Origin of the sequence: Brevundimonas sp. TWP2-1 (assembly GCF_049897645.1) — a bacterium.
GTDB lineage: Bacteria > Pseudomonadota > Alphaproteobacteria > Caulobacterales > Caulobacteraceae > Brevundimonas.
Genome location: NZ_JAFCWR010000001.1, coordinates 498,441 through 553,757 on the forward strand (window position 1 = coordinate 498,441; position 55,317 = coordinate 553,757).

Consider the following 55,317-nt stretch of genomic DNA (forward strand, 5'->3'; position numbering starts at 1 on the left):
CGCGTCGAATGGCCGAAACCGTCATCGCCGGTCTTGCGAACGCGGCCTGATAGCAGGCCAGGGGAGACGATTTTCGAATGCTGGGCGTCCTGGGTCAGGTCCTGATCTCAATCGCCTCGTTCCTGCTGGTGCTGACGTTCATCGTCACCATCCATGAACTGGGTCACTTCTTCGTCGCACGCGCCTTTGGCGTGAAGGTGGATCGCTTCGCGGTCGGCTTCGGCAAGGCCGTGTTTAGCCGCACCGATCGTCACGGCATCGAATGGCGGCTGGGTTGGCTGCCGCTTGGCGGATATGTGAAGTTCTCCGGCGATCTGGACGCATCCAGCGTGCCGGACAGGGCAGGGCTGGACGAGCTGCGCCAGCGTGTGGTCGCCGAGCGCGGGCCGGGCGCCGAGCGCGATTATTTCCACTTCAAGCCCGTGTGGCAGCGCGCGTTGATCGTCGCCGCCGGGCCCATCGCCAACTTCATCCTGGCCATCACTATCTTTGCGGTCGTCTTCATGGCCGTGGGCGTTTCGTTGCGCCCCGCCCGCGTGGCTCAGGTTCAGGCGGGATCGCCCGCAGCCGTTGCCGGCTTCCAGGTCGGCGACCTGATCACCGACGTGAACGGCAAGCCTATCAAGGACGGCAGCGCGGTGACGCGCACCGTCATGCTGTCCACCGGCGATCCCGTGCGCTTCACCGTCGAGCGCGCTGGGCGGCCCGTCGAACTGGTCGCGACGCCCGAACGCCGCGAAGAGAACGACCCCATCGCGGGACGCGTCAAGGTCGGCCGCATCGGCCTGGGCCTGGGGTCATCGGCCGGCGATGTGCGCCATGTCCGCTATGGCCCGGTCGGCGCCGTGGTCGAGGGCGTGCGCCAGACCGGCGACGTGATCGGCTCGACCCTGACCTATCTCGGGCGTCTGGTGACAGGTCGCGAGTCGGGCGATCAGTTCAGCGGACCGTTGGGCATCGCCAAGGCGACAGGGTCGCTGACGACCGCTGCGGTCGAGGCTAATCCGGCGCCGAGCGCCATCGCGATCAACCTCGTGCTGACGCTGACAACCTTGGCCGCCATACTTTCGATCGGAATCGGCTTTCTAAACCTTCTTCCCATCCCGATCCTCGACGGCGGGCATCTGCTTTTCTACGGTTATGAAGCCGTGGCCCGGCAGCCTGTGTCGGCGCGGTTCCAGGAGATGGGCTATCGTGCAGGCCTTGCGCTTTTGGCGGGATTTATGTTGTTCGCGACGTGGAACGACCTACAGAAGCTCAACCTCTTCCAATTCCTCGGCGGGCTCGTCTCGTGAGCCGACGCCAGCCCCCGATGGTTTCCCGAATGAATGACATGACCTCTCGCGCCGCCGTTCGACTCAGCGCCCGTTCCAGCCTGCTGGCTCTGGCCGTCGCCGCCGGCCTCGGCGCGCCTGCCCTGGCTCAGACTGCGCCCGCGACGGCGCCCGCCACGCCGGCCCCCGCTACTCCGGCCCCAGCGCCCGCTCAGACCGCGACGCCTCAAACCTCCGCCGCCGCCGCCGAGCCGCGCGTCGAGATCGCTGCGCCGCAGACGATCACGATCAACCGCATCATCGTGCAGGGCGCCCAGCGGATCGACCAGACGACGGTCCTGTCCTATCTGCCGATCCGACCCGGCGACGCGGTGGATGCCTCGGTGCTGGACGTCGCCGTGCGCACCCTGTCGCGCACCGGCCTGTTCGCCGACGTTCAGCTGGGTATCCAGAACGGCGACCTGATCGTGCAGATCGTCGAAAATCCGATCATCAACCAGGTGGTGTTCGAGGGGAACAAGGCGCTTTCCCAGGACAAGCTGACCAAGGAAGTCACCTTGGCGCCGCGCGGCATCTATACCCGCGCCAAGGTGCAGGAAGACGTCGGCGCCATCGTCGAGCTGTATCGCCTGCAAGGCCGGATTTCCGCGACCGTGACGCCCAAGCTGGTTCAGCTTGAGCAAAACCGCGTCGATGTGATCTTCGAGATCAACGAAGGCCCGCAGACCGGCATCAGCGCGATCAACGTCCTGGGCAACGACGCCTTCTCGGATCGCGACGTGCGCGGCGTGATGGTCACCGAGAAGTCCACCTGGTGGAAGTTCTTCTCCAACAACGACAACTACGACCCCAACCGCCTGGAATACGATCAGGAGCAACTGCGGAAGTTCTACACCAACCGCGGCTTCTACGATTTCCGTGTCGTCTCGTCGGTCGCCGAGCTGCAGCCGGACGATCAGGCGTTCCAGCTGACGCTGACGTTGAATGAAGGCGACAAGTACAACTTCGGCGAGGTCAAGGTCGTCACCCAGAACGACCGTCTGAACGCAGACTTCCTGCAACGTCTGATCCCGATCCGCTCGGGCGATCTGTACGAGAGCGACAAGATCGAGCAGGCGGTGGACGCCCTGACCTTCGCTGCCGGTTCGGCGGGTTACGCCTTCGTCGAGATCAACCCGACGTATAAGGCCAATCCCGACACGGACACGGTGGACGTGACCTTCAATGTGTCGGAAGGCCAGCGAGTCTACATCGACCGCATCAATGTGGTGGGCAACACCCGCACCATCGACCCGGTCATCCGTCGCGAACTGCTGTTGACCGAGGGCGACGCCTTCAACCGCGCCCTGATGGAGCGTTCGCGCAACAATCTGCGGGCACTGGGCTTCTTCAAGGACGTGACGGTCGAGGAAACGCGCGGCAGCGCGCCGGACCGTTCGGTCATCAACGTCAACGTCCAGGAACAGCCGACCGGCGAACTGTCCGTCGGCGCCGGCTTCAGCTCGGTCGACAGCTTCACCGTCAACCTGGGCATTTCCGAGCGGAACTTCCGGGGGCGTGGCCAAAACGTCGTGGCGCGCCTTGAATGGGGTTCGCTGCGCCAGCAGGTGGACTTCCGCTTCACCGAACCCAAGTTCCTTGGCCGTGATCTGCGGGCCGGCTTCGACGTATTCCACTCTCGTTACGACCTCAGCGAATATTCGTCGTACGACTATCGTTCGACTGGCGCGGGCCTGCGTCTGTCCTATCCGTTGAACGGCAACATGCTGCTCAACACCCGATACTTCCTGAAGTCGGACGAGATCATCGTGCCGACCGGCTATTGTGACGGCGCGGGTCAGGGGTCGTCGGCGCTGTGCGATCAGGTCGGCAGCTACATCAACTCGTCGGCCGGCTATACGCTGCAGGTTAACTACACCAACGACCCGGTCCGCCCGACGCGCGGCTGGGCGGGCTCGCTGCGTCAGGATCTGGCCGGTCTTGGCGGCGATGTGAACTATGTGAAGACCGAGGCCGACGCCAGCTGGTACTATGGCTTCACCCCAGCCTGGATCGTCAGCGTTCAGGGCTCGACCGGTTACGTCAGCGGCTGGAACGGCGACCCGATCCGCATCAACGACCGCTTCTTCAAGGGCGGCAACAGCTTCCGTGGTTTCGAGACGGCCGGTATGGGTCCGCGCGACCTGACCACGACCGACGCTCTGGGCGGCAACTTCTACGCCATCGGCACGGTCGAGCTGACCCTGCCGAACTATCTGCCCGAGCAGTACGGTATCAAGACCTCGCTGTTCGCGGATGTGGGCACGCTGGGCGTGTTGGACGACCGTTACAAGCTGACGTCCACGGGCACCGTGAACACCAATATCGCCGACGAGCTGTCGCTGCGTGCGTCGGCGGGCATCAGCATTCACTGGAGATCGCCGATGGGGCCGATCCGCTTCGACATCTCCAAGGTTCTGTCCAAGGAAGACTACGACAAGACGGAATCCTTCCGCTTCTCGACCTCCACCCAGTTCTAATCGCGGCTTTTTCGACCGCACGAGGAAACCCTATGAAAACTCTGATCATCGCGGCGACCGCCGCCGCTTCGCTTCTCGCCACCGCTGCTTCGGCGCAACAGGCGCCCGCCAACCCCGGCCCGGTCATCCCCGGCGTCTGCGTCTATTACAACGCCCGTCTGCTCGCCCAATCGTCGGCCGGCCAGGCTGTCGAAGCCCGCATGCAGCAGCTGGCTCAAGAAGTTCAAGGCGAACTGCAACCCTACGCCACGCAGATCCAGACCGAGGCCCAGCAGCTTCAGACGTCGGGCTCCAGCCTGCCGGCCGACCAGCTGCAACAGCGCCGTCAGGCCCTGCAGCAACGCGCACAGGAAGCCCAGCAGCTGGAATCCACCCGTGAGAACGAACTGCGCTACACCCTGGGCATGCAGCGCCAGGCCATCACCGAAGCCGTCTCGCCGATCCTGACCGCGCTTTACCAAGAAAAGGGCTGCGGTCTGCTGCTCGACCGCGAGAGCGTCTTCATGATGAACCCGGCCATGGACGTCACCGACCTGGCCATCCAGCGCCTGAACACGGCCCTGCCGACCCTGAGCTTCAACCGCATGCCGGTGCCGGCTCAGACGCAAGCGCAACCGGCGGCTGCCAACTAAGCCGCCGATGCCGGATCCTCGCTTCTTCGAAAACCTGTCGCCCCTCAGCGTCGCCGAACTGGCGGCGCAGATCGGCGGCGAGGTCGAGCGGGGCGGGGATCGCATGATCGCCTCCGTCGCGCCCCTGTCCTCTGCGGACCGGGGCGCGATTGCGTTTTTGGGCGACCGCAAGTTCGCCTCCGCCCTGGCGGCGACGAAGGCCGGCTGCGTGATCGTGCAGGCCGAGGCCAAGGACGCGGCGCCTTCAGACGCCGCCGTGATCGTTTCGAGAACGCCTCAGGCCGCCTGGGCCAAGGCGTCGCTTCTGCTGCACCGCGCTGTTACGCTCGATATGGCGATCACGCCTGACGAAGCGGCCGAGGACGACAGCGTTGTGGTCGAACCGGGCGCGATCCTGGGCAAGGGCGTCCGCATCGGTCGCGGGTCCCGCATCGGCGCCAACAGCGTGATTGCGCCAGGCGTGCAGATCGGCCGGGATTGCGTCATCGGCTCGAACGTCACAGTGGGCTTCGCCCTGATCGGCGACCGGGTGAAGCTGTACGCCGGCGCACGTATCGGCGAGGCGGGTTTCGGCGCCACCGGTACGGCCGCCGGCGCCATGGATATTCCGCAGCTTGGCCGCGTCATCCTGCAAGACGGCGTTACGGTCGGCGCCAACTCCTGCATCGACCGCGGCGCCTACGACGACACGGTCATCGGCGAGAACACCAAGATCGATAATCTGGTCATGGTGGGCCACAACTGCGTCATCGGCCGCAACAATCTGATGGCCGCCAATACGGGCATTTCGGGCTCGGTGACCAGCGGCGACAACGTCATCTTCGGCGGCAAGGCGGGGATCGGCGACCACATCACCATCGGCGAGGGCGCGCGGGTTGCGGCCGGGGCCGGGGTGCTGGCGAACATACCGGCAGGGGAGACCTGGTCCGGTTATCCAGCCCGTCCGATCCGACAGTTCTTGCGCGAAACCATCTGGCTCGCCAAACAGGCCTCTTCAAAGAAGGCCCCGAAGGAATCATAGGGATGAGCGAAGACGGCAAGATCGATTACGCCGAGGTGATGCGGCGGCTGCCGCACCGCTATCCCTTCTTGCTGGTGGACAAGGCGGAGGCCTTCGTGCCCCGCACCTCGATTGTGGGGATCAAGAACGTCAGCCACAACGAGCCCTTCTTCCAGGGGCATTTCCCGATCGACCCCGTCATGCCCGGCGTGCTGATCGTCGAGGCCATGGCCCAGACGGGGGCCCTGCTGATGTCCAAGACCCTGGACGTCGCCGTGGCCGACAAGGTCATCATGTTCATGTCCATCGACGGGGTGCGGTTCAGGAAGCCTGCGCGGCCGGGCGACCAGTTGCGGATGGAGGTCAAGGTGATCAAGGCGCGCGGTGACGCTTACAAGTTCCGCGGCGAGACCTTTATCGACGGCAAGCTGGCGGCCGAAGCCGAATTCATGGCCATGGTCGTGACCGTGCCCACTCCAGCGACAGAGTCCGCCGCCTGATGACCATTCACCCGACCGCCCTGATCGACGCCACGGCGACCCTGGCCGACGGGGTCCAGGTCGGGCCATGGTGCACGGTCGGGCCGAACGTGGTTTTGGCCGAGGGCGTGCGCCTGGTCAGCCATGTGGTGGTCCAGCAGGACACGACGGTGGGGGCGGGGACGGTGATCCATCCGTTCGCCGTCATCGGCGGCGATCCGCAGCACAACGGCTACAAGGGCGAGCCGGTGCGGCTGGAGATCGGGGAGAACAACCTGATCCGCGAACACTGCACCTTCAACCGGGGCACGCCGCAGGGGACGGGCGTGAGCGTGGTCGGCGCCAACAACCTGTTCATGACCGGCGCCCATGTGGGCCACGACTGCGTGGTGGGCGACAATGTCGTCATGGCCAATAACGCCACCCTGGGCGGCCATGCCCAGGTCGGGGACAAGGTCTTCCTGGGCGGGCTGTGCGCGGTGCACCAGAACGGGCGTGTGGGGCAGGGGGCGATCATCGGCGGTCTGGCGGCCGTGACGCGCGACGTCATCCCCTACGGCTCGGCCTGGGGCAATCATGCGCGGCTGCGCGGGCTGAACCTGATCGGGCTGAAGCGCAAGGGTTACGGCAAGGACCAGGTGCGACGATTGCTGGCGGCCTATCGCGACCTGTTCGAGGGCCAGGGCGAGTTCGCGGGCCGGATCGACGGGGTGGCCGAGACCTATGCCGACCTGCCGGAGATCATGGAGATCATCGCCTTCATCCGCGACGGCGGGCGGCGTCCGCTGTGCCTGCCGAACGCGGAATGACCGGTTCCGGCAAGCTGGGCCTGATCGCCGGCGGCGGCGACCTGCCGGCGGCGGTGGCGGCGCGGTGCGACGCCGAGGGGCGGCCGGTCTTTCTGATCCGCCTGGCCGGGTTCGCCGATCCCCATCTGGCGCGCTGGCCCGGCGCCGAGTTCGGCATGGCGCAGATCGGCGCGATCCTGAAGGCGCTGAAGGCCGAGCGCTGCACGACCGTCTGTCTGGCGGGCATCGTCAATCGGCCGGATTTCAAGACGTTGAAGCCCGATTTCAAGGGCGCGACCCTGCTGCCCGGCATCGTGGCGGCGGCGTCCAAGGGCGACGACGCCCTGTTGCGCAAGATCCTGTCGGTGTTCGAGGCCGAAGGTTTCGCCGTCGAAGGCGCCGACGACATCCTGGGCGGAGAGATGCTGGCTGCTGGGGCGCTGGGCGCCGTGTCGCCGACGCCTGAGCAGCTGGCCGACCTGAAGAAGGCGCTGCACGTTGCAGAAAAATCAGGCGAACTGGACATCGGGCAGGGCGCGGTCGTCTGTGACGGCCTTGTCTTGGCGGTCGAGGCGCAGGAGGGGACCGACGCCATGCTGAGCCGAGTCGCCGGTCTGCCGGCCGATCTGCGCGGATCGACGGGTGACCGCAAGGGCGCGCTGGGCAAGGCGCCCAAGCCGATCCAGGACCTGCGGGTGGACATGCCGGTGATCGGGCCGCGCACGGTAGAGATGGCGGCGGCGGCGGGTCTGGCCGGCATCGGCGGGGTGGCGGGACGGCTGATCCTGATCGACCGCGCGGCCATAATCGCGGCGGCCGACCGCCTTGGTCTGTTCGTCTGGGGCGAAGCGCGATGAGCCGCCCGTTGAAGATCATGCTGGTGGCGGCCGAGGCCTCGGGCGATGCGCTCGGCGCCGGTCTGGCCAGGGCGCTCAAGGCGCGGCTGGGTGCGGACGTCACTTTTGTCGGCGTCGGCGGTCCCCGGATGGCGGCCGAGGGTATCGTCAGCCCGTTCAATATCGCTGAACTGTCGATCCTGGGCTGGATCGAGGGCCTGCGCGCCTATGGCAAGGTCAAGCGCCGCGTCGAGGAGACTGCAGCGCTGGCCGAACGAGAAAAGCCCGACGCCGTGGTTTTGATCGACAGCTGGGGTTTCACCATCCGGGTCGCCAAGGCCATCCGCGCCGCGCGGCCGGATGTGCCTCTGATAAAATACGTCGGGCCGCAGGTGTGGGCGTCCCGGCCGGGCCGGGCAAGGACGCTGGCGGGTGCGGTGGATCATCTGCTGGCGCTCTACGGCTTCGACGCCCCCTGGTTCGAGCGGGAAGGTCTGCCGACGACCGTGGTCGGCTCGTCCGCCCTGCATGTCGATATGGCCGGCGCCGACGGCGCAGCCTTCCGTGCGCGACGAGGCATCGCCGCCGACGCCAAGCTGCTGCTGGTGCTTCCGGGCAGCCGTCCCAGCGAGATCACGAGGATGACGCCGGTCTATGAGGCGGCGATCGGCAAGTTGAAGGCCGTCGATCCGGCGCTGGAAATCGCCGTCGTCGCCGCCGGGACCGTGGCCAATGACGTGGCCGGAAGGGTCGCCGCCTGGCCGTTCCGGGCGCATCTGGTGGACGAGGCCGAGAAGTATGACGCCATGCGCGCCGCGACGGTCGCCCTGGCCACCAGCGGCACGGTCTCCACCGAGCTGGCCCTGGCCGGCGCGCCGATGGTCATCGCCTACAAGATCGACGGGCTCAGCTATCAGTTGATGAAGCGGTTGGTGACGGCGAAACACGTCACCCTGTTCAACGTCGCCGCCGACGACAGGATCGCACCGGAGTTCATCCAGCACGAGGCGACGCCCGCCATCCTGGCGGCGGCGGTCGGTCGGTTGCTGTCCGATCCGGCCATGGCGGCCGAACAGGCGCAACGTCAGACAGCGGCCTTGGACTTGATGGGGCGCGGCGGAGCGGACCCGTCGGAGTTGGCGGCGGACGCGGTGCTGAAAGTCATCGCCGCCAAACGGAAGGCCTGACGATGGGGCGGGCCCTCAGTCCTCGGCGCGCCGCCGAGGTTCGGGCCGCGTTGCAGATGGCGGTCGGCGCCATGGCCGCGCTCTATCTCGCCACCTGGCTGAACCTGCCTCACCCCTACTGGAGCGTGATCTCCGCCATCGTCGTCATCCAGGCCAGCGTCGGGGGCGGGGTGCTGACCGTCGCGCGGGATCGGGCCATAGGCACGGTGACGGGCGCATTGGCCGGTGCGGTCTTCGCCTTCCTGCGTCCGCCCGGCATGGAAAGCATGGCCCTGAGCATCGCCGCATCCACGGCCTTGCTGGCGTTTTTCGGAACCGGGCGCCCCTGGCTGAAGATCGCGCCCGTGACGGCGACCATCGTCATCGCCGGCGGGACGGGCGCTGAAGGACCGGCGTCGCTGGCCCTGGATCGGGTGATGGAAATCCTGGTCGGCAGCGGTGTGGGGGTCCTGGCGATCCTGGCGCTGTTTCCCCGGCACGCCCGCCAGTCGTTCAAGCTGCAGGCGCGCGAGGCGGCGGGGGAGGCGGCGGCGCTGTTGGCCTTGATATCCCGAGGCGATGCGTCGGACGCGTCCGAGATCACCCGACGCCATGCCGATCTGAAACGACGGCTGGATGCGCTGGGTCAGGCGGCCAAGAACGTGATCGATCTGCCGGGGCCCCAGCGTGAAACCGCGGACCGCGCCGCCCTGGCGCGCGCCTTCTGGCGGGTGCGCAGCGACATCGTCATCCTGGGGCGGGGTTTCCAGGCCGAAGGCGCAGGCGCGCGGCTGGATCCCTGGTCGCAGGACGCTGCGCGTGCGGTGGAGCGGCTGGAGGCCCTTTCGCAGGGTAAGGCCGCCACGCCCATGGGGCCGATCGACCAGAGCCTGGCCCTGTCCATGGCCGTAGAGGGCGACGACATGGCGTTGGGCGCCGCCGCCATCGGCGTGGCGCACATGCACCGCGATCTGGACGATTTGGCCGCGCGGTTCGCCGATCTGCAGCTGGTCTGACCGCAAAGAAAAACGCCGGGGATGGCTCCCCGGCGCTCTGAATTTCAGTTTCGTCGATCAGCCGCGCTGTTCGATCGGCACGTAGTCGCGCTCGGTCGGGCCCGTGTAGAGCTGACGCGGGCGACCGATCTTCTGCGAGGGATCGGCCATCATTTCCTGCCACTGGGCGATCCAGCCCACGGTGCGGGCCAGGGCGAACAGGACGGTGAACATGCTGGTCGGGAAGCCCATCGCCGACAGGGTGATGCCCGAATAGAAATCGACGTTCGGGAACAGTTTGCGCGAGGTGAAATATTCGTCCGACAGGGCGACCTTCTCCAGCTCCTTGGCGACCAGGAACAGCGGGTCGTTCTCGCGGCCCGTGGCGGCCAGGACTTCATAGGCCGACTGTTGCATGACCTTGGCGCGCGGATCGTAGTTCTTGTACACGCGGTGGCCGAAGCCCATCAGCTTGTACTTGCGGTCCTTCACCCCCTGGATGAAATCGGGGATGTTTTCCGGCGTGCCGATCTGTTTGAGCATGGTCAGCGCCTCTTCGTTGGCGCCGCCGTGCGACGGGCCCCACAGGCAGGCGATGCCGGCGGCGATACAGGCGAACGGATTGGCGCCCGACGAACCGGCCAAGCGGACGGTCGAGGTCGAGGCGTTCTGTTCGTGGTCGGCGTGCAGGGTGAAGATGCGGTCCATGGCGCGCACCAGGGCCGGATCTACGTTATAGTCCTCGGCCGGCACGGCGAAGCACATGCGCAGGAAGTTCTCGGCATAGGACAGGTCGTTGCGCGGCGACACGAACGGCTGGCCGATGTGATATTTATAGGCGCGGGCCGCGATGGTCGGCATCTTGGCGATCAGGCGGATGGCCGAGATGTCGCGCTGCACCGGATCATGGATGTCCAGGCTGTCGTGATAGAAGGCTGACAGGGCGCCGACGGTGCCGACCATGATGGCCATCGGGTGGGCGTCGCGGCGGAAACCCTCGAAGAAGCGGTCGAACTGGCTGTGCAGCATCGTGTGCATGGTGATGCTGTCTTCGAACTTCTCGAACTGCTCGGCCGTCGGCAGCTCGCCGTGCAGAAGCAGGTGGCAGACCTCGACGAAGTTCGACTTCGACGCCAACTGATCGATGGGATAGCCACGGTGCAGAAGCACGCCGGCATCGCCGTCGATGTAGGTCAGGGCCGATTCGCACGCAGCCGTGGAGGTGAAGCCCGGATCGAAGGTGAAGGCGCCCGTTCCCGCATAGAGCTTGCGGATGTCGATGACGTCCGGGCCGGTGGAGCCCGAAAGGACCGGCAACTCGACGGTCTTGTCCTCGAAGGACAGGGTCGCCGAGCTGGCGGGTTTGGCTTGTTCAGTCATGAATGCCCCTTTGCATCATACGTCCAGCGCGGGGAGGCGTCGGCCGCTTTTTGGTTTGTGGGTGATCACTTAGTCTGTTGCAGCGCATCATCCAAGCGCCCGAGACTTTCGTCGCGCCCAAGAGCTGACAAAGTTCGTGCAATATCGGGTGATGTTGACCCAGCGGTAAGGGCCGCGCGCATCGGCGGACCGATCTTGCCGAAGCCGACGCCCTCGGATTCAGCGAAGGCTTTGAGCTCGGCTTCCAGTGCGAAAACGTCCCAAGACTGGAACAGAGCCAGCCGGTCACGCAGGCGACCGAGGCGGTCCAGAGTCTCACCGGTCAGCAGGGCCTGTCCCTTGTCGTCGAGAACCAGCGGGCGAGTCTTCAGGACGAATGCGGTCTGATCGGCCAGGTCCAGCACGGTCTTGGCGCGGTCCTTCACGAAGGGCATGGCGCGTTGAAGCCGGGCTTCGTCCGCCTCGGCGAGGATGTGTCCGCGCTGCAGGTGCATGTCCAGCGTCAGCTTGGCCAGGCGCTCGTCGTCGGCAAGACGCAGCCAGTGCGAATTGACGTGAGCCAGCTTGTCGAAGTCCAGCCGGGCCGGAGCCTTGCCGATGCCGGCGAGATCGAACCATTCCACCGCCTGGGCGTCGCTGAACAGTTCGTCGTCACCGTGGGCCCAGCCCAGCCGGGCCAGATAGTTGCGCATGGCCTCGGGCAGATAGCCCATCTCGGCATATTCGTGGACAGCTTGGGCCCCGTGGCGTTTTGACAGTTTGGCGCCGTCGGGCCCGTGGATCAGAGGGATATGGGCGAAGGTCGGCCGGGTCCAGCGCAGGGCGTCGTAGATCAGGCTCTGGCGGGCGGCGTTGTTCAGATGGTCATCGCCGCGAATGACGTGGGTCACGCCCATGTCGTGATCGTCCACGACGACGGCGAGATTGTAGGTCGGCGCCCCGTCCGAGCGCAGCAGGACCAAGTCGTCGAGATCTTCGGTGGACCAGCTGACCGAACCCTGAACCTCGTCGGCGACGGTGACGGTCGTCGCCTTGGGGCGGCGGAAGCGCACGACGTGGGGTAGGGCCAGGTCATCGACCGTGGGCTCGCGGTCGCGCCAAGGCGATTCGAAGGTGCGTTTTTCGGCCTTGGCTTCATCGCGCAGACGGCCGGTGTCCTCGGCAGAGGTGAAGTCACGGTAGGCGTGGCCCGTTTCGAGCAGTTGATCGACCACCTCGCGATGGCGGTCGGCGCGGCTGTACTGGAACACCGGCTCTTCGTCGGCGAACAGCTCCAGCCAGCTCAGGCCGTCGAAGATGGCCTTGACCGCCTCGTCGGTGGAGCGTTCGCGGTCGGTGTCCTCGACCCGGATCAGGAAACGCCCAGCGTGTCTCTTGGCGTACAGCCAGTTGAACAAAGCGGTTCTCGCTCCGCCGATATGCAGATAGCCTGTCGGCGAGGGGGCGAAGCGGGTGACGACAGTCGAGGAGGGTGAGGTCATAGGCGATGGGTCCGTAAGCGAGGCCCTTATACGCCCCGACGCGGCAAAGCCTACCCCCGCCGCGCGATTGCGCGCGTGGTTGGGCGAGGAGGTCGCGGCGCAGACGCTGCGATGGCGGTTGTGGGCACCGGTCGCGTTCGGCGCCGGCGCCGCGGTCTATTTCGCCCTGCGGATCGAGCCGGGGTTGTGGCCTCTGTTGCTGGGCGGAGTCGTCGCCTTTGCGGCCTGGATCGCGGCCAGGCGGCGGGGATGGGCGCGACGTCTGACCTGGCCGTTGTTGATGATGGCCTGTGTCGCCGGCGGTTTGGCGGCCGCCAAGGTCCGCACCGAAATGGTCGCCGCGCCCATCGCGCCCGCAATGAGCGAGCCGACTGTGATCGAGGCCTGGGTCGTGGACGTCGACAGTCCTGGCCAGAGGGGCGCGCGGATCGTGATCGCGCCGGTCTGGATACCCGGGCTGACGCCCGAACAGACGCCCGTGCGTTTGCGGGCGACGGTGCGGGGCGAACCGCCCAAACCAGGCGAGGCGATCCGTCTCTTCGGCATCCTCAATCCGCCACCGGCGCCGGCCAGCCCCGGCGCCTATGATTTCGGCCGCAACGCCTTCTTCCAGGGGATGGGCGGCGTGGCCTTCGCCCTGGGTGAGACACGGCCGGCCGATCTCGCGCCGCCGCCATGGCGGCTTCGGTTGGCGATGGCCGTAAATGGCGCGCGGTACGCCCTGGCGGAGCGGATCGTGGCGCGCCTGGGCGAGCGGACGGGCGGCATCGCCGCCGCCATGACCACCAGCCACGAAACCTGGATCAGTCAGGAGGACATGGACGTCATGCGGGATTCCGGCCTGGCGCACATCCTGTCGGTGTCCGGGCTGCACATGGCCATCGTCGGCGGTTTCGTCTTCTTCGCCGTGCGGCTGGGCGTGGCGGCCTGGCCTTGGCTGGCGCTGCGGGTTCCGGGCAAGAAGGTCGCGGCCATGGCGGGACTGACGGCGGTGGGCGTCTATCTGGTGGTGTCGGGTGCGCCGCCCCCGGCCGAGCGAGCGGCCATCACCGCCTCCATCGCCTTCCTGGCCATCCTGTTGGATCGCCAGGCGGTGACGATGCACGGCCTGGCCGTCGCGGCCTTCATCGTCCTGGCCATCCAGCCGGAAGCCATCGTCACGCCGGGCTTCCAGATGTCGTTCGCGGCGACCGCCGCACTGGTCGCCCTGGTCGAGGCCTGGCCCAAACGAACGCGAGAGATTTCCGCCCCGTGGCCGATCCTGGCGATCCAGCGGTTCGGCGGCTGGCTGACGGCGGCCGTCGCGGCCAGCGTCGTGGCGGGGCTGGCGACCGGGCCGTTCGCCATGCAGCATTTCAATCGCACGGCCATGTACGGGCTGTTGGCGAACCTGGGCACGTCGCCAGTCGCGGACTTCATCCTGATGCCGGCCCTGGCCATTGGAGCCGCGCTGGAGCCGCTGGGATTGGGCGGGCCTTTCCTGGCGGTTGCGGGATCGGGCGTCGATCTGATGCTGTCGATCGGAACCTGGACGGCGGGGCTGCCGGGGGCGGTGCGAACGGTGGCCAGTGCGCCGGACTATGTCCTGCCGATCGCCTTCCTGGGGGTGCTGTTCATCTGTCTGTGGCAGGGGCGGCTGCGATGGCTGGGCCTGCCGCTGGCGGCGGCGGTGCTGGTCTGGCCGCGCGCGCCGACGCCGGATGTGTGGATCGGAGACGGGGGGACAAACGCCGCATTTCATCGCGAGAGGGAGGCGGTCGTCGTCAGGCCCGGCGTCCGAGAGTTCGCCGTCGATCTGTGGTCGCGGCGGCGCGGCCTGACCATGACGGATCGGCCTGAGACGGGCTGGGTCTGCGAGCGCTTTTCTTGTCGGCCAGAAGCTGAGCGGGTCGGTCCTGTCGCGATCTGGTGGGGACGCAGGTCTCCCAGTCCGGACCAGATGGAGGCCTTATGCCGCGCGGCGCCCGTCATAAGCGTACGCGCGGTCGTCACATCAATCCCAAGTGCTTGTCAGGATCGCCTGGTGCTCGACGGCGTCGATTTCGCCAGAGGCGGCGCGGTCGAGTTATGGCGTGTCAGTCCGTCTGAAACGGGCCGATGGCGCGCCGTCTGGACGGCCGACGTGCGGGGCGACCGCCCCTGGGCACGCCAGCCGAACCCGGACGTCAGTGATAGCGGCGCATGAGGCCGACCAGCTTGCCCTGAACGGCGACCTGATCCGACCCGTAGATCTTGGTTTCATAGTTGCGGTTGGCGGGCTCCAGCGCGATGGAGGCGCCCTTCTTGCGAAGCCGCTTCAGCGTTGCGTGTTCGCCTTCGACCAGCGCCACGACGATCTCGCCCGAGGAGGCGTTGTCGGTCGATTTGATGACCACCATGTCGCCGTTCAGAATGCCCGCCTCGATCATCGAATCGCCTTCGATCTCAAGCAGGTAATGTTCGCCCGAGCCCAGCATGGATTCAGGAACGGGATAGCGCGCCGTCTCGTGCTCGATGGCGTCGATTGGCGTGCCGGCGGCGATCTTGCCCATCAGCGGCAGTTCTCGAGTGTCATTGGCCGCAAGCGGCGCCACGGCGCGGCCGCCGCCGCCTTCGATCACGTCAGGCTTGAACCCGGCCCGGCCGCGCGGCGCGCCGGCCGTGGCCTGTTCGGGCAGTTTGGTGACTTCCAGGGCTCGGGCGCGGTGGGCGAGGCGGCGGATGAAGCCGCGCTCCTCCAGCGCCGTGATCAGCCGGTGGATGCCCGACTTGGACGCCAAATCCAGCGCCTCCTTCATCTCGTCGAACGAAGGGGAGACGCCCGTCTCCTGTATCCGTTCGTGGATGAACATCAGCAGTTCGTGCTGCTTGCGCGTGAGCATCGCCAGGCCCTCATGCGCCCGCCGACGAATCGGAACGGGCCGTGAACATTTGTCGATGTTCTGTAAGTGTTCCTTCCTAATGTCAACTTAACAGCGCCCTTAGGACGCCGCGTGACGCAAGGAATGCGATCAGGCCGCCAGCAGTTGCCGCGTCGCCGCCTCGACATCCGCCTGACGCATCAGGCTCTCTCCGACCAGTATGGCCTGGGCGTGGGCGGCCGAGACGCGCTCGACATCTTCAGGCGTGAAGATGCCGCTTTCGGCGACCAGCAGGGCGCGGACCGGGCTGAGCATCGACAGGCGCTCGGTCACTTCCAGGTCGACCTCGAAGGTGCGCAGCGACCGATTATTGACCCCGACCAGATCGCCCCCGAGCGCACAGGCGCGGGCCATCTCTTCTTCGTCATGGGTTTCGATCAGGGCGTCCATGCCGAAGCGTTCGGCCTCGGACAGCAGTTCTGCAGCCAGCCGATCATCGACCATGGCCAGGATGATCAGGATGCAGTCGGCGCCCAAAGCGCGGCTCTCGGCGACCTGCCAAGGATCGACCAGGAAATCCTTGCGCAGACAGGGCAGGGCCACCGCATCGCGGGCCTGGCCCAGATAGGCGTCATCGCCCTGGAAACTGGGGCCGTCGGTCAAGACAGAGAGGCATGCCGCGCCGCCCGCCTGGTAAGCACGCGCCAGGGCCGGCGGGTCGAAGTCGGGCCGGATCAGCCCCTTGGACGGACTGGCCTTCTTGATCTCGGCGATCAGGGCGGGACGACCGGTCTCTTCTCCCACACACTCAAGGGCGGCGCGGAAACGACGCGGAGCCGAAGCGGTGCGGGCGAGAGCCTCAATCGCGTCCTGCGACGTGGCGGCCTTGCGGGCGGCGACGTCTTGGCGCTTGTAGGCGGCGATGTGGTCCAGAACGTCGGTCATGCGGGGTCTTCGCTTTCCAGCGGCGTGGAGGTGATGCGGGCCAGACGCTCCAGAGCCTCGGCGGCCCGGCCGTCGTCTATGGCGGCGGCGGCGAGGATAGCGCCTTCGGCAAGGTCGGCCGCCCGGTCCGATACCACGAGGGCGGCGGCGGCGTTCAGCAGCACGATGTCGCGGTAGGGACCTGTGGCTCCCGCCAGCAGCGCGCGCAGGGCGACGGCGTTCTCCTCGGCGTCGCCGCCACGGATGTCTGCGATGGAGGCGCGCGGCAGGCCGGCGTCCTCGGGCGTGACCTGGAAGCGGCGAACCGCGCCGTCCTTCCATTCCGCGACTTCGGTCGATCCAGAGGTCGCCAGTTCGTCCAGGCCCTGTCCATGGACCGTCCAGGCTCGGGTCGCGCCGAGCCGACCCAGCACCTCGGCCAAGGGCTCCAGCAGGCGGGGATCATAGACGCCCATGACCTGGCGTTTCGCAGATGCCGGGTTTGATAGCGGCCCCAAAAGATTGAAAACTGTGCGAAAACCAATCTCAGCTCGCACGGGCCCGACATGGCGCATGGCCCCGTGGTAGGCGGGCGCGAACAGGAAGCAGATGCCGGCCTCGTCCAGCGCCTTCCTCTGCTGAGCCTGATCCGCTATCAGGTTCACGCCCAGGATCGACAGAACGTCGGAAGACCCTGATTTCGAAGACATCGCCCGGTTGCCATGTTTGGCGACCTTCAGGCCCGCGCCGGCCAGAACGAGGGCGGCGGCCGTGGAAATGTTGTAGGTGTGCTGACCGTCGCCGCCGGTGCCGCAGGTGTCGATCACCTCGTACGGATGATCCAGCGTGAGAGCGGCCTCGCGCATGGCGCCGGCGAAGGCGGCGATCTCATCCACCGTCTCGCCGCGCATCCGCATGGCGGTGACGGCGGCTGCGACTTGCGACGGGGTCGGCTCGCCGCGCAGGCAGGCGGCGAAGAAGTCGTGCGCCTGTTGCGATGTCAGCGGATGGCCCTCGACCAGTCGGGCGAGGATCGGCTTGAACCCGTCGCCCACGATCAGGCGGCCGCGAGGCGCTTCACGCCGGCGATCTCAAGGAAGTTGGCCAGCATATCGTGACCGTGTTCGGTGGCGATGGATTCCGGGTGGAACTGCACGCCGTGAATCGGGCGGGTGCGGTGCTGCAGGCCCATGATCTCACCATCGGCGGTCCAGGACGTGACCTCCAGACAGTCGGGCAGGCTCTCGCGCTTCACGGCCAGCGAATGATAGCGGGTGGCGGTGAAGGGCGACGGCAGGCCGGCGAAGACGCTCTTGCCCTCGTGCAGGATGGGCGAGGTTTTTCCGTGCATCAGCGTCTTGGCGCGGATCACGTCGCCGCCGAAGGCTTGGCCGATCGCCTGATGGCCCAGGCAGACGCCCAGGATCGGCATCGACGACGGAGCGGTCTCGATCAGCGGCAGGCAGATGCCGGCCTGGTCCGGCGCACAGGGGCCGGGCGACAACAGCACGGCGGCGGGGTTCAGCGCCCACGCTTCGTCCACCGTCAGGTCGTCGTTGCGCACCACATGCGTCGGCGCGCCCAACTCCGCGAGGTAGTGGACGAGGTTATAGGTGAAGCTGTCGTAGTTATCGACGACGAGGATCATGGCTTGGCTTCTAGGCTCGACAGGCGTCCGCGCCAAGCGGGCGCGGCGGTAAAGCGCATTTTAACCCGACCCGGAGATAAATGCGGCTGTGAAACTCGCCGCTGAAAAAGATATCGCCGCCAAGATCGCCGCCGCCAAGGCGAAGCTGGTCGTGGTCGAGACAAAGCCCAACCCGGTCGCCGCCCTCGGCGCCGCTGCATTCGCCGCGACGGCGGCTGTGCTGATGGCGGGCGTCGTCATCGTCGGCCCTGGGGTTCACTTCGACGATCCGACAATGACCGTTACGCGCTAACGATTGCCGGTGCGGAAGCGCCAGGCGTCGTCGGCCGCCCGCATCGGCGCGCGCGCCTTGTGCTGGGTCTCGGCGTATTCGGCCGCAGGATCGCTGTCGGCGACCACGCCGGCGCCGGCCTGGACGAAAATCCGGTCGTCGGCGAACAGGGCGGTGCGCAGGGTGATGCAGATGTCCGCCTCGCCGCCGGCCGAGATGTAGCCGACGCCGCCACCGTAGCCGACGCCACGCTTCTCGCTTTCTAACTCGTCGATGACTTCCATGGCCCGCACCTTTGGCGCGCCGGACAAAGTGCCGGCAGGAAGGGCCGCCAGCAGGGTGTCGACGGCGTCCAGCTTCGGATCGGCCTTGCCGCGCACGTTGGAGACTATGTGCATGACCTGGCTATAGCGTTCGACGACGAAGCTCTCGGTCACCTCGACCGTGCCGGGTGCAGCGACCCGACCGACATCGTTGCGGCCCAGGTCCAGCAGCATCAGATGCTCGGCCCGTTCCTTGGGGTCGGCCAGCAGTTCGACTTCCAGCGCCTTGTCCGCCTCGGGCGTCGCGCCGCGCATGCGGGTGCCGGCAAGCGGGCGAATGGTGACCTCCCCGTCTTTCAGCCGAACCAGAATCTCGGGGCTGGAACCGGCCAGCTGGAAGCCCTCGAAGTTCAGATAGAATAGATAAGGTGAGGGGTTCTGGCGACGCAGGGACCGATAGAAGGCGAACGGATCCTCGGTCCAGAGCGCCGAAAACCGGTGGCTGAGCACGACCTGGAAGATGTCGCCCGCGCCGATGTAGTCCTTGGCCTTGGCGACCATTTCGCCGAACGCGGCTTCGTTCACGGGTGAAGTGAAGGTCGGCGCCGGCGTTTCCTGCGGCGCGGCGCGGACGGGCAGGGGCTCGCGCAGCGCGGTCTCGAAGGCATCCAGTCGCGCCACAGCGGCGTCGAAGGCCTCGCGTGGGGCGATGCCGGCGTCGGGATAGGCGGCGGAGATGAGAACGATCTCGTGGCGCACGGAATCGAAGATGGCGACCAGCGACGGACGGGTCAGAACGGCGTCCGGCAGATCCAGAGGATCGGGGTTGGGCGCGCCCAGCGGCTCCAGCAGGCGAACCATGTCGTAGCCGAAGACACCGAACAGGCCGGCGGCCATGGGCGGCAGGCCATCGGGCAGATCGAACTTCGACGCCGCGATCAGGGCGCGCAGCGATTGAAGCGTCGGCAGGGCTTCGGGCGTGAACCGGCCCTCGGCGATGGCCGGCCCGCGCGACAGTTCCGCCGCGTTCGAACGACAGCGCCAGACGACGTCGGGGTCCAGCGTCAGGATCGAATACCGTCCCTTGACCGCACCGCCCTCGACAGATTCCAGCAGACAGGCGTAGGGGCGGTGCCGACCCAGTTTCAGATAGGCCGAGACCGGCGTTTCCAGATCGTCGATGATCCGGCGCACCACCACCTGCGGCCGACCGGCCGAAAGGCCGGAGCCGAAGGCGTCGAAGTCGGCTTGCCCCGATACGGCCTCGGTCATTGCGCCGGGGCGGCGGGCGTCGCGTCGGCCGACAGGCCCAGGGCCGAGCGGGCCTGAGCCGGGTCGTTCTTGGCCTTGGAGCGCTGGGCGCCGGCGGCGAAGGACGTCTCGACCATGGCCTGGACCAGTTCCTGCGTCAGGCGCGGACGAACCTGCTCGGCCAGCGGCCCTGCCACGGCGGGATTGGCGGCACGGACGTTGTCCACGCGACCGACGACATAGGCGGTCTGCGACGCGGGTTGTGAGAAGGCCTGGCCCTTGGACTGGCCGAACAGACCTTGCAGCACGCCCTGACCCAGCGAGTCCTGCGTCGCCTGGTTGCGGACGACGCCGGTGCGGACCGTCAGGGGCGCATTGACCGAGCGGGCGACGGCGGCGATCTCCTCGCCGTTGCGGACGCGGGTGGTCAGTTCTTCCGCCTTGGTCGAAAGGCGACGCATCGTCTCGCGCTGGATCCATTGGGCCGTCAGGGGCTCGCGCACCTCGGCCAAGGTTGGCAGGGCCGACGGACGGATGTCGTTCACGCGCACGGCGAAATACTGGCCCTGGCCGGCGTCGATCACGTCGCTTTCGCCGCCTTTGGTCAGACCCCAGGCCGTCTCGAAGATTTGCGGCGGGGCGTTCAGCGCCTGGGCGTTCGGCAGTTTGCCGTCGCGGGTGAAGGGCGGCAGATCGACCACGCGGCCGCCGGCTTCGCGGGCGGCGTCGGCCAGGTTCTTGCCGGCCGTGCGAGCGGCTTCGTACTTCTCGACCTTGGCGTAGGTCTGGGTCTTCACGTCTTCGGCGCGCAGTTCCTGGATCAGTTCTTCACGTGCGCTCTCCAGCGTCGCAGGCGCGGCGGGCTGGATGGCGGTGACCTTGGCCACGGCGAAGCCGACGCCGGCCTGGACCGGGTCGGAAACCTGGTTGGCTTGCAGGCCGAAGACGGCGCCGGCCGTCGCGGCGTCGCCGATGGCGGAGCGGGGCGTGGCGTCGAAGGTCGCGGGCGTGACGTTGTTGGCGCGACCGACGTCGGCCGGCGACTGGCCGGCGCGCAGGGCGGCGGCGATCTTCTGGGCCGTTTCGCGGTTCGGCGCCGTCAGGGTGACGAAGGTGCGGGTTTCGGGCTTGCCCAGAGTGTCCTTCTTGAACTCGAAACGCTCGCGGATGCGGTCTTCCGAAATCGGCGTCGCGGCCGAGGCTTCAGGCGTGAACAGGACGACGGAGACCATGCGGAACTCCGGCGCACGCAGGCGTTCGGCGTTTTCCTGGATGAAGGCGTTCAGCTGGGCGTCGGTCGGGGCGGGGACCTGGCCCGCCATTGCAGACGTGACCTCGAACCAGCGACCGTCGCGGCTTTCGAAGGCCGATCCGGCCAGCAGCGCACCATAGATGCGCGGCACGCGGGCGCCGGCGAAGACGGCGGCGCCGAAATGTTCGGTGACGTATTGGTCGCGCAGGTCCTGTTCCAGCATGGCCGGGGTCAGGTTCTGCTGGGCCAGGGCGGCCTCATAGGCCTGTTGGTCGAACTGGCCGGTGACCGAGTTGAAGAAGGCTGGGATCTGGCGGATCTGCTTGACGATCAGTTCCTTGCCCGGGCGGATGCCCGCCTTCCAGGCCCAGTTCAGGAAGCCCAGCTGCTGGGTCTGCTCGGTCAGGAACCGGGTGTGGATGTTCTCCGCGACCAGTTCCTCGTTGGTCAGAGGACGGCCGACCTGCTGCTGCAGGCGTTCACGCACCTGATCGAAGGCCGTGCGGAACTCCACCTCGTTCATCGAACGGTCGCCCGCATCGATGACGTGCTTGGGACCCAGGTTCGAGAACACGTCCATCCGCGCGCCGACGATCACGAAGCTGATCGCGATCAGGACAAGGAGGGCGGCCGCCCATTTGGATCGAGAGAAGGCGCGGAAGGCGGTAAGCATTCGAAAACCCGAGACTGGCCGAGATTGGGGCCGATGTTGGCGTCAGTGGTCGCGTATAGTCGGGCCGGGCACGCTGCTGCAAGGACGGCATCGTGTTCGGATTGCGGCGGAGCCCCTTGGCTTCGCGGTTTTCGCCTTCTAGACAGGCGGCCATGAAACAATCCGTGAAGTTGATCGTCGGCAATTGGAAGATGAACGGCCTGTCGGCCGCCCTGGCGCAGGCTGAAGCGATAAGGGACGCCGTCAGCGCAGCAGGGCAGGGGCCTAGGGTCGTCCTGTGCCCGCCGGCCACGCTGGTCGATCGGATGCGTGCGGCTCTGACCGGCAGCGGCGTCGCCGTGGGCGGTCAGGACTGCCATGAGAAACCGGTCGGCGCCTTCACCGGCTCGGTATCTGCGGAAATGCTGGCCGATGCGGGCGCGACCGTCGTGATCCTTGGGCATTCGGAACGCCGCGCCGCCTTTGGCGAGACCGATGCGGATGTCGCCGCCAAGGTCGAGGCCGCTATCGCCGCGGGGCTGGAGCCCATCGTCTGCGTCGGCGAAACGCTGGAGCAACGCGAGGCGGGCGAGGCCATCGCCGTCGTTTCCACACAGGTCGAGGCTTCCTTGCCCATGGGCCTGTCCGAGCGCGACTTCGCCGTGGCCTATGAGCCGGTATGGGCCATCGGGACCGGTCTGACGCCGACGCTGGAACAGATCGCCGAAGTCCATGCCGCCATCCGTGCGGCCATAATCAAGCGGCTGGGCGAGAGCGCGCGAACCGCGCCGATCCTTTACGGCGGCTCGGTGAAGCCCGAAAACGCCCAGGACATTCTGGCCACGCCGGAAGTCGGCGGCGCCCTGGTCGGCGGGGCGTCGCTGAAGGCCGACGATTTCATGCCTATCGTCAAAGCGGCTGCCTGACGTTTGCTCCGGGCCGGCTTCGATGATAGAGGCCGCCGCTTGATCGGCGCAGATCCGCGCCCACATGAATGACGCCATGCTCCAGACCATCCTGCTCGTCGCCATCATCATCATCGCCGTGTCCCTGACGGGCGTGGTGCTGCTTCAACGTTCCGAGGGCGGCGCCCTGGGCATGGGCGGCGGACCGTCGGGCTTCATGACGGCGCGCGGCGCAGGCAACCTGCTGACGAAGGTGACCTGGATCCTGGCCTTCCTGCTGTTCGGCCTGACCATCGTCCTGACCGTCGTCGGCAACATGGACCGCGCTTCGGTCTCGGTGATCGACGCCGACGCCGTCGGCTCGCTGGCCACCACGCCGCAGACTCAGCAGCAGGCACCCGCCCAGCAACAGCCCGCCGCTCCGGCCCAGCCGACGGCTCCGTCGCTGGACGATCTGGAAGCCAGCCTGCCGTCGGCGACGACGGCGCCGGCCCAACAGCCCGCCCAGTAACGGTCAGGCCAACGATCCGACTTCCCGAAAGCGCGCCGCAGGGCGCGCTTTCTTCTTTTGATCAACAGTTCGATTCGCAGCGGGCGATGCGCCGTTCGCGAATCATGGAGTAAGGTGTCCGCCCATGGCTCGCTATGTGTTCATCACCGGCGGCGTGGTTTCCTCGCTAGGAAAAGGCCTCGCCTCTGCCGCTCTCGGCGCTCTTCTGCAGGCGCGTGGCTACAAGGTCCGGCTGCGCAAGCTGGACCCCTATCTGAACGTCGATCCGGGCACGATGAGCCCGTACCAGCATGGCGAGGTCTTCGTGACCGACGACGGCGCCGAGACCGACCTGGACCTGGGCCACTACGAGCGGTTCACGGGTGTGTCGGCGGCCAAGTCCGACAATATCACCACCGGCCGGATCTATTCGACCATCCTGGAGAAGGAACGTCGCGGCGACTATCTGGGCGCGACCGTCCAGGTCATTCCCCACGTCACCGACCAGATCAAATCCTTCTGCCTGACCAAGGCTCTGACCGATGACGGCGAGGAGGTCGATTTCGTCCTGGTCGAGATCGGCGGCACGGTCGGCGACATCGAGGGCCTGCCGTTCTTCGAAGCCATCCGTCAGCTGGGCCAGGATCTGCCGCGCGGTCAGTCCTGCTTCGTCCACCTGACGCTGCTGCCCTTCATCAAGACCGCCGGCGAGATGAAGACCAAGCCGACGCAGCACTCGGTCAAGGAACTGCGCTCGATCGGCATTCAGCCGGACATCCTGCTGTGCCGCTGCGAGTTTCCGATCCCGGCGGAAGAGAAGCGCAAAATCGGCCTGTTCTGCAATGTGCGCGAAAGCGGCGTGATCCAGGCGATGGACTCGGCCGACATCTACGCCGTGCCGCTGGATTACCACCGCGAAGGTCTGGACCGTGAAGTCCTGGCCCATTTCGGCATCGACGACGCGCCGGAGCCCGACCTGACGATGTGGCAGGAGATCGCGAGGCGGCGGCTTCAGCCGGACGGCGAAGTCACCATCGCCGTGGTCGGCAAATATACCGTGCTCAAGGACGCCTATAAGTCCCTGATCGAGGCCCTGCATCACGGCGGGGTGGCCAACAACGTCAAGGTCAACATCGACTGGGTCGAGGCCGACACCTTCGAAGGCGACCCCGAGGCCTGCGAACAGCGGCTGCAAGGCGCCCATGCCGTCCTGGTGCCGGGCGGATTCGGCGAGCGCGGCTCGGAAGGCAAGATCGAGGCGGCGCGGTTCGCCCGCGAACGCAACATTCCCTATTTCGGCATCTGCTTCGGCATGCAGATGGCGGTTATCGAGGCGGCGCGGAACCTGGCCGGCTATCCCAAGGCCTCGTCCACCGAATTCGGTCCGACCGCCGAGCCGGTCGTCGGCCTGATGACCGAATGGACCCAGGGCAACCAGCGGGTTCTGCGCCAGCAGGGCGGCGACCTGGGCGGCACCATGCGGCTGGGCGCCTATGATTCGACCCTGACGGCTGGATCCAAGATCGCCGAAATCTACGGCTCCACCGCCATCAGCGAGCGTCACCGCCACCGCTACGAGGTCAACATCAACTATCGCGAGGCGATCGAGCAGAAGGCCGGCCTGGTCTTCGCCGGCTTGTCGCCCGACGGCGTCCTGCCCGAGACGGTGGAGCGCCCTGACCATCCCTGGTTCATCGGCGTCCAGTATCATCCCGAGCTGAAGAGCCGACCGTTCGCGCCTCACCCGCTGTTCGCCAGCTTCATCGGCGCGGCCGTGGTGCAAAGCCGCCTCGTCTGAGGGAACGCCGTTCACGGACTCGGTCAGGTCTGCGTTGTGCAGTATGATGCCCAGAACGGATCGATTTGACACGATCCGAGATGCGGCGGGGCCGTCGATGATCGGCGAGTTGCTTTATCACCTGCACCGGCATGTTCGCCTGGTGCTGATCGCCGGCGGGCTGATGCTCGTCCTCGGCGTGATTTTGCTCGGCTATGAGGCCGTGCGGCATAGGGGCGAGCCGCCGGCCCGCCCGGCCGAAGCCGGGCAGGCCTGAGCCGTCAGTCGATCTTCAGCCGCATGAAGATCATCGCCCCGTCAGGATCGCCGCCGTAAAGCGGCTCCAGCGCCGTCGGCACACGGTTCATTGCATAGAGACCGCCGAGTCCGAACCGGACGTTTTCGGCGATCCGCCAGTCACGCACCACGCCGATCGACACCTTGCCGACCGTGTAGAGCGGACCGTGGCCGCCGCCGACGCCGGGAACCAGTTCATCCGTCTCGATTCGTTCGGCGCGGGCGAAGACCGTCCAACGATCGTTGGGGTGGACGGCGGATTCCAGCAACCAGCCGTCTTTCGACTCGTCATGATCGTTGGTCTTGCGGCCCCAGGCCAGGGTCGAGGACCACCACCCGGTCTCGCCTAGCCGCCGGGTGTGAATGGCGCTGGCCGACCATTTGGTCTCGTCCTCGTCCGGCTCCAGCTGTTCCGGCGCGGAGACATCGGCGTAGGAGGCCTGGAGCGACCATTCGTCTGTCGGGTTCCAGGCGGCCCGTACGGACCAGCTGTCCAGCCGTGGCGAATCGATGCCCCAGCGTTCCTCGTCCGGTTCGCGTCCCTTGAAGGCCGAGGTCTCGATCTTAAACCGATCATGCGCCCAGCCCAGGGTCGTCACGCCGAAGACGATATGGGTCGAGTCCAGCCAGTGGTGGGTTATGGGCGCCTCGGGACTGTCCATCGCGCTCATCCGGTGCATGAAGGCGGGCGGGCCGAAGGCGGGCTCGCCGGGCAGGCCGATGTAGCCATAGAGGCTGTCTTTTTCGGACAGGCGTTTCGAATAGCTGGCCGACAGCTCCATGAAGAAGTCGTGCGGGTGCTGGCGGTCGACCAGGGGATCGACGCCGTTCGCCGTCTCGCCGGCGGCCAGCAGCAGGGGATAGCCGGACTTGCCCATCAGGGGGTCGGGGCTGAGCATGGCGCGCAGGTTCAGGGTCGAGCCGTCGTCGAAGTCACGGCGGGCCGTTGTCATCAGCATGCCTGAGACGAAGGTCTCGTCCCCGCCGCGCGGCCCGGACTGGCTGTCATAGGTCAGGTTGAGCAGGGCGTGGGTCATCACCATCCAGTCGCCTCGGACGGTGTGGATTCCGGCGTGCTCGCCGGCGTCGGGTTGCCAGCTGGTGCCCGAGGCGTCCCGGCTCATGGGCCAGGCGCCATAGGGGCTGGTCATCGCATGACCCATGCTTGCGTGATCAACTGGCGTCGCATCTGACATCGGCATGGGCATGTCGTGGCCGGCGTGCGGGTCCGCCGACGGTGCGGTCGTTGTTGGCTGAGTATGTTGGGAGTGGTCCTGCGCCGCCGCAGCCTGAGCCACGGCGAGCAGGGATACGCCGGCGCAGGCGCCGACGAGAATGCGGATAGCCATTCAAGGCCTCCTCTGATGATCGTGACGGAATGCGCCCTCGTAAGGCGCGAGCGGTGTCAGACGATCAGGAGGCGGGGCGGGCCGGGTTCGGGCGACAAAAGCCGACCGGCAGGCATGTCGATCAGTCCGGCGGCGAGACGTGCGGGCGAGACCTTCAAGCCGGACAGGGGCGCGGGATCCAGTGTCGGCGTCGCCACGCAAGCGACGCAGCAGATCATCGCCTTCATGGCCTTGGGGGCGTGACCGGGGGCCTCGCCCGGCATGGGCTGGCCTGTTTCATGGCAAGGCGCTGCCGCAGCAGGCGACGCGGACGCGCCGACCGTGCCGAGCGCCAGCACCGCCAGGGCGCCGATCAGCAGCAACAGGGATTGAAGGATCTTCACCGCGTCAGGATAGGCGTCGGGGCGATGCGTCGCAATGCGTCAACGGGTCGGCTTCTTGTCCACCAGCGGCAGGCCGGGGTCGTCGGGGGCCGCCGAACCACCTTCGCCCAGCGCCCGCTGCATGAAGACGACATCGCGCCAGTCGTCATGCTTCCATCCTGCCGCTTTAAACAGGCCCGCGTCGGTGAAGCCGCGCGTGCGATGCAGGGCGATGGACCCTGTGTTCTCGGAATCGCCGATCACCGCCACCATCTGACGAAGACCCATCGCCTCGCAACGCGCGATCAGGGCATCCAATAAAGCGCCGGCGACGCCGCGTCCCCTGGCCCAGGGCGCGACATAGATCGAGTCCTCGACCATGTAGCGATAGGCCTGACGGGTGCGGAACGGCCCGGCATAGGCGTAACCGGCCACCGCACCGTCGATCTCGACCACAAGTCGCGGCAGGCCGAGAGCTTCGACCCCGGCCAGCCGGGACGCCATTTCGATCTCGTCAGGCGCCTCCAGCTCGAAAGTCCCGCGACCATTGGCGACGCTCTCGGCATAGATGGCCGTTATCGCGGCGATGTCGTCGGGAAGGGCGTCGCGAACCGTCGGTGCGCTCACGCCTTCTCCCAGCCCTTGTCGATGGCCCAGACGGCGAAGGCGTAGTCGTGGGCGACTTCCTTCAGATAGTCGAACCGGCCGGCGGCGCCGCCGTGACCCGCTTCCATATTGATCTTCAGCAGCACCGGCTTGCCCGAGGTGGTGGCGGGTCGCAGCTTGGCGACCCACTTCTCCGGCTCCCAATAGGTGACGCGCGGATCGGACAGGCCGCCTGTGGCCAGCACCGCCGGATAGGCCTTGGGCTCGACCTGATCGTAGGGGCTGTAGCTCATCATGTAATCGTAGGCGGCCGGGTCTTCGATCGGATTGCCCCACTCGGGCCATTCCGGCGGCGTCAGCGGCAGGGAGGTATCGCTCATGGTGTTGATCACATCGACGAAAGGCACCTGGCCGATGATGCCGGCCCACAGGTCGGGACGCATGTTGTTGACCGCGCCCATCAGCAGGCCGCCGGCCGACCCGCCCTGGGCCACGATGTTTCCGGCTGCGGCGTATTTGCGACCGATCAGATGTTCGGCGGCGGCGATGAAGTCGGTGAAGGTGTTCTTCTTCGTCATCTTCCTCGCGTCGAGGAACCAGCCCCAGCCTTTGTCGGACCCGCCACGAATATGAGCGATGGCGTAGATCCAGCCGCGATCCACCAGCGACAGCCGGTTTGTCGAGAAGCTGGCGGGCATGGGGATGCCGTAGGAGCCGTAGCCGTAGAGCAGCAGGGGCGCAGAGCCGTCGACCGGCGTCGATTTGCGGCGCAGCACAGTTACCGGCACCAGCTGTCCGTCCGAAGCGGGGGCGTTCAGCCGCTCGACCACATAGTCCGCGATATTGTGGCCCGACGGGATCTCCTGCGTCTTGCGCAGGGTCCGCTCGCGCGTCGCCATGTCGTAATCGAAGGTCTGGGTCGGCGTTGACGGCGAATTATACGCGTAGCGGGTGGTCGTCGTCTCGAACTCGGATGCGCCTGCCAGCGACAGGGCGAAAGCGGGTTCGTCGACGGCGATCTCGTGCTCCTCGCCGGCGCGGTCGCGGATGATGATGCGCGTGTTGGCGTCGGCGCGTTCCTGACGCGCCAGGTGGTCGTTCGTCAGGTCCAGACCTTCGATGAAACGACCGGGCGTGTGGGGGACCAGGTCGGTCCAGTTCGCCTTGGACGGGGTCGCCGTCGGGGCCTGGACGATCTTGAAATCGATGGCGTCGTCGGCGTTGGTGCGGATCACCCAGCGGTCGCCCCAGTGATCGGCGTCATAGCGAATGGCGACCACGCGCGGCTCCAGCACCACGGGTTCGGCCGTCGGCGTGGCGGCAGGGATGTAGCGCGCCTCCGACGTTTCCTGGTTCTGGATGCCGATGACGATGAACTGGTCGTCAGCCGTGCGGCCCACGCCGATGAACATGCCGTCGTCGGCCTCTTCATAGACCAGGGTGGTCTCGCCGCCCTTGGCCGGACGGCGGAAGATCTTGTCGGGGCGGCCGTTGTCGTCGCGATTGGTCCAGAAGATCCACTGGCTGTCGGGTGAGAAGACGAAGTCGCCGGTGGCGCTGTCGATCACGTCGGGCAGGACTTCGCCGGTCGCCAGATCCTTGACGTAGATCTTGTGGACCTCGGAGCCCTGCGCATCCTCGGCATAGGCGAACAGGGTGTGATCCGGGCTGTGGCTCGCGGCCGAGACTTCCGAATAGGCCTTGCCCTTGGCCAGTTCGTTGGCGTCCAGCAGCAGTTGGGGCGTGGGGGCCATGACGAAATTCTTCGTCACCGGCTGACCGTCCACCATCCATGTGCCCTGGCGCTCGACCCGCATGTAGCGGGGATGCTGATCGCCCGTCTGGTATTCGACATAGTAGTTCCAGCCGCCGTCCGGCGCGGGGACGGAGCTGTCGTCCTCCTTGATGCGGCCGCGCATCTCCGCAAACATCGTCTGCTGCAGGGGGAGGGTGGAGGACATCATGGCCTCGCGATAGGCGTTCTCGGCCGTCAGATGCTCCTTGACCTCGGCCTTGATCAGGGTCGGGTCGCGCAGCACGGCCTGCCAGTTGTCGTCCTTCATCCACTGATAGTCGTCGGTCCGGGTGCGGCCCAGTTGCTCGATGACGACAGGGATTTTCTTGGCAACGGGCGGTTGAGGCATGGGAGATCCGGTGGACTGGCGGGCGAGCGCAGGGGAGGCCGAGGCGGCAAGCGCCGTCGCAGCGGTGGACATGATCAGTTGCCGACGATTCATCGGTCGCTCCCCTTTATAGCCGAAGGCGAAGTTTGGGCGCGGCAGGCGTCGAACGTCAAATGAAGAAACGCCCCAACGCCTAGCCCGCTAAGGCGTCTACCGTCATCCGTTGCAGCAATTCGCCGCCCTGGCCGATGGCCGCCAATCGGCTGGAGACATGGCCCAGCACATTGGCGGCATAGACTTCGTAGAGGTCCAGCTTGCCTTGCAGCCAGGCCGGATCGCCGTCCTGCGCATCCAGCTTCGCCTTGGCCGCCAGCGCGCCCTTGGCCAGCATCCAGCCGCCGACGACGTCGCCCAGCAGTTTCAGATAGGCGTCTGCGGCCGCCAGCACGTCTGCCGCCGCGTTCGGATCGGCCTTCTGATCCAGCAGCCACAAGGTCGCGTCCTCGACAGCCTCGATGGCCGTGGCGAAGCGCTCGACCGGCTTGCCGCTATAGAGACCGCCCAGATCGACCAAGGTGGCCTTCATGTCCACGATCAGCGCACGGGCCGATTCGCCGCCGTCCATCGACAGCTTGCGCCCGACCAGGTCCATCGCCTGGATGCCGTTGGTGCCTTCGTAGATCGGAGCGATGCGCGCGTCGCGATAGTATTGGGCCGCGCCGGTCTCCTCGATGAAGCCCATGCCGCCGTGAACCTGGATCCCCATCGAGGCGACCTCGCAGCCGACATCGGTGGACCAGGCCTTGGCGATGGGGGTGAACAGGTCTTCTCGGCCTTTCCAGCGACGACGCTCCTCTTCGGTCCCGGCGTGCTTGGCCAGGTCGGCGGCGACGCCGGTAGCCAGGCAGATGCCACGCGCAGCCGAAATCTTGGCCTTCATCACGCTCAACATCCGGCGCACGTCGGGATGGTCGAAGATCGGGGCGTTGGCTTCGCCGGTCCAGACCGAGCGGCCCTGGCGACGGTCCAGCGCATAGGCGAGGGCGTGTTGGTAGGCGCGTTCGGCGATGCCGACGCCCTCGACGCCGACCGCCAGGCGGGCGGCGTTCATCATCACGAACATATGGGCCAGGCCCTGGTTCGGTTGACCGACCAGTTCGGCGGTCGCGCCTTCATAGCTCATGACGCAGGTGGGCGAGGCGTGGATGCCCAGCTTGTGCTCGACTCCGACCGGGCGGAAGGCGTTGCGGTCCCCCAGGGTCCCGTCGTCATTGACCGCGAACTTGGGCGTCAGGAACAGGCTGATGCCTTTCGGCCCCTTGGGTGCGTCAGGCAGGCGGGCCAGCACCAGATGCACGATATTGTCGGTGGCGTCGTGATCGCCCCAGGTGATGTAGATTTTCTGGCCGTTCAGGGCGTAGGTGCCGTCGCCGTTCGGCGTCGCCGTGGTGATCAGAGAGCCCAGATCGGAGCCAGCGCCGGGCTCGGTCAGCACCATGGCCCCGGTCCATTCGCCGCTGACCAGCTTGGTCAGATATTTGGCCTTCTGCTCTTCCGTTCCGACCTGTTCCAGCGCCTCGATGGAGGCCAGGGACAGCATGGGGCAAAGGCCGAAGGCCATATTGGCGGCGTGGACGGTCTCGTAAGCCGCGAGTTCAAGCGCCTTGGGCAGGGCCTGACCGCCGGCCTCGGTCGCGGCAGACAGGCCGGTCCATCCCCCGGCCGCAAACTGGCGATAGGCGTCTGCGAAGCCCGGCGCGGCGGTGACCGAGCCGTTGGCGTAGGTCGAACCCTTCTGGTCGCCGATCCGGTTCAAAGGCGCCAGCACCTCTTCGGAGAACTGGCCCGCCGCTTCCAGCACTGCCGAGGCGACATCGGCGTCATAGTCGGGAAAGGCGCCGGTCGCCGCCACATCGGCCATGCCGGCCACCGCCTCCAGGGTGAAGGCCAAGTCTCGAACGGGGGCGCGGTAGGTCATGGGTTTCCTCAATCGTCGTTGCGGCCTAAGTGCCGCGTCGGGGCCTGTCGCTGCAAGCGTCTTGGCGACGCGCCCCATCTGAGTGCAAGGTGACGTAGTGCCGTCACGGAAGGGAAGACATGGGCGAGCCCCGCAATCGATATTCGACCGTTTCCCTGCTGTTTCACTGGGGCATCGCCCTGGCGGTCCTGTTCCAGGTGCTGCTGATCACGGCGCATGAGAATACGGAGGGGCCGATTTCGGGCCAGTTCGTGATGCTGCACAAGTCGCTGGGCCTGACGATCCTGACGTTGACCCTGGCGCGGATCGGCTGGCGTCTGGCCCATCCCGCCATTCCCTTGCCGTCCGGGCTGCCGCGGTGGCAGCGGATCGCGGCGCGCGTTAGCCATGTCCTGTTCTATCTGGCGCTGATCGTCATTCCCATGACTGGCTGGCTGGCGTCATCGGCTGGCGGGCGTGCCATCGAATGGTTCGGCCTGTTCTCCTGGCCGCTGCTGCCCATTGGTGGTGGGCGCGAGACGGCGCGCAGCCTGATGGGTCTGCATGAGCTGGCGGTGAAGGGCCTTTACGTCCTGATCGCCCTGCATGTGCTGGCGGCGCTGAAGCATCAGTTCATCGACCGGGACAATGTGCTGCACCGGATGATCCCGATCATCCCCCGCCGGCCGTGAGCGAGACTCCGGATCAGGCGGCGCAGGCGTTGGCGAACGGCGATCTTATCCTGATGCCGACCGAGACGGTCTATGGGCTGGGCGCTGATGCCGGCAATGCCCAGGCGGTCGCGGCAATCTTCGCCGCCAAGGGAAGACCGAGGTTCAACCCGCTGATTTCCCACGTCGTCGATGCGGATGCTGCGGCGGCCATCGGAGCATTCGGTCCGGCGGCACGCGCATTGGCCGAGGCCTTCTGGCCGGGTCCGTTGACGCTCGTCACGCCGGTTCGGGACGCTACGCGCGTCTGCGATCTGGCGCGCGCCGGGTTGGACAGCGTGGCGATCCGCGTGCCCGCCCATCCTATGGCGCGAGCGGTGTTGTCGGCGTTCCGCGGTCCCGTCGTGGCGCCGTCGGCCAATCGCTCGGGACGGCCAAGTCCCACGACGTTCGCGGATGCGGTGGACGAGACCGGCTTTGCGGTCGCCGCCGCCGTCGATGGTGGTTCTTGCCAAGTCGGCTTGGAGAGCACGGTCGTGTCGGTGCTGGACGGACGTGTCGCCCTGCTGCGACCGGGAGCCGTCACCCGGGCCGAGATCGAGGCGCTGGTCGGCCCGCTGGCAGACAGCGGAGAAGGGCATCGGTCGCCTGGGCGGTTGGCTTTGCACTACGCGCCGGACGCGCCGGTCAGGATCGAGGCGGATGAAGCGAAGAGCGGCGAAGTCCTGCTGGGGTTCGGCCCCGGCGTCGGCGATCCGCGCTGGAGTTTGAGTCCGTCTGGCGATCTGCGGGAGGCGGCGGCCAATCTGTTTCGGCTGTTGCGCGAGGCGGACCGGACGCATCCGGTGGGCATCGCCGTTTCGCCGATCCCGATGACCGGATTGGGCGAGGCCATCAATGATCGGTTGAGACGAGCCGCAGGCTTCGTCGGTTAGCCGAACCGGGCCTGTAGATCGACGCTGGACTGGCGGCCGACGCTGGGCAAGCAGGTCGTGAGCCAGTCGTCCGCGGCGGCGCGACCGCGCGCTTTCAGGTCGTTGAGGAAGCCCCATTCGGTATTGAACTTTGACCGCAACGACAGGTCCGACAGCCAGCCGTCCGCCTCGATGGCGTGCAGGCGGACGTGGCAATAGGGGCCTGATCCGCCGCCCTTCAGCTGGCCTTGGGCGATCAGCTCGCCGGCCAGGGCGATGGCGCGCAGTTCGGCGACCAGGGGCGCGTTGAAGACGATCTCGTTCAGCCGATCCACGATGTCGCCGGCGCTGCGGGGCGTCTCGTCGCGCGCCAGGGGGTTCAGCGTCACCAGCAGCACGTCATCCGGTGTATCCTCGCCGGTCAGCGGCCAGAGCGGCGGATTGGTCAGATAGCCTCCGTCCCAATACAGCTCGCCGTCGATTTCGACCGCTTGGAACAGATGGGGCAGGCAGGCGGAGGCCATCAGGACGTCGGCGTTGATCTCGTGCGTCTCGAAAAGCCGGGTCTTGCCTTGGCGGACGGCGGTGGCGGCGACGAACAGCCGTATATCCGAGGCTTGGACCGCGCCGAAATCGACGGCCGCCTTCAGAACTCGATTCAGAGGATTGTGGTTCAGTGGGTTGAATTCATAGGGGCTCATGGACATCGCCAGCGTTTCGCCGGCGCGCCAGAACGGGTTGTCCTTGATCCAGTCGGGCGGCTGGGCGGCGTTCCACATGGCGCTGTCGCCAAAGACGTTTCGACCACCGGACTGGTTCACCTCGCGCCACAGCTTGTCCAGCGCCACACGGGCGTCGCCGGTCGCGAGGCCGGACACCAGGGCCGCGCCGTTCATGGCCCCGGCCGAGACGCCGGACACCGCGCGGACATCCAGCCGGTCGTCTTCCAGCAGCCGGTCGAGCACGCCCCACTGAAAGGCGCCATGCGCGCCGCCGCCCTGAAGGGCGAGACAGACGGGGCGACGGCCCGTGGGAGCGGGCAGATCTTCCGCCGGTTGGGCGGTCTTGCGTATGAAGATCGCCATGGTCGCCCCAGTCTGAAATTATTGAGCGGTCCAACCGCCGTCGATGGAGAAGCTGGCGCCATTCGCCGAGGCGCCGAGATCGCTGACCAGATAGAGGAAGATCCCGGTCAGTTCGTCCGTGGTCACGAATCTCTTGGTCGGCTGAGCGGCCAAAATGACGTCGGTCAGCACCTGCTCCTCGGTCATGTTGCGGGTGCGGGCCTGGTCCGCGATCTGTTTCGTCACGATCGGCGTCTCTACGAAGCCGGGGCAGATGGCGTTGCAGGTGATGTTGTCCCGCGCCAGTTCCAGCGCCACCGTCTTGGTGAAGCCGATGACGCCGTGCTTGGCCGCGACATAGGCGGACTTGAACGGACTGGCGACCAGGCCGTGGGCCGAGGCCATGTTGACGATCCGGCCTCGTCCTTGCGCCTTCATGATCGGGATGGCGGCGCGGGTGGCGTAGAAGGTCGAGGACAGGTTGATGGCGATGATCTTCTCCCACTGGTCGGTGGGGAATTTCTCGACCGATTCGACGTGCTGGATACCGGCGTTGTTGACCAGAATGTCCACGCGGCCGAGTTCGCCCTGGGCGAAGGCGACCATGTCCGCGATCTCTTCGCCGCGTGTCATGTCGGCGGGATGATAACGCACGCGAACCCCGGACGAGGCTTCCAGGTCGGCGCGCGTGCGCTCGATCTCGGCTGGATCCCCCAAGCCGTTCAGGACGACGTCGCCGCCGCCGGCCGCCACGGCCCGCGCCAGGGCCAAGCCGATGCCGGAGGTCGATCCCGTCACGATCGCAACCTGGCCCTTCAGATCGCCGATCATGCGCAGCGCGGGCGTTTCGCCTTTGACGTCAGAGGATGTTTCGGGCCGTTGCGACATGGATCCGCCTTGGGTTCTTTTGCGGGAGACTAACGGCAGGACAGGGCAGGGATCAAGAATTTCCCGATCTGATGAATATCCATTCGCTTTCGGTCGAGGCGGCCTTGTCGAACGTGTAGCCGTCGCGGTCGAAAGCCTTCAGGTCCGCCACCCGTTCCACGCGCTCGTCGATGGCGAAGCGAGCCATGGCGCCGCGCGCCTTCTTGGCGAAGAAGGAGACGACGCGGCTCTCGCCGTTCTTCTCTTCGCGGAACTGCGGCGTCACGACCGGCAGCTTCAGCGCCTTGGCGTCCACTGCGCCGAAATATTCCTGGCTGGCCAGGTTCACCAGGGTGGGATCGGTCTGGCCTTCGGCGTCTTCGTTCAGTTGTTTGGAAATCCGCTCGCCCCAGAAATCATACAGGCTGGTCCCGCGCCGGGTCTTCAAGCGCGTGCCCATTTCCAGGCGATAGGGCTGAATCCGGTCCAGCGGACGCAGCAGGCCATAGAAGCCCGACAGGATGCGAAGATGGTCCTGGGCGTAGTCTAGCGCCTTGGCGTCGAGTTCGCGCGCCTTCAGCCCCTCATAGACGTCACCGGCGAAGGCGAAGGCGGCCTGGACGCCATCTGTCGATTCAGAATCGAAAGCCTTGAATCGCGCGACGTTCAGGGTCGCCAAGTCGTCTGAAATCCCCATCAGGCGGCGAAGATCGGCCTTGGTCTGACGCCGCGCGGTCGTCGCCAGGCTGGCGGTATCCTCGACGAATCGACGTTCAGTGCCGGGAATCGCTGGATCGGCCTCGGTGAAGTCGAGCCGTTTGGCGGGAGAAAGGACGATCAGCAAAAGACGCAACTCCGTAGTGTGTCCGCCCACATAGGATGCTTCGATGACGATTTGAACCGGAGTGCGGAGACGCCTGGCCTTACGCCTCCAAGCGCGACCAGCCCAGCTTGCCGAGGACTTCCATCGGGCGGAAGTCGGCCTTGTAGTCCATCTTGGCCGAGCCTTGGACCCAATAGCCCAGATAGACGAAGGGCAGGCCGACCAGGGCAGCCTGACGCACGTGGTCGAGGATGGCGAACCGGCCCAGGCTGCGGCGCTCCATCATCGGGTCGTAGAAGCTGTAGACCATCGACAGGCCGTCCTTGAGCAGGTCGGTCAGGGTGACGGCGACCAGGTCGCCAGGCCCGCCGTCGGTCGAGGGCAGGCGATATTCGATCAGATGGGTGCGGACGGCCGTGTCCTCGACCATGGCGACATAGTCGAGCCAGCCCATGTCGCTCATGCCGCCGGTCGGGTGGCGCGTGGTCAGGTAGCGGCGCAAAAGCTGGAACTGCTCGGTCGTGGCTTCGGCCTCGACCAGGCTGCGCGACAGGTCTTCGTTGCGGGTCAGCACCTTGCGCTGCGAACGGCTGAAGGCGAACTCCGGCACGGGCAGACGCACGGACACACAGGCGTCACAGGCCTCGCAGGCCGGGCGATAGGCAATGTTCTGGCTGCGACGGAAGCCGGCGATGGTCAGTTCGTCGTTGACGTGGGCGCCGTCGGAGAAGGGCAGATTGGCGAAGACCTTCCGCTCGGTCTTGCCCGGCAGATAGGGGCAGGGCGCGACCGAGGTCATGAAGAAACGGAGTTGTCGGGTCGGTACGTGCTGGGTCACGGCCTCAGGTCCGCATCCGATCTTGCCAATATTGCGACAGGTGAACGCCCATCGCGCGATTTGGCGTCATTCGTGGCCGGGCTGCAAGCGTGTTCGCGTCGCAGCCGAGCGGGGTCACAGAGAGGTGTCCATCGGAAGGACGGGCGCCTCGCGTAGCAGCACGATGGCGATGCGGCGGTTGCCGGCCAAGGTGGGGTCGTCGGGATAGAGGGGATCGGACCCCGCCTTGCCCGCCACCGAATAGACCCGATCAGGATCGACGCCTGCACCCTGAAGCACCAGGCGCGAGCCGTTGGCGCGCTCGGACGACAGGCTCCAGTCCGCAGGCGCGCTGGCGCGGTTGGAACCAGCCGTCGCGCTGGTGTGGCCGGTGATGGAGATGCGGTTCGGCAGTTGGTTGATGACCTTGGACACCGCACGCAGCAGCACCTGGGCCCGCGCGTTCGGTCGTGACGAGTTGTTGTCGAACATCGACCGGCCTTCCTGATCGACCAGCTGGATGCGCAGCCCCTCGGGCGTCTGGTCTACGATCAGCTGTTTCGACAGCTCGGCCAGTTCCGGCATCGACTGCATGGCCTGACGCAGGGATTCGGCGGCGCTGGCGAATTCTGCGGCTTCGCGTTTCTGGATTTCGGCCTGAAGGGCGGCGTCGCTGGCGGACGACAGGCTGGAGCCGGTCTGGTCAGTGGCTGGAGCCTCGGGCGCCAGGTCTTCCAGCACCGACTGGGAGCCGGAACTCTTGGGGCCGTCGTCGCCAAGTGACGTGCCGCCCAGGATGCCGCCAGAACCAGACGTGGTCTCGGACACGCTGGCGGGCGCGAAATATTCGGCGATGCCGCGCTTTTGCTCGGGGTCGGTCGTGTTGATCAGCCACATCAGCAGGAAGAAGGCCATCATCGCGGTCACGAAGTCCGCATAGGCCACCTTCCACGCGCCGCCGTGGTGGCCTCCGCCGGAGACCTTCTTAACCTTCTTGATGAGGATCGGGCGATCGCTCACGGACATGGAATCTGATCCCCAGGAATGGTGCCCCATTGTGGGCTCGCCAAGGTTAACCGGGCGTTGACCTTGAACGACGTCGCGACCCGGCCTAGTCCGACGCGGACATCAAGGAGCCAGTCATGAAGATCGCATTCGCCGGCCTGGGCGTCATGGGCGCCCCGATGGCGCGTCATCTGATCGAGGCGGGCCACGACGTGACCGGCTTCAATCGCACCACGGCGAAGGCCCAGGCCTGGGCGGCGGCGACGGGCGGCAAGGCGGCCGTGACGGTCGCGGAGGCGGCGCAGGGCGTCGAGCTGTTCATCCTATGCGTCGGCAACGACGACGATGTGCGTGCGGTGGTGACGGAGGCCTTGCCGCATCTGTCGGAGGCCGCCGTGATCGTCGATCACACGACCACCTCGGCCAAGGTAGCGCGCGAACTGGCGGAACTGGCGCAGGGGCAGGGGCGGCAGTTCGTCGACGCGCCGGTGTCAGGCGGTCAGGCTGGGGCCGAGAACGGGCAGCTCAGCGTCATGGCCGGCGGGGATGCCGCCGCCTTGGCGACGGCGGAGCCAGCGCTGAAAGCCTATTCCAAGGCGATCAAGCACATGGGCCCGGCCGGATCGGGCCAGCTGACCAAGATGGTCAACCAGATCGCCATCGCCGGCGTGGTTCAGGGCTTGGCCGAGGCGGTGCATTTCGCCCAGGTCGCAGGCCTGGACACCGACGCCGCCTATGAGGCCGTGTCGAAAGGCGCGGCACAAAGCTGGCAGATGGACAATCGCTGGAAGACGGCGGCCAAGGGCGAGTTCGAGTTCGGCTTCGCCGTCGATTGGATGCGCAAGGACCTGGGGCTTGTTCTTGACGAGGCGCGGTCGAACGGCGCGCGCCTCAGCCTGACGGCCCTGGTCGATCAGTTCTACGCCGAGGTTCAGGCCATGGGCGGCAACCGCTGGGATACGTCCAGCCTGGCCGCGCGCCTGCAATCGCGGGACTGACGCCTAAAGCGTGCGGTGCATGATGTGCAGGCCGACCAGGCCGTGGGCCGGGTGATCGAAGGCCTCGGGCACGGTGCCGACGATCTCGAAGCCCAGCTTTCGCCACAGGCCGACGGCGACAGTGTTGGTCTCCACGACCGCATTGAACTGCATCGACTTGAAGCCGGCGTCGCGCGCGAAGGCCAGCGCGGCCTCGCCCAGGCTGCGGGCCACGCCTCGACCGCGCGCGGCGGGACCGACCATGAAGCTGCCGTTGGCGACGTGGGCGCCGTTTCCCTGCTGGTTCGGGATGATCTTCGCGGCGCCCAGCACATGGCCATCTTCAATCGCGACCAGGGTTCCGCCGGGCGCGGGCGGCATCCACATCGTTCGGGCCTGCGCCTCGGTCAGGTCCAGCGGATAGGTATAGGTCTCGCCTGCGCGTGTGACGGCCTCGATGATCGGCCACAGGCTGGGCCAGTCGGCGCCGGTGATCGGCCGGATCTCGACGACCATCAGCCCATCACCCCAGCAGCCGCGCGGCCTGGGGCGCGAAATAGGTCAGGACGCCCGCACAGCCGGCCCGCTTGAACCCGTGCAGGGTCTCCAGAACGGCGCGATCGTGATCCAGCCAGCCGTTGGCGATGGAGGCCTGCATCATCGCGTACTCGCCCGACACCTGATAGGCGAAGGTCGGGACGCGGAAGGTCTCGGACACGCGGCGGACGATGTCGAGATAGGGCATGCCCGGCTTGACCATCACCGCGTCGGCGCCTTCCGAAAGGTCCATGGCGACCTCCTTCAAGGCCTCGTCCGAGTTGGCGTAGTCCATTTGATAGGTCTTCTTGTCGCCCTTCAGCATGGTCGAGGAGCCGACCGCGTCGCGGTAGGGGCCGTAGAAGGCCGAGGCGAACTTGGCCGCATAGGACAGGATCAGGGTGTCATGGAAGCCGTTGGCCTCCAGCGCCTCGCGCACCGCCTGGATGCGGCCGTCCATCATGTCGGACGGGGCGACCACGTCGGCGCCGGCGTGGGCGTGGATGAAGGCCTGTTCAGCCAGACGGTCCAGCGAGGCGTCGTTGGCGATCCGGTCGCCCTCCATCACCCCGTCGTGACCATGGTCGGTATAGCAGTCCAGCGCCACGTCGGTCATGACGCCGATCTCGGGCGCGGCGTCCTTGATGGCCTTGATGCATTCGGGGATCAGGCCGTCGGGATCGGTCGCGCCGGTGCCGACCGCGTCCTTGATCGCGCCGTCCACATTGGGGAAGAGGGCGATCATCGGAATGCCCAGGTCGCGCGCCTCGACGGCGGCCTTGGCGGCTTCCCTGGGCGACAGGCGGAAGACGCCGGGCATGGAGGCGACGGGGACACGATCCTCGGCGCCGTCGTGGACGATCAGCGGCCAGATCAGATCGGCCGGCGTCAGCGTCGTTTCCGCCACCAAGCGCCGCACCCACGGGCTGGACCGCAGGCGACGCGGACGGGCGAGAGGGAAGGGGGCGGGCTGATAGGGAAGCATGACGAAACCTTCGAAACTTGGCGTCGGACTAGCGCCGCAGCGACCGGGGCGCAAATCGCGTGATGCGTCGGATCGTTTCGCGCGTGATGACGGCTTGCGCGGACCGGCGAAATGCGAGCCTATCGCGAAAATCCTGGGAGATGATGATGATCAAGCGATTGGCGGCCGGCGCAGCAGTTCTGGCTCTGGCGACGGGCCTTTCGGCCTGCATCATCGTGTCGTCCGACGGCGGGTCACGGACTGTGGTCGCGAGCGACAACGCCGCCATGGCGGCGCCGTCCTATGTCCCGCTCTACACTGATGCCGTCGCCGATCCGAAGCGTCCGGCCGAAGAAGTGGCCCGCGATCCGCTGCGTCATCCGGCGGACATCCTGGCCTTTGCTCAGGTCGCGCCGGGCGACAAGGTCGCCGACATTCGTCCCGGCGCCGGCTATTTCACCCGCCTGTTCTCGGACGTGGTCGGGCCGACCGGTCGGGTCTATGCCTTCGTGCCCGAGCGGACGATGGCGCGCGAAAACGCCGGCGCAGACGCTCTGGTCGCCGCCTATTCCAATGTCACGCGCGTCAACGGCCTGCTGGACTCGATGACCTACGCCGAGCCGCTGGACATGATCTTCATGAGCCAGGAATACCACGACTTCCACATTCCCGGCTTCAACACCGACGTGGCGAAAATGAATGCGGCCGTGTTCGCGGCGCTGAAGCCCGGCGGTCGTTACATCCTGATCGACCATGAGGCAGCGCCCGGCACGGGCATCTCGGCCGTCCAGACCCTGCATCGCATCGAAGGCGAGTATCTGAAGCGCGAGGTCGAGGCGGCGGGCTTCATCTACGAGGGCGAGAGCACGGCCGTCGCCAATCCAGCCGACGACCACAGCCTGAACGTCTTCGACGAGAAGATTCGCGGCAAGACCGATCAGTTCGTCTATCGCTTCCGCAAGCCCAGCTGAAGCTGAGCGATAGTGAGAACCGTTATCAATTAAGGGTTTGGGTCGTTTTGTCCATGTGGCTCGCATGGACAAGCCCGCGCCGGGGGAGCAAATAACGCAAAGACATCGCCATAAGCGAAAGAACGCGTAGTTTGTTCGACTATAAGGCCGCCTTTAAAAGCTCAGTGGAGCAGGTTCGCAGCGAGGGACGTTACCGCGTCTTCGCCGATCTGAAACGCGTGCGCGGACAGTTCCCGCTGGCGGTGCGTCGTCGCGACGACGGAACCCAGCAGGACGTCGTGATCTGGTGCTCCAACGACTATCTCGGCATGGGCCAGCACCCCGTCGTGCTGGATGCCATGCATGAGGAGATCGATGCGGTGGGCGCCGGCGCCGGCGGCACACGCAACATTTCCGGCACGACCCGTTCCGCCGTCGATCTCGAAGCCGAACTGGCCGATTGGCACCAGAAGGAAGCGGCGCTTCTGTTCACCTCGGGCTATGTCGGCAACGAGGCGACCCTATCGACGCTGCAGAAGATTCTGCCCGGCCTGATCACCTTCTCCGATTCGCTGAACCACGCCTCGATGATCGCCGGCATTCGCCACGGCGGCGGCGAGCGTCATGTCTTCATGCACAACGACCTGGCGCATCTGGAGGCCCTGCTAGCCGCAGCGCCGGCCGAGGCGCCGAAGCTGATCGCCTTCGAAAGCGTCTATTCGATGGATGGCGACATCGCCGATCTGGCCGGCACCATCGCCCTGGCGAAGAAATACGGCGCCCTGACCTATCTGGACGAAGTCCATGCTGTCGGCCTGTACGGCGAAACCGGCGCAGGCGTGGCCGAGCGCGACGGCGTGCTGGACCAGATCGACATCATCGAATGCACCCTGGGCAAGGCCATCGGCGTGATGGGCGGCTATATCGCCGCCGACGCCATGATCATCGACGCCGTACGCAGCTGGGCCTCGGGCTTCATTTTCACCACTTCTCTGCCACCCGCATTGACGGCGGGGGCGCTGGCCTCCGTGCGGCATTTGAAGGCCCACCCGGAACTGCGCGTCCAGCACCAGGAACGCGCCGCTACGCTGAAGTCGCGTTTCGCGGCGGCCGGCATTCCCGTGATGGAAAGCGAGAGCCACATCGTGCCGGTGCACGTCGGCGATCCGATCCACTGCAAGATGATCTCGGACATGCTGCTGGACGAGTACGGCGTCTATGTTCAGCCGATCAACTACCCAACCGTGCCCAAGGGAACCGAGCGTCTGCGCTTCACTCCCTCGCCGAACCACACCGACGCCATGATGGATCACCTGGTCCAGGCGATGGACAAGCTGTTCGCCCACTGCAACGTGGCGCGCCGGCCCGTCGCGGCCTGAGGCTCGGCGATGGCGGATGACGACCTCGGTGAGGTGATCGTCGAACTGGTGCGCAACGGCCCCTACGTCAAATGTTCCGCCATCCACGTCGCCACCGGCCGCGAGGTCAGCGCCATCGGGCCGGTCAATGAGCCGAAGTCCGTCGAGCGGGTGGCGATCGCCAAGCTGCGGCGGGCTTTGGCGCCAGGCTGACCACAAGATGTTGTGGTCGGGCGCTGTGGGGACTAGATAGGCGGCCTTCTGATTTTCGGGGATTCCAGCGTGACGGCCTTCACCCACGACGCCTATTTCACCAAGACGCTCGCTGACGCCGATCCGGACGTCTTCAAGGCCATTCAGGGCGAGATGGGGCGGCAGAAAGAGCAGATCGAGCTGATCGCGTCCGAGAACATCGTCTCCCAGGCGGTGCTGGACACGCAAGGCTCTGTGCTGACGAACAAATACGCCGAGGGCTATCCCGGTCGTCGCTATTACGGCGGCTGCGAATTCGTCGATGTGACCGAGGATCTGGCGCGCGAACGGGCGAAAAAGCTGTTCGGCGCGGCCTTCGCCAACGTCCAGCCCCATTCGGGCGCCCAGGCCAACCAGGCGGTCTTCTTCACCCTACTGCAGCCCGGCGACACCTTCCTGGGCATGGACCTGGCCTGCGGCGGTCACCTGACTCACGGCTCGCCGGCGAACCAGTCGGGCAAGTGGTTCCGGCCGGTGACCTATAAGGTGCGCGAAGACACCCACCTGATCGACTACGACCACGTCGCCGAAATGGCCGAGCGCGAGAAGCCCAAGCTGATCCTGGCCGGCGCCTCGGCCTACAGCCGCCATATCGACTTCAAGCGGTTCCGCGAGATCGCCGACAGCGTCGGCGCCTATCTGATGGTGGACATGGCCCACTATGCTGGCCTGATCGCCGGCGGCGCCTATCCCGATCCCGTGCCCCACGCCCACGTCGTGACGACGACGACGCACAAGACGTTGCGCGGGCCTCGCGGCGGCATGATCCTGTCCAACGACGTGGACCTGGGCAAGAAGATCAACTCGGCCGTCTTCCCCGGCCTGCAGGGCGGGCCGCTGGAACATGTGATCGCGGCCAAGGCCGTGGCCTTCGGCGAGGCGCTGCAGCCCGAGTTCAAACTGTACGCCCAGCAGGTGGTCAAGAACGCCCAGGCCCTGTCGGGCGTGCTGATCGAGCGCGGTCTGGCCATCGTCTCGGGCGGCACCGACAGCCACCTGGCCCTGGTCGATCTGCGGCCCAAGGGCGTGACCGGCAAGGCGACCGAGCACGAGCTCGAAAAGGCGCTGATGACCTGCAACAAGAACGGCGTGCCGTTCGACACCGCGCCCTTCACCGTTACTTCGGGTGTCCGCCTGGGCACGCCGGCGGGCACCACGCGCGGCTTCGGCGAGGACGAGTTCAAGCAGATCGGCCACTGGATCGCCGACGTCGTCTCGTCGATGAACGGCGGCGACGAAGCCGATCCTGCCGTGGTCGCGGGCGTCGCGGCCCAGGTTCGCGAGTTGACGAACCGCTTCCCGATCTACGGATAAAGCCCTGATGAAGTGCCCTTTTTGCGGTCATCAGGATACTCAGGTGAAGGACAGCCGGCCGTCGGACGACGGCTCGGCCATTCGACGCCGTCGATCCTGCCCCAACTGCAATGGGCGCTTCACCACCTTCGAGCGGGTGCAGCTGCGCGAACTGGTCATCCTGAAACGCAACGGGCGGCGCACGCCGTTCGAGCGCGACAAGCTGGAACGCTCGCTGGGCGTGGCCCTGCGCAAACGCCCGGTCCAGGCCGATCAGGTCGAGCAGATGGTCAACCGGATCGTGCGTCAGTTGGAAATCCTGGGCGAGACCGAAATCCCGTCCAGCACGGTCGGCGACTTCATCATGAAGGCGCTGAAGGGCGTGGATGAGGTCGCCTATGTCCGCTACGCGTCGGTGTACAAGGACTTCCGCCACACGGGCGACTTCGCCAAATTCCTGGGCGACGAAGGGTTCGACGAACCGTCCGGCAAGGCCTGATGCGGGTCACCCTGAAACTGGCGACCTCGCTGGATGGGCGCATCGCCACGGCGTCGGGCGAAAGCCAGTGGATCACCGGCGAGGCGGCGCGGCTGGAAGGCCACCGCCTGCGCGCCGCGCATGACGCCATCCTGGTCGGCGTCGAGACGGTTTTGCACGACGACCCTGAACTGACGGCGCGACTGCCGGGGCGCAGCGTGGATCAGCCGCTGCGCGTTGTGCTGGACAGCCGCTTGCGGACGCCGCCGACGGCGAAGCTGGCGAGTGAAAACACTCTGATCCTGACCGTCGCCGCCCCACGCCCTATCGGTGCGGCCGAGGTGAAGCGGGTCGAGGCGGACGACGGGCGTCCGGCGATCCCGGCGGTTCTGCAAGCTTTGAAGGCGGCGGGCGCCAAGTCGGTGCTGATCGAAGGCGGGGGGCAGGTCGCGGCGTCTTTCCTGCGCGCCGGCGTTGTGGATGCGCTGGAATGGTTCCGCGCCCCGATCCTGTTGGGCGGTGACGGCAGGCCCTGCGTGGCGTCCCTGGCTCTTGCAAAGCTGACTGACGCCCCCAAGTTCCGTCGCCTGGGCGTCGAGCCTGTCGGGGACGACCTGTGGGAACGCTACGCGCGTCTCTGACGCGGTCGATTTCAGACGATTGAGACTATTCAGACTGTGTTTTTCGGGTCCGAAAGGGGCCAGCGTCCAATGTTCACCGGCATCGTCACCGACATCGGCCGCGTCCGCGAGGTCCGCGAGACCGATCGCGACCGCCGTTATGAGATCGAAACCATCTGGGATACCGACGGCATCGACCTGGGCGCCTCGATCAGCCATGCGGGTTGCTGCCTGACGGTGACGGAAAAGGGGCAAGATGCACGGGGGGGCTGGTTCGCCGTCGAGGTGTCGAACGAGACGCTGTCCAAGACCACCCTGGGCGCCTGGAAGGCCGGCGACGGAGTCAATCTGGAGCGGGCGGCCAAGCTGGGCGACGAGATGGGCGGCCATGTGGTGTCGGGCCATGTCGACGGCCTGGGCCGCGTCGTCTCGATCACGCCCGAGGGCGGATCGCACAGGATCCAGGTCGAGACGCCGGCGCCCCTTCACCGCTATATCGCCGCCAAGGGATCTATCACGGTCGATGGCGTGTCCCTGACAGTGAACGCCGTCGAGGGACAGATATTCTCGCTGAACATCATCCCGCATACGTGGGATGTGACGACCCTGGGACGTCTGAAGGTCGGTGATCCGGTCAATCTGGAGATCGACATGCTGGCGCGTTACCTCGCGCGGTGGCAGGAGACGGCGTGATGCAATTGGCCGCGAACATGAACGACAGTCCGATCAGTCCCATCGAGGACATTCTGGAAGACGCCCGCAACGGCCGTCCCTACATCCTGGTGGATGCCGAGGATCGCGAGAACGAGGGGGACATCATCATCCCCGCGCAGTTCGCCACCCCCGACCAGATCAACTTCATGATCCGCCAGGCGCGCGGCCTGGTCTGCCTGGCCATCACCGCGGACCGAGCGAACCAACTGCGCCTGCCGCCGATGGCCGCTGACAATCGCGAGAGCATGAAGACCGCCTTCACCGTCTCGATCGAGGCCAAGGACGGCGTGACCACGGGGATTTCGGCGGCCGACCGGTCGCGCACCATTCATGTAGCCACAGACGCGTCGAAGGGCATGGACGACATCGTCTCGCCCGGCCACATCTTCCCGCTGGTGGCGCGCGACGGCGGGGTTTTGGTTCGCGCCGGCCATACCGAGGCGGCGGTGGATATCAGCCGGATGGCGGGCCTGACCCCGGCCGGGGTGATCTGCGAGATCATCAAGGACGACGGCGAGATGGCGCGGATGCCTGATCTGGTCGCCTTCGCCCAACTGCACGGGCTGAAGATCGGCACCATCGCCGATCTGATCGCCTATCGCCGCCGCACCGAGCGGTTTGTCGAGCGGATCATGGACACGCCGTTCGAGAGCGTGCACGGCGGGCCTTTCCGGCTGATGCTCTACAAGAACACCATCGAGGGGGCCGAGCACGTCGCCCTGGTCAAGGGCCGCATCGACCCGACCAAACCGACGCTGGTGCGGATGCACCAGGTAGACTTCGCCTGCGACCTGCTGGGCCATGTCGAGGCGCGCCAGGACTATGTGCCCACCGCACTGAAGCAGATCACCGATCACGACGGCCCCGGCGTCGTGGTCTTCCTGCGCGATCCGTCGCTGACCTCGCTGGCCGAACGGTTGGCGGGGGTGGACAAGCCGGCGGCGATGGACCGGTCGCTGCGCGCCTATGGCGTGGGGGCTCAGATCCTGCTGGACCTGGGCGTCAAGGACATGATCGTGATGAGTTCGACGCGACCCGAACCGACGGCGCTTGAGGGCTATGGCCTGCGCATCGTCGGCTGGCGCGACATGGATGGAGAAGACAAGGCGTGACTGACGCACCCCGTATTCTGATCGTCGAGGCGCGCTTCTACGACGACCTGGCCGACGCCCTGCTGGAAGGCGCCAAGGAGACGCTGAAGGCGCGGGGCGTAGACTTCGACGTCATCACCGTGCCCGGCGCGCTTGAAGTTCCGCCCGCCATCGCCCTGGCCGAGGAAGCCGGGCGTTTCCCGACCGCGCCTCGCTATGACGGCTATGTGGCGCTCGGCACGGTCATCCGCGGCGAGACCTATCATTTCGAGATCGTCTCGGACCAGTCTGCGGCCGGCATTATGGCCTTGGGCGTCAAGGGCGTGATCATCGGCAACGGCATCCTGACGACCGAAGACGAGGACCAGGCCTGGTATCGGGCCCGTCTGTCGGAAGGGGATAAGGGCGGCGGCGCGGCCAAGGCCTGCCTCGACCTCATTGCATTGAAGAAGCGGTTGCGTCATGGCGTCGGCGCATGACTGAACCTAACAGCGTCAAAGCCGTCCTCGAACAACTCGCCGAAGCCGAAAGGCAGCGCGCCGAGCCCAATCTGAGCTCGAAACAGCGTCGCGCCCGCACCGTGTCGCGCCTGGCCGCCGTCCAGGCCCTGTATCAGATGGAGCTGGCGGGCGAGGGCGTGGAGACGGTGATCACCGAGTTCTCGAACTTCCGTTTCGACACCGATATCGAGGGCGAAGCGCTCGCCGAGGCCGACGAGGCCTATTTCGCCGACATCGTGCGCGGCGTGATCGAAAGCCAGCGCGACATCGATGCGGCCATCAAGGCGCGCCTGGCCTCGAACTGGAAGCTGGAGCGGCTCGACGCCACCCTGCGCGCCCTGCTGCGCTCGGGCGCCTGGGAGCTGATCAAACATCCCGAAACACCGCGCGAGGTCGTGATCGACGAATATGTCGAACTGGCCAAGGCCTTCTTCGACGATTCCGAGGCGCGCTTCGTCAATGCGGCGCTGGACGGTGTGTCCAGAGACACGCGCAAATAATGCCGGCGCTCGACGTCGCGGGCGAGTTCGAGACGATCGAGAGGCTGTTGCGGCCCCTGGCCCATCCCGAATGGGGCAGGGGGCTTGCCGACGATGTGGCGGTCCTGCCGTCGCGTCCCGGCTACGATCTGGTCCTGACCAAGGACGCCATCGTCGAGGGCGTGCATTTTCTGCCGGACGATCCGCTGGACACGGTGGCCAGGAAGCTGCTGCGGGTGAACCTTTCGGATCTGGCGGCCAAGGGGGCCGAGCCGTTCGGCTATCTGATGGCCTGCTGCTGGTCCGAACGCTGCGGCTGGCCGGAGCGCGAGGCCTTTGCGGCCGGTCTGGCCGAGGATCAGGCGGAGTTCGGCGTCTTTCTGCTGGGTGGGGACACCGTGAAGACGCCCGGCCCGGCGACGTTCTCGCTGACGGCCTTGGGATGGGTTCCGACGGGTGCGTCCGTGTCGCGTGCAGGCGCCCAGGCCGGGGATCTGGTGTTCGTGACCGGCGCAATCGGCGACGGCCTGCTGGGTTTGAAGGCGGCCCGGGGCGAGCTGTCGCTGGCGCCTGAACGCCTCGCGGCCCTGGCGACCCACTACCGCACGCCGACGCCGCGCGTGGATTTCGCCGATGTCGTGCGGGATTTCGCGACGGCCTCGGTCGATGTCTCGGACGGCCTGGCCGCCGATCTGGCCCATGTCGCCAAAGCGAGCCGGGTAGGCGTCTCATTGAACCTGAACGTCCTGCCTCTGTCGGCGGCGGCCCAGGCCTGGTTTGCGGACCGGGTTGATCCGCAGCTGTCGCTGGAAGACCTGGCAAGCGGCGGCGACGACTATGAGATCGCCTTCACCGCCCACCCGCGCCACGAAGAAACCCTACGTCGCGAGGCTGAACACCGCCTGTTGCGTCTGACCCGAATTGGCGAGGTGACCGCTGGATCAGGCCTGACCGTCACCTATGACGGCCTGCCCATCGTCATGGCGCGCGGCGGTTGGACCCACGGTTGAGGTGGCAAGGGAATCCTAACGGCCTTGCGTCATAAGCGACGGATGAACCGTCGCTCCCTGATCACCGCCGGAACCGCCGCTCTCGCCGGGGCGGCCGCCACATCCGCAACCGCATCGAGCAGCAGCGACGCGCCCGCTGCGCCGGCCGCGCTGAGCATCGCCGGCCTGGGCCTGCCCGTGATCGAGGGCGGCCGACTGAGGAACTACGTCTTCGTCGCGCTGCGCCTTCAATTGGGGCGAGGTAAGACGGTCGAACAGATGCGGCCCAAGGAAGCGTTCTTCCGTGACGCTCTGGTCAAGGCCGCGCATCGGACGCCGTTCACCGTCGCGGGCGATTGGACGCGTCTGAACGAACAGACGCTGTCCGCCGCGGTCTTGGCGGCTGCAAACGCGATCTCCGGGCGAGGCTCGATCACTGGCGTCGAAATCGTGTCGCAAAGCCCAAGACGCCGCACGGGCATGCCGACGACGCGTTGACGGCTCGTCGATCACGGTTGCGCGACCTGTAAGGCCATGACACGCTCCTCTTGCAAATCCCAAAGGACGCACTGACGCGTCCGCCGCGTGCGGGGGGACCGGAAGGCGGACAGAGGCGATAACGCCCGACCGCGCCAAGGCCTGCGCGCCTGTTTGCAAGGGCATGGAAACGCCAATGACGAACTCACTTACGCTGGTCTTCGCGGCCGGTGTGCTGGCGGTGCTGTATGGCGCCGCTCAGACCGCCGTGCTGATGAAGGCGAGCACCGGCAACGACAAAATGCGAGAGATCGCCGCCGCCATCCAGGAAGGCGCCTCCGCCTATCTGAAGCGGCAATATCTGACCATCGGCATCGTCGGGATCGTGATCCTGATCGCAGCCTATTTCCTGATCGGCATCTACGCCGCCGTCGGCTTCCTGATCGGGTCCGTCCTGTCCGGCGCGGCCGGCTATGCCGGGATGCTGATCTCGGTGCGAGCCAATGTGCGCACGGCGCAGGCGGCGTCCGAAAGTCTGTCCAAGGGGCTGAACCTGGCGTTCCGCTCGGGCGCCATCACCGGGATGTTCGTGGCGGGCGGGGCCCTGATCGGGGTGTCGGGCTATTATATCGTGATGACCCAACATCTGGGCCTGGCGTCGACCGGACGGGAGGTGATCGACGGTCTGGTGGCGCTGGGCTTCGGCGCGTCGTTGATCTCGATCTTCGCGCGTCTGGGCGGGGGAATCTTCACCAAGGGCGCCGACGTGGGCGGCGACATGGTGGGCAAGGTCGAGGCGGGCATCCCCGAGGACGATCCTCGCAACGCCGCGACCATTGCTGACAACGTCGGCGACAACGTCGGCGACTGCGCCGGCATGGCGGCCGACCTGTTCGAGACCTATGCGGTGACGACCGTCGCGACCATGGTTTTGGCCGCCATCTTCTTCCGAGGACAACCCTATGTCGATCTGATGATGGTCCTGCCTCTGGCGATCTGCGCGGTGTGCATCGTCACCTCCATCGTCGGCAGCTTCTTCGTGCGGCTGGGCAAGAGCCAGAACATCATGGGAGCCCTGTATCAGGGCCTGATCGTGACCGGCGTCCTGTCCATCGGCGCGGTGTGGTGGGTGATAAACCAGATGGTGACGGGGCCGATCGTGACGGCCAGCGGCCTTGAGATTCAGCCGATGGCGCTGTTCTGGTCCGGCATGGTCGGTCTGGCGGTGACGGCGGCGATCGTGGTGGTGACCGAATATTACACCGGCTCGAACTTCCGGCCTGTACAGTCCGTGGCCAACGCCTCGGTCTCGGGACACGGCACCAATGTGATCCAGGGGCTGGCGGTGTCGCTGGAATCCACCGCGCTTCCGGCCCTGACGATCATCGTCGGCATCGTCGCCAGCTTCCAGCTGGCGGGCCTGTTCGGCATCGCCATCGCCACCACGACCATGCTGGGCGTGGCGGGGATGATCGTGGCGCTGGACGCCTTTGGGCCGGTGACGGACAACGCCGGGGGCATCGCCGAAATGGCGGGCCTGCCCAGCGACGTGCGTCATTCGACGGATGCGCTGGACGCCGTGGGCAACACGACCAAGGCGGTGACCAAGGGATATGCCATCGGTTCGGCGGGCCTCGGCGCGCTGGTGCTGTTCGCCGCCTATACGTCGGACCTGCAGTATTTCTCGGCCAATCCGGCGGACTATCCGTTCTTCGCCGACATGGGGCCGATCGCCTTCGATCTGACCAACCCCTACGTCGTCGTCGGTCTGCTGTTCGGGGGGCTGTTGCCCTTCCTGTTCGGCGGGATGTCGATGATGGCGGTGGGACGTGCGGCCGAGGCTGTGGTCGCCGAGGTACGGCGTCAGTTCCGCGAGAACCCCGGCATCATGACCTATGAGGTCAAGCCGGAGTACGGCCGGGCCGTCGACATCCTGACCAAGGCGGCGATCCGCGAGATGATCGTGCCGTCGCTGTTGCCGGTGTTGTCACCCATCGTCCTGTTCGTCGCCATTCTGGGCATCTCGGACAAGGCCAACGCGTTTGCCGCGTTGGGCGCCATGCTGATGGGGGTGATCGTCACCGGCCTGTTCGTGGCCATCTCCATGACCTCGGGCGGCGGCGCCTGGGACAACGCCAAGAAGGTGATCGAGGAAGGCTTCACCGACAAGAACGGCGTCGTCCACGGCAAGGGCTCCGAAGCCCATAAGGCGGCCGTGACCGGCGATACGGTGGGCGATCCCTACAAGGACACCTCCGGTCCGGCGGTGAACCCGATGATCAAGATCACCAACATCGTCGCCCTGCTTCTGCTGGCGGTGCTGGCGAGCGGAAACATCGGCTAGGTCGTCTGACTGCCGATACGAAAACGCCCCGGAGAGCGATCTCCGGGGCGTTCTTGTTTGGGAAGAAGGTCGCCTTAGTCGGGGCGGCGCTGGCCGGGCGTGTCTTCGTCGGTCCGAGGCAACTGGCCACGACCGACATTGCCGAGCAGTTGTTCCAGCACCGTCAGCTCGCGACCGCGCGTCGGCGTCTCGTTGCGGTTCATGGCGATCTGTTCGCCATCGGTCAGGCCCAGTGTGCGCACCGACGCCACCTGGTCGCCCTGCGGCACGAAGGTGATCTCCGTCACCGTGCGGGTGGAGACCTTTGGCAGGTTGTAGGTGTATTTCTCGGTCGTCTGGCTGATGTAGTACCAGACCTGATCAGGCTCGAAGGTCGAGGTGGTCGAGGGCGAGCCCAGCTTGGCCAGGACCGTCTCCTTGGTGTCGGTGCCGGCGACCACGTCCTGCGGCTTGGCGTCGATGGCCTGGAAGCCGTTGGAGCCGATGGTCGGAGCACAGGCGGCGGACAGGCCGGCCAGCGAAACGGCGACGAAAAGCGGGACGAAACGGGACATGGTCGGGCGCCTGCGAGAGAACAAGGTCTTTGACCTAGACGGACCTGCGTCCTAGTTCAACGGCGCGGCGGAAAAGGGGCCGTTGAAACCCATGCTCAAAAACCTGTTCAAAGCCCGACCCGGCGTCCGTATCGGTGACGATCTGTACGCCAAGGCTGTCAGCCAGGCGCGCAATCCGGCCTTCTATACGCGGCTGGGCGTCGCCGACCGCATCGACGCCCGATTCGAACTTTATACGTTGCACGTGCTGCTGCTGGTGCTGCGGCTGCGCGACGAGAATACGGCCCAGGGCCAGGATGCGGCACAGGCTGTGTTCGACGTCTATGTCTCCGCGCTGGACCATGCCCTGCGTGAGGAAGGCGTGGGCGACGTCGCCGTCGGCAAAAAGATGCGCAAGCTGGGCGAGGCCCTGTACGGCCGGATGAACGCCTATGAGCAGCCGCTGCGGGCCGACGACGCCGTCGCTCTGGCCGAGGCGATGGCGAAGAATGTCTATGCAGAGCCGCAGGCGATGCACGCAGAGGAACTGGCGCACTATGCGCTGACCACACGCGCGGCTCTGGCGGCGCAGGATTTCAACAAGGTGCTGGCGACGCCGGCCTGGGCGGAAGTTTAAGACAGATGAGCGTGACGCTCCCCTACAGCGAGACGGTGCGGGTCAATCAGATCGGGGCCGGACTGAGCCGGAAACTTGAACCCGATGCGGACACGCGCAAGCGAATCGCCCGCGCTCTGGATCTGCAGGGCCTTGAAGACTTCGTCGTGGATTTCGACGTGAAGCCGACCCCCTCCACCAGCGAGTGGACCCTGAAGGGTCGTATCACGGCCCATGCCATTCAGTCCTGCGGCCTGACGCTGGAGCCTTTGCCCGTCGATGTGGATCGCCGCTTTTCGATCCAGCTGGTCCAGGCTAAGCCTCAGGAGACCGAGGAAATCGAGGTCACGCTGGACGAGGAAGACGCCGATGTGATCGAGGACGGCAAGATCGACCTGGGTCAGTACGCCGTCGAACAACTGCTGCTGTCGCTGGATCCTTTCCCGCGCAAGCCGGGCGCGGAATTCGTGCAACCAGAGGAGCCGGGCGAGATTTCACCCTTCGCCGCCTTGAAGGCGCTTAAATCTCAGGACGATAAAGGCTGAGGTTGACGCAGGGGCCGGGTGGTTGCATCCCCCGGCTTCGGCGCTATCGTCCAGCGCATACTGCCAAGCGTCGCGCGACAAGACGACGCGGCCAAACGAGGTCCATTTGCCAGCCCCAGTTACGATCTCGCTTGACGCCATGGGCGGCGATCACGGGCCATCCGTCGTCGTTCCCGGCATCCGCAGCTACATCCGCGCCCATGACGGCGAGGGCGTTCGCTTCCTTCTGCATGGCGACGAGGCCAAGATCGCCCCCGAACTGGCGCGCTGCGGCCTGGCGGCGGACATCTGCGAAATCCGTCACACCGACAAGGTCGTGGCCATGGACGAGAAGCCGGCCCAAGCCATGCGGCGCGGCAAGGGCTCCAGTCTGTGGAACGCCATCGAGGCGGCGAAGACGGGACAGGCAGGCGGGGTCGTCTCGGCCGGCAACACCGGCGCCCTGATGGCGATCTCGAAACTGATTCTGCGCATGTCCGCGCCGGGGCTGGAGCGGCCGGCCATCGTCGCCAGTTGGCCGACCTTCAAGGGCCATACCGCGGTTCTGGATGTGGGCGCCAATATCGGCAGCGACGCCGAGCAACTGGTCGAGTTCGCCATCATGGGCGAGGCCTTCCAGTCGGCGGTGCGCGGCATCGCGCGCCCGACGATCGGCCTGCTGAACGTCGGGTCCGAGGACATGAAGGGCAATGAACAGGTCAAGGAGGCTCACGCCATCCTGCGCGACGGCCCGTTCGACCTGAACTATCACGGTTTCGTCGAGGGCGACGACATCGCCAAGGGCACGGTGGACGTGGTCGTCACGGATGGCTTCACCGGCAATATCGCGCTGAAGACCGCCGAAGGCACGGCGCGCTATATCTCGGCCCTGCTGAAAGAGGCCCTGACTTCGAACCTGCAGTCGAAACTGGGCGCCGTCATCGCCATGCCGGCGCTGAAGAAAATGCGCCAGAAGATCGATCCCAGCACCATCAATGGCGGGCCGCTGCTGGGTCTCAACGGTATTGTCGTGAAGAGCCACGGCGGCGCCGACGCCAAGGGATTCGGCAATGCGATCCGCATCGCTGTCGATCTGGCCCGCAGTGACTATATGAGCAAGGTGGGGGACAACCTGGGCAAGCTGGACGCGGTGTTCGATCATGCCGCCAAGCCCGCCGCATCCGTGGGAGAACCCCTCCAGTGAGCGTCACTCGCAGCGCCGTGACCGGCGTCGGTTCCTATCTGCCGGAACAGATCGTCACCAACGCCGACCTGGCCAAGTTCGTCGATACGTCCGACGAATGGATCCAGGAGCGCACCGGCATCAAGCAGCGCCACAAGGCGCGCGACGACCAGCCGACCAGCGACCTGGCGGTCGAAGCCGCAAAGAAGGCGCTGGCCGACGCCGGCAAGACAGCGGCGGACGTCGATCTGATCATCGTAGCCACCACCACGCCCGACATGACCTTTCCGGCCGTCGCCTCGATCGTTCAGGCCAAGTTGGGCGCCGGCGTCGGCATCGCCTTCGACGTTCAGGCGGTCTGCTCCGGTTTCGTCTACGCCTTGAGCGTCGCCGACGGTTTCGTGGCGCGCGGCCTGTCGAAATGCGCCCTGGTGATCGGGGCCGAAGAAATGACGAAGCTGATGGACTGGACTGACCGGACCACCTGCGTACTGTTCGGCGACGGCGCCGGCGCCGTGGTGCTGGAACCACGCGAAGGGCAGGGGACGTCCGACGATCAGGGCATGTTGGGCTTTGCGTTGCGCGCCGACGGCTCCAAGACCGATCTGCTGTATGTCGATGGCGGCCCATCGACGACCGGAACGGTCGGTCATCTGCGCATGGCCGGCAACCAAGTGTTCCGCCATGCCGTGGTGAATATCGCTGAGGGCATCACCGCCGCCTGCGCCGCCGCCAACATCGAGATCGCGGACGTGGACTG

General features: G+C 66.4%; 57 protein-coding genes (2 of these 57 running past the window's edge). 36 read left to right on the plus strand and 21 right to left on the minus strand.

Going from position 1 to position 55,317, the window contains the following annotated elements; genetic code table 11:
* The 10 genes in view from dxr to ACP7BH_RS02590 are tightly spaced (at most 32 nt apart) and all read left to right on the plus strand, a layout consistent with a single transcriptional unit that may run on beyond the window.
* A protein-coding gene (dxr, locus tag ACP7BH_RS02545; protein WP_425983996.1) for a 1-deoxy-D-xylulose-5-phosphate reductoisomerase crosses the window boundary here: on the plus strand, positions 1-50 show its 3' portion. It extends 1,147 nt beyond the left edge of the window; 50 of the gene's 1,197 nt are visible here — the last part of the coding sequence; the start codon falls outside the window, past its left edge; it ends in the stop codon at positions 48-50.
* 27 nt (positions 51-77) lie between these two features.
* Positions 78-1,295 (plus strand): M50 family metallopeptidase, encoded by a 1,218-nt coding sequence (locus tag ACP7BH_RS02550; protein WP_425983994.1) that lies wholly within the window; start codon positions 78-80, stop codon positions 1,293-1,295.
* Positions 1,296-1,324: 29 nt separating this feature from the next.
* Positions 1,325-3,793 (plus strand): outer membrane protein assembly factor BamA, encoded by a 2,469-nt coding sequence (gene bamA, locus ACP7BH_RS02555; RefSeq protein ID WP_425983992.1) that lies wholly within the window; start codon positions 1,325-1,327, stop codon positions 3,791-3,793.
* Between the two features lie 32 nt (positions 3,794-3,825).
* On the plus strand, positions 3,826-4,425 hold the full coding sequence (locus ACP7BH_RS02560; protein WP_135195912.1) for an OmpH family outer membrane protein: 600 nt from the start codon (positions 3,826-3,828) through the stop codon (positions 4,423-4,425).
* Between the two features lie 7 nt (positions 4,426-4,432).
* Complete coding sequence (gene lpxD / locus ACP7BH_RS02565) at positions 4,433-5,446, plus strand: UDP-3-O-(3-hydroxymyristoyl)glucosamine N-acyltransferase (RefSeq protein WP_425983990.1); 1,014 nt, start codon at positions 4,433-4,435, stop codon at positions 5,444-5,446.
* 2 nt (positions 5,447-5,448) lie between these two features.
* Positions 5,449-5,925, plus strand: coding sequence for a 3-hydroxyacyl-ACP dehydratase FabZ (gene fabZ, locus ACP7BH_RS02570; protein ID WP_425983988.1), 477 nt, complete (start codon positions 5,449-5,451; stop codon positions 5,923-5,925).
* Positions 5,925-6,713, plus strand: a complete 789-nt coding sequence (gene lpxA, locus ACP7BH_RS02575) for an acyl-ACP--UDP-N-acetylglucosamine O-acyltransferase (protein WP_425983986.1) — start codon at positions 5,925-5,927, stop codon at positions 6,711-6,713. The genes fabZ and lpxA overlap by 1 nt, the downstream gene beginning before the upstream one ends.
* The gene (lpxI, locus tag ACP7BH_RS02580) at positions 6,710-7,549 is read left to right on the plus strand and encodes a UDP-2,3-diacylglucosamine diphosphatase (RefSeq protein ID WP_425983984.1); all 840 of its coding nucleotides are present in this window, start codon (positions 6,710-6,712) and stop codon (positions 7,547-7,549) included. Before lpxA ends, lpxI begins: the two co-directional genes overlap by 4 nt.
* Positions 7,546-8,715 carry a lipid-A-disaccharide synthase gene (gene lpxB / locus ACP7BH_RS02585; RefSeq protein ID WP_425983982.1) on the plus strand — a complete coding sequence of 390 codons (1,170 nt, stop codon included), beginning with the start codon at positions 7,546-7,548 and terminating at the stop codon, positions 8,713-8,715. Before lpxI ends, lpxB begins: the two co-directional genes overlap by 4 nt.
* 2 nt (positions 8,716-8,717) lie before the next feature.
* Complete coding sequence (locus ACP7BH_RS02590; protein WP_425983981.1) at positions 8,718-9,710, plus strand: FUSC family protein; 993 nt, start codon at positions 8,718-8,720, stop codon at positions 9,708-9,710.
* A 57-nt stretch (positions 9,711-9,767) separates the two neighbouring features.
* Here ACP7BH_RS02590 and gltA read toward each other — a convergent pair whose 3' ends face one another.
* Positions 9,768-11,069: a citrate synthase gene (gene gltA / locus ACP7BH_RS02595; protein ID WP_409718022.1), complete on the minus strand. Its 1,302-nt coding sequence runs from the start codon at positions 11,067-11,069 to the stop codon at positions 9,768-9,770.
* A 65-nt stretch (positions 11,070-11,134) separates the two neighbouring features.
* Positions 11,135-12,550, minus strand: a complete 1,416-nt coding sequence (gltX, locus tag ACP7BH_RS02600) for a glutamate--tRNA ligase (protein ID WP_425983979.1) — start codon at positions 12,548-12,550, stop codon at positions 11,135-11,137.
* A gap of 79 nt (positions 12,551-12,629) precedes the next feature.
* Between gltX and ACP7BH_RS02605 the strand changes: the two genes are divergently transcribed.
* A complete protein-coding gene (locus ACP7BH_RS02605; protein ID WP_426043324.1) occupies positions 12,630-14,735 on the plus strand; it encodes a ComEC/Rec2 family competence protein in 2,106 nt (701 codons plus the stop codon).
* Here the strand turns inward: ACP7BH_RS02605 and lexA are convergent.
* The 4 genes from lexA to ACP7BH_RS02625 all read right to left on the minus strand — a co-directional run bounded on the left by lexA (position 14,716) and on the right by ACP7BH_RS02625 (position 17,962).
* The gene (gene lexA / locus ACP7BH_RS02610; protein WP_425983975.1) at positions 14,716-15,411 is read right to left on the minus strand and encodes a transcriptional repressor LexA; all 696 of its coding nucleotides are present in this window, start codon (positions 15,409-15,411) and stop codon (positions 14,716-14,718) included. The genes ACP7BH_RS02605 and lexA overlap by 20 nt on opposite strands.
* 129 nt (positions 15,412-15,540) lie before the next feature.
* Positions 15,541-16,335: an indole-3-glycerol phosphate synthase TrpC gene (gene trpC / locus ACP7BH_RS02615; protein ID WP_425983973.1), complete on the minus strand. Its 795-nt coding sequence runs from the start codon at positions 16,333-16,335 to the stop codon at positions 15,541-15,543.
* Positions 16,332-17,369, minus strand: a complete 1,038-nt coding sequence (trpD, locus tag ACP7BH_RS02620) for an anthranilate phosphoribosyltransferase (RefSeq protein WP_425983971.1) — start codon at positions 17,367-17,369, stop codon at positions 16,332-16,334. The genes trpC and trpD overlap by 4 nt, the downstream gene beginning before the upstream one ends.
* A gap of 2 nt (positions 17,370-17,371) precedes the next feature.
* Positions 17,372-17,962 (minus strand): anthranilate synthase component II, encoded by a 591-nt coding sequence (locus ACP7BH_RS02625; protein ID WP_425983969.1) that lies wholly within the window; start codon positions 17,960-17,962, stop codon positions 17,372-17,374.
* 88 nt (positions 17,963-18,050) lie between these two features.
* Between ACP7BH_RS02625 and ACP7BH_RS02630 the strand changes: the two genes are divergently transcribed.
* The gene (locus ACP7BH_RS02630; RefSeq protein ID WP_425983967.1) at positions 18,051-18,254 is read left to right on the plus strand and encodes a peptidoglycan-binding protein; all 204 of its coding nucleotides are present in this window, start codon (positions 18,051-18,053) and stop codon (positions 18,252-18,254) included.
* Here ACP7BH_RS02630 and trpE read toward each other — a convergent pair.
* Together trpE and ACP7BH_RS02640 are read right to left on the minus strand one after the other, a co-directional pair.
* Positions 18,251-19,768, minus strand: coding sequence for an anthranilate synthase component I (gene trpE / locus ACP7BH_RS02635; protein WP_425983964.1), 1,518 nt, complete (start codon positions 19,766-19,768; stop codon positions 18,251-18,253). The two genes, ACP7BH_RS02630 and trpE, sit on opposite strands and share 4 nt — an antisense overlap.
* On the minus strand, positions 19,765-21,672 hold the full coding sequence (locus ACP7BH_RS02640) for a peptidyl-prolyl cis-trans isomerase (protein ID WP_425983962.1): 1,908 nt from the start codon (positions 21,670-21,672) through the stop codon (positions 19,765-19,767). Before ACP7BH_RS02640 ends, trpE begins: the two co-directional genes overlap by 4 nt.
* A gap of 152 nt (positions 21,673-21,824) precedes the next feature.
* On the opposite strand from ACP7BH_RS02640, the gene tpiA reads away from it, so the two are divergent.
* The 4 genes from tpiA (at position 21,825) to ACP7BH_RS02660 (ending at position 25,100) form a co-directional block, all read left to right on the plus strand.
* Complete coding sequence (gene tpiA / locus ACP7BH_RS02645) at positions 21,825-22,577, plus strand: triose-phosphate isomerase (RefSeq protein WP_425983960.1); 753 nt, start codon at positions 21,825-21,827, stop codon at positions 22,575-22,577.
* Between the two features lie 64 nt (positions 22,578-22,641).
* Positions 22,642-23,067: a preprotein translocase subunit SecG gene (secG, locus tag ACP7BH_RS02650; protein WP_346495273.1), complete on the plus strand. Its 426-nt coding sequence runs from the start codon at positions 22,642-22,644 to the stop codon at positions 23,065-23,067.
* 124 nt (positions 23,068-23,191) lie between these two features.
* Positions 23,192-24,844, plus strand: coding sequence for a CTP synthase (locus tag ACP7BH_RS02655; protein ID WP_425983958.1), 1,653 nt, complete (start codon positions 23,192-23,194; stop codon positions 24,842-24,844).
* Positions 24,845-24,941: 97 nt separating this feature from the next.
* Positions 24,942-25,100 (plus strand): hypothetical protein, encoded by a 159-nt coding sequence (locus ACP7BH_RS02660; protein WP_346495271.1) that lies wholly within the window; start codon positions 24,942-24,944, stop codon positions 25,098-25,100.
* A gap of 4 nt (positions 25,101-25,104) precedes the next feature.
* On the opposite strand, the gene ACP7BH_RS02665 is transcribed toward ACP7BH_RS02660, so the two are convergent.
* The 5 genes from ACP7BH_RS02665 to ACP7BH_RS02685 all read right to left on the minus strand — a co-directional run bounded on the left by ACP7BH_RS02665 (position 25,105) and on the right by ACP7BH_RS02685 (position 31,538).
* The gene (locus ACP7BH_RS02665; protein WP_425983956.1) at positions 25,105-26,469 is read right to left on the minus strand and encodes a hypothetical protein; all 1,365 of its coding nucleotides are present in this window, start codon (positions 26,467-26,469) and stop codon (positions 25,105-25,107) included.
* A 56-nt stretch (positions 26,470-26,525) separates the two neighbouring features.
* Entirely contained in the window at positions 26,526-26,852 is a 327-nt protein-coding gene (locus tag ACP7BH_RS02670) for a hypothetical protein (RefSeq protein ID WP_425983954.1), read from the minus strand.
* A 39-nt stretch (positions 26,853-26,891) separates the two neighbouring features.
* The gene (locus ACP7BH_RS02675) at positions 26,892-27,458 is read right to left on the minus strand and encodes a GNAT family N-acetyltransferase (RefSeq protein WP_425983952.1); all 567 of its coding nucleotides are present in this window, start codon (positions 27,456-27,458) and stop codon (positions 26,892-26,894) included.
* Positions 27,455-29,674 carry a S9 family peptidase gene (locus ACP7BH_RS02680; RefSeq protein ID WP_425983950.1) on the minus strand — a complete coding sequence of 740 codons (2,220 nt, stop codon included), beginning with the start codon at positions 29,672-29,674 and terminating at the stop codon, positions 27,455-27,457. Before ACP7BH_RS02680 ends, ACP7BH_RS02675 begins: the two co-directional genes overlap by 4 nt.
* Positions 29,675-29,753: 79 nt before the next feature.
* Positions 29,754-31,538 carry an acyl-CoA dehydrogenase gene (locus tag ACP7BH_RS02685; protein WP_425983948.1) on the minus strand — a complete coding sequence of 595 codons (1,785 nt, stop codon included), beginning with the start codon at positions 31,536-31,538 and terminating at the stop codon, positions 29,754-29,756.
* Positions 31,539-31,657: 119 nt separating this feature from the next.
* On the opposite strand from ACP7BH_RS02685, the gene ACP7BH_RS02690 reads away from it, so the two are divergent.
* Complete coding sequence (locus tag ACP7BH_RS02690) at positions 31,658-32,209, plus strand: cytochrome b (RefSeq protein WP_425983946.1); 552 nt, start codon at positions 31,658-31,660, stop codon at positions 32,207-32,209.
* Positions 32,206-33,123 carry an L-threonylcarbamoyladenylate synthase gene (locus tag ACP7BH_RS02695; RefSeq protein ID WP_425983944.1) on the plus strand — a complete coding sequence of 306 codons (918 nt, stop codon included), beginning with the start codon at positions 32,206-32,208 and terminating at the stop codon, positions 33,121-33,123. The genes ACP7BH_RS02690 and ACP7BH_RS02695 overlap by 4 nt, the downstream gene beginning before the upstream one ends.
* On the opposite strand, the gene ACP7BH_RS02700 is transcribed toward ACP7BH_RS02695, so the two are convergent.
* The 5 genes from ACP7BH_RS02700 to ACP7BH_RS02720 all read right to left on the minus strand — a co-directional run bounded on the left by ACP7BH_RS02700 (position 33,120) and on the right by ACP7BH_RS02720 (position 37,699).
* On the minus strand, positions 33,120-34,187 hold the full coding sequence (locus ACP7BH_RS02700; RefSeq protein ID WP_425983942.1) for a patatin-like phospholipase family protein: 1,068 nt from the start codon (positions 34,185-34,187) through the stop codon (positions 33,120-33,122). The genes ACP7BH_RS02695 and ACP7BH_RS02700 overlap by 4 nt on opposite strands.
* 18 nt (positions 34,188-34,205) lie before the next feature.
* On the minus strand, positions 34,206-34,997 hold the full coding sequence (locus ACP7BH_RS02705; RefSeq protein ID WP_425983940.1) for a 3-hydroxybutyrate dehydrogenase: 792 nt from the start codon (positions 34,995-34,997) through the stop codon (positions 34,206-34,208).
* 109 nt (positions 34,998-35,106) lie between these two features.
* Positions 35,107-35,877 carry a peroxide stress protein YaaA gene (yaaA, locus tag ACP7BH_RS02710; protein ID WP_425983938.1) on the minus strand — a complete coding sequence of 257 codons (771 nt, stop codon included), beginning with the start codon at positions 35,875-35,877 and terminating at the stop codon, positions 35,107-35,109.
* A 79-nt stretch (positions 35,878-35,956) separates the two neighbouring features.
* Positions 35,957-36,694 carry an arginyltransferase gene (locus tag ACP7BH_RS02715; protein WP_425983936.1) on the minus strand — a complete coding sequence of 246 codons (738 nt, stop codon included), beginning with the start codon at positions 36,692-36,694 and terminating at the stop codon, positions 35,957-35,959.
* A gap of 114 nt (positions 36,695-36,808) precedes the next feature.
* Positions 36,809-37,699 carry a flagellar motor protein MotB gene (locus ACP7BH_RS02720; protein WP_425983934.1) on the minus strand — a complete coding sequence of 297 codons (891 nt, stop codon included), beginning with the start codon at positions 37,697-37,699 and terminating at the stop codon, positions 36,809-36,811.
* 116 nt (positions 37,700-37,815) lie between these two features.
* On the opposite strand from ACP7BH_RS02720, the gene ACP7BH_RS02725 reads away from it, so the two are divergent.
* Positions 37,816-38,676 (plus strand): NAD(P)-dependent oxidoreductase, encoded by an 861-nt coding sequence (locus ACP7BH_RS02725; RefSeq protein WP_425983932.1) that lies wholly within the window; start codon positions 37,816-37,818, stop codon positions 38,674-38,676.
* A gap of 3 nt (positions 38,677-38,679) precedes the next feature.
* Here ACP7BH_RS02725 and ACP7BH_RS02730 read toward each other — a convergent pair whose 3' ends face one another.
* Together ACP7BH_RS02730 and hemB are read right to left on the minus strand one after the other, a co-directional pair.
* Positions 38,680-39,171, minus strand: coding sequence for a GNAT family N-acetyltransferase (locus ACP7BH_RS02730; protein WP_425983930.1), 492 nt, complete (start codon positions 39,169-39,171; stop codon positions 38,680-38,682).
* Between the two features lie 7 nt (positions 39,172-39,178).
* Positions 39,179-40,177 (minus strand): porphobilinogen synthase, encoded by a 999-nt coding sequence (gene hemB / locus ACP7BH_RS02735; protein ID WP_425983928.1) that lies wholly within the window; start codon positions 40,175-40,177, stop codon positions 39,179-39,181.
* A gap of 146 nt (positions 40,178-40,323) precedes the next feature.
* Between hemB and ACP7BH_RS02740 the strand changes: the two genes are divergently transcribed.
* The 13 genes from ACP7BH_RS02740 (at position 40,324) to ACP7BH_RS02800 (ending at position 51,701) form a co-directional block, all read left to right on the plus strand.
* Positions 40,324-41,127 carry a class I SAM-dependent methyltransferase gene (locus ACP7BH_RS02740; protein ID WP_425983926.1) on the plus strand — a complete coding sequence of 268 codons (804 nt, stop codon included), beginning with the start codon at positions 40,324-40,326 and terminating at the stop codon, positions 41,125-41,127.
* A gap of 131 nt (positions 41,128-41,258) precedes the next feature.
* On the plus strand, positions 41,259-42,485 hold the full coding sequence (hemA, locus tag ACP7BH_RS02745) for a 5-aminolevulinate synthase (RefSeq protein WP_425983924.1): 1,227 nt from the start codon (positions 41,259-41,261) through the stop codon (positions 42,483-42,485).
* A 9-nt stretch (positions 42,486-42,494) separates the two neighbouring features.
* On the plus strand, positions 42,495-42,677 hold the full coding sequence (locus tag ACP7BH_RS02750) for a DUF6898 family protein (RefSeq protein WP_425983922.1): 183 nt from the start codon (positions 42,495-42,497) through the stop codon (positions 42,675-42,677).
* 69 nt (positions 42,678-42,746) lie between these two features.
* Positions 42,747-44,030, plus strand: coding sequence for a serine hydroxymethyltransferase (gene glyA, locus ACP7BH_RS02755; protein WP_425983920.1), 1,284 nt, complete (start codon positions 42,747-42,749; stop codon positions 44,028-44,030).
* A 7-nt stretch (positions 44,031-44,037) separates the two neighbouring features.
* Positions 44,038-44,508: a transcriptional regulator NrdR gene (nrdR, locus tag ACP7BH_RS02760; protein ID WP_425983918.1), complete on the plus strand. Its 471-nt coding sequence runs from the start codon at positions 44,038-44,040 to the stop codon at positions 44,506-44,508.
* On the plus strand, positions 44,508-45,128 hold the full coding sequence (locus ACP7BH_RS02765) for a RibD family protein (protein ID WP_425983916.1): 621 nt from the start codon (positions 44,508-44,510) through the stop codon (positions 45,126-45,128). The genes nrdR and ACP7BH_RS02765 overlap by 1 nt, the downstream gene beginning before the upstream one ends.
* Positions 45,129-45,197: 69 nt before the next feature.
* Positions 45,198-45,800 (plus strand): riboflavin synthase, encoded by a 603-nt coding sequence (locus tag ACP7BH_RS02770; RefSeq protein WP_425983914.1) that lies wholly within the window; start codon positions 45,198-45,200, stop codon positions 45,798-45,800.
* Positions 45,800-46,933 carry a 3,4-dihydroxy-2-butanone-4-phosphate synthase gene (ribB, locus tag ACP7BH_RS02775; RefSeq protein WP_425983912.1) on the plus strand — a complete coding sequence of 378 codons (1,134 nt, stop codon included), beginning with the start codon at positions 45,800-45,802 and terminating at the stop codon, positions 46,931-46,933. Before ACP7BH_RS02770 ends, ribB begins: the two co-directional genes overlap by 1 nt.
* The gene (ribH, locus tag ACP7BH_RS02780; protein ID WP_425983910.1) at positions 46,930-47,391 is read left to right on the plus strand and encodes a 6,7-dimethyl-8-ribityllumazine synthase; all 462 of its coding nucleotides are present in this window, start codon (positions 46,930-46,932) and stop codon (positions 47,389-47,391) included. Before ribB ends, ribH begins: the two co-directional genes overlap by 4 nt.
* Entirely contained in the window at positions 47,388-47,912 is a 525-nt protein-coding gene (gene nusB / locus ACP7BH_RS02785) for a transcription antitermination factor NusB (protein WP_135195986.1), read from the plus strand. Before ribH ends, nusB begins: the two co-directional genes overlap by 4 nt.
* Positions 47,912-48,901 (plus strand): thiamine-phosphate kinase, encoded by a 990-nt coding sequence (thiL, locus tag ACP7BH_RS02790; RefSeq protein ID WP_425983908.1) that lies wholly within the window; start codon positions 47,912-47,914, stop codon positions 48,899-48,901. Before nusB ends, thiL begins: the two co-directional genes overlap by 1 nt.
* A 42-nt stretch (positions 48,902-48,943) precedes the next feature.
* Complete coding sequence (locus ACP7BH_RS02795) at positions 48,944-49,378, plus strand: hypothetical protein (RefSeq protein ID WP_425983906.1); 435 nt, start codon at positions 48,944-48,946, stop codon at positions 49,376-49,378.
* A 175-nt stretch (positions 49,379-49,553) separates the two neighbouring features.
* Positions 49,554-51,701 carry a sodium-translocating pyrophosphatase gene (locus tag ACP7BH_RS02800; protein WP_425983904.1) on the plus strand — a complete coding sequence of 716 codons (2,148 nt, stop codon included), beginning with the start codon at positions 49,554-49,556 and terminating at the stop codon, positions 51,699-51,701.
* Between the two features lie 74 nt (positions 51,702-51,775).
* On the opposite strand, the gene ACP7BH_RS02805 is transcribed toward ACP7BH_RS02800, so the two are convergent.
* Positions 51,776-52,255 carry an outer membrane protein assembly factor BamE gene (locus tag ACP7BH_RS02805; protein WP_409717904.1) on the minus strand — a complete coding sequence of 160 codons (480 nt, stop codon included), beginning with the start codon at positions 52,253-52,255 and terminating at the stop codon, positions 51,776-51,778.
* Positions 52,256-52,346: 91 nt separating this feature from the next.
* Between ACP7BH_RS02805 and ACP7BH_RS02810 the strand changes: the two genes are divergently transcribed.
* The 4 genes from ACP7BH_RS02810 to ACP7BH_RS02825 all read left to right on the plus strand — a co-directional run.
* Positions 52,347-52,871 carry a ubiquinol-cytochrome C chaperone family protein gene (locus ACP7BH_RS02810; protein WP_425984814.1) on the plus strand — a complete coding sequence of 175 codons (525 nt, stop codon included), beginning with the start codon at positions 52,347-52,349 and terminating at the stop codon, positions 52,869-52,871.
* A 5-nt stretch (positions 52,872-52,876) separates the two neighbouring features.
* The gene (locus ACP7BH_RS02815; protein WP_425983902.1) at positions 52,877-53,395 is read left to right on the plus strand and encodes a YceD family protein; all 519 of its coding nucleotides are present in this window, start codon (positions 52,877-52,879) and stop codon (positions 53,393-53,395) included.
* Positions 53,396-53,501: 106 nt separating this feature from the next.
* The gene (plsX, locus tag ACP7BH_RS02820) at positions 53,502-54,578 is read left to right on the plus strand and encodes a phosphate acyltransferase PlsX (protein WP_425983900.1); all 1,077 of its coding nucleotides are present in this window, start codon (positions 53,502-53,504) and stop codon (positions 54,576-54,578) included.
* Positions 54,575-55,317: the 5' portion of a beta-ketoacyl-ACP synthase III gene (locus tag ACP7BH_RS02825; RefSeq protein WP_425983898.1), read on the plus strand. 235 nt of this gene lie beyond the right edge of the window; 743 of the gene's 978 nt are visible here — the first part of the coding sequence; its start codon is at positions 54,575-54,577; its stop codon lies beyond the right edge, outside the window. The genes plsX and ACP7BH_RS02825 overlap by 4 nt, the downstream gene beginning before the upstream one ends.

Coding starts and splice junctions, on each gene's coding strand:
- ACP7BH_RS02550 (WP_425983994.1), top strand. CDS start 78: ATGCTGGGCGTCCTGGGTCAGGTCCTGATCTCAATCGCCTCGTTCCTG.
- bamA (WP_425983992.1), top strand. CDS start 1,325: ATGAATGACATGACCTCTCGCGCCGCCGTTCGACTCAGCGCCCGTTCC.
- ACP7BH_RS02560 (WP_135195912.1), top strand. CDS start 3,826: ATGAAAACTCTGATCATCGCGGCGACCGCCGCCGCTTCGCTTCTCGCC.
- lpxD (WP_425983990.1), top strand. CDS start 4,433: ATGCCGGATCCTCGCTTCTTCGAAAACCTGTCGCCCCTCAGCGTCGCC.
- fabZ (WP_425983988.1), top strand. CDS start 5,449: ATGAGCGAAGACGGCAAGATCGATTACGCCGAGGTGATGCGGCGGCTG.
- lpxA (WP_425983986.1), top strand. CDS start 5,925: ATGACCATTCACCCGACCGCCCTGATCGACGCCACGGCGACCCTGGCC.
- lpxI (WP_425983984.1), top strand. CDS start 6,710: ATGACCGGTTCCGGCAAGCTGGGCCTGATCGCCGGCGGCGGCGACCTG.
- lpxB (WP_425983982.1), top strand. CDS start 7,546: ATGAGCCGCCCGTTGAAGATCATGCTGGTGGCGGCCGAGGCCTCGGGC.
- ACP7BH_RS02590 (WP_425983981.1), top strand. CDS start 8,718: ATGGGGCGGGCCCTCAGTCCTCGGCGCGCCGCCGAGGTTCGGGCCGCG.
- gltA (WP_409718022.1), bottom strand. CDS start 11,069: ATGACTGAACAAGCCAAACCCGCCAGCTCGGCGACCCTGTCCTTCGAG.
- gltX (WP_425983979.1), bottom strand. CDS start 12,550: ATGACCTCACCCTCCTCGACTGTCGTCACCCGCTTCGCCCCCTCGCCG.
- lexA (WP_425983975.1), bottom strand. CDS start 15,411: ATGCTCACGCGCAAGCAGCACGAACTGCTGATGTTCATCCACGAACGG.
- trpC (WP_425983973.1), bottom strand. CDS start 16,335: ATGACCGACGTTCTGGACCACATCGCCGCCTACAAGCGCCAAGACGTC.
- ACP7BH_RS02625 (WP_425983969.1), bottom strand. CDS start 17,962: ATGATCCTCGTCGTCGATAACTACGACAGCTTCACCTATAACCTCGTC.
- trpE (WP_425983964.1), bottom strand. CDS start 19,768: ATGACCGAGGCCGTATCGGGGCAAGCCGACTTCGACGCCTTCGGCTCC.
- ACP7BH_RS02640 (WP_425983962.1), bottom strand. CDS start 21,672: ATGCTTACCGCCTTCCGCGCCTTCTCTCGATCCAAATGGGCGGCCGCC.
- tpiA (WP_425983960.1), top strand. CDS start 21,825: ATGAAACAATCCGTGAAGTTGATCGTCGGCAATTGGAAGATGAACGGC.
- secG (WP_346495273.1), top strand. CDS start 22,642: ATGAATGACGCCATGCTCCAGACCATCCTGCTCGTCGCCATCATCATC.
- ACP7BH_RS02655 (WP_425983958.1), top strand. CDS start 23,192: ATGGCTCGCTATGTGTTCATCACCGGCGGCGTGGTTTCCTCGCTAGGA.
- ACP7BH_RS02660 (WP_346495271.1), top strand. CDS start 24,942: ATGATCGGCGAGTTGCTTTATCACCTGCACCGGCATGTTCGCCTGGTG.
- ACP7BH_RS02665 (WP_425983956.1), bottom strand. CDS start 26,469: ATGGCTATCCGCATTCTCGTCGGCGCCTGCGCCGGCGTATCCCTGCTC.
- ACP7BH_RS02680 (WP_425983950.1), bottom strand. CDS start 29,674: ATGAATCGTCGGCAACTGATCATGTCCACCGCTGCGACGGCGCTTGCC.
- ACP7BH_RS02685 (WP_425983948.1), bottom strand. CDS start 31,538: ATGACCTACCGCGCCCCCGTTCGAGACTTGGCCTTCACCCTGGAGGCG.
- ACP7BH_RS02690 (WP_425983946.1), top strand. CDS start 31,658: ATGGGCGAGCCCCGCAATCGATATTCGACCGTTTCCCTGCTGTTTCAC.
- ACP7BH_RS02700 (WP_425983942.1), bottom strand. CDS start 34,187: ATGGCGATCTTCATACGCAAGACCGCCCAACCGGCGGAAGATCTGCCC.
- ACP7BH_RS02705 (WP_425983940.1), bottom strand. CDS start 34,997: ATGATCGGCGATCTGAAGGGCCAGGTTGCGATCGTGACGGGATCGACC.
- ACP7BH_RS02720 (WP_425983934.1), bottom strand. CDS start 37,699: ATGTCCGTGAGCGATCGCCCGATCCTCATCAAGAAGGTTAAGAAGGTC.
- ACP7BH_RS02725 (WP_425983932.1), top strand. CDS start 37,816: ATGAAGATCGCATTCGCCGGCCTGGGCGTCATGGGCGCCCCGATGGCG.
- ACP7BH_RS02730 (WP_425983930.1), bottom strand. CDS start 39,171: ATGGTCGTCGAGATCCGGCCGATCACCGGCGCCGACTGGCCCAGCCTG.
- hemB (WP_425983928.1), bottom strand. CDS start 40,177: ATGCTTCCCTATCAGCCCGCCCCCTTCCCTCTCGCCCGTCCGCGTCGC.
- ACP7BH_RS02740 (WP_425983926.1), top strand. CDS start 40,324: ATGATCAAGCGATTGGCGGCCGGCGCAGCAGTTCTGGCTCTGGCGACG.
- ACP7BH_RS02750 (WP_425983922.1), top strand. CDS start 42,495: ATGGCGGATGACGACCTCGGTGAGGTGATCGTCGAACTGGTGCGCAAC.
- nrdR (WP_425983918.1), top strand. CDS start 44,038: ATGAAGTGCCCTTTTTGCGGTCATCAGGATACTCAGGTGAAGGACAGC.
- ACP7BH_RS02765 (WP_425983916.1), top strand. CDS start 44,508: ATGCGGGTCACCCTGAAACTGGCGACCTCGCTGGATGGGCGCATCGCC.
- ACP7BH_RS02770 (WP_425983914.1), top strand. CDS start 45,198: ATGTTCACCGGCATCGTCACCGACATCGGCCGCGTCCGCGAGGTCCGC.
- ribB (WP_425983912.1), top strand. CDS start 45,800: ATGCAATTGGCCGCGAACATGAACGACAGTCCGATCAGTCCCATCGAG.
- nusB (WP_135195986.1), top strand. CDS start 47,388: ATGACTGAACCTAACAGCGTCAAAGCCGTCCTCGAACAACTCGCCGAA.
- thiL (WP_425983908.1), top strand. CDS start 47,912: ATGCCGGCGCTCGACGTCGCGGGCGAGTTCGAGACGATCGAGAGGCTG.
- ACP7BH_RS02795 (WP_425983906.1), top strand. CDS start 48,944: ATGAACCGTCGCTCCCTGATCACCGCCGGAACCGCCGCTCTCGCCGGG.
- ACP7BH_RS02800 (WP_425983904.1), top strand. CDS start 49,554: ATGACGAACTCACTTACGCTGGTCTTCGCGGCCGGTGTGCTGGCGGTG.
- ACP7BH_RS02805 (WP_409717904.1), bottom strand. CDS start 52,255: ATGTCCCGTTTCGTCCCGCTTTTCGTCGCCGTTTCGCTGGCCGGCCTG.
- ACP7BH_RS02810 (WP_425984814.1), top strand. CDS start 52,347: ATGCTCAAAAACCTGTTCAAAGCCCGACCCGGCGTCCGTATCGGTGAC.
- ACP7BH_RS02815 (WP_425983902.1), top strand. CDS start 52,877: ATGAGCGTGACGCTCCCCTACAGCGAGACGGTGCGGGTCAATCAGATC.